This window comes from Methyloterricola oryzae, assembly GCF_000934725.1.
Lineage (GTDB): Bacteria > Pseudomonadota > Gammaproteobacteria > Methylococcales > Methylococcaceae > Methyloterricola > Methyloterricola oryzae.
The window spans coordinates 1-57,273 of record NZ_JYNS01000019.1 but is presented as its reverse complement, the minus strand read 5'-3'; the positions used below and the strand labels follow the sequence as shown (position 1 = coordinate 57,273).

Here is a 57,273-nt window from a genome sequence, read left to right as displayed (position 1 = left end):
AGAGATCGTGGAGACCGCCCTGCGGCGTCTGCCCAAAATCCTGCGCTGCGATCTGCTCTCCATCGCGCAGGCCGATCCGCGTAGCGGCCGGGTGAGCGATCTGCGCAGTTGGCGGGCTGGCGTCGGGGTGCAGGTGCTCGAGCGGCCCTTGACCCTGGCCGAGGCGGAAATCCAGGCGCTGCTCGCCGCCCGGGACGGGATCGTGGAATTCCGGGGCGCGGGAGCGCTGCCATCCTATCTGCAGGTGCTGGACATTGCCGACGGCTGGAGCTTCATGGTGGTGCCGGTGGTGATGGCGGAGGCGCTGGCGGCGGTGACCCTGGGTTACCGCGCGCGGGACCGGGTTCCGGCCGAGGCGGAGACCACCGCGCGCAGCTTCGGCGACCGCATCGCCGTGGCGCTGTCCAACGCGGCCTGGGAGGAAAAGCTGTATCAGCACGCCCATTACGACTACCTGACCGGCCTGCCCAACCGCCTGGTGCTAAACGACCAGTTGCAGCAGCATCTGGCGCGGGCGCGCCGCGATGCCACGGAGTTGGCGGTGCTGATGATCGACCTGGACCGCTTCAAGAACATCAACGATTCCATGGGCCATGCCGCCGGCGACAAACTGCTGGTGCAGGTGGGGCAGATCCTGCGCGAGAGCGTCAGGGAAACCGACCTCGTGGTGCGGATGGGGGGTGACGAGTTCGTGGTCCTGGCGCCGGACCTTCCCACGGGCCAGAGCGTGGTGGCGCGCCTGGGCTTCATGGCGGAGACGATCCTGAGTTCGCTCAAGCGCACCCTGATGATCGGCGGGCAGGCCATCATTCCCACGGCGAGCCTGGGCATCGCGATCTTCCCGCGTGATGCCGACAACGCGGTGGACCTGCTGAAGAATGCCGACGCCGCCCTCTACCATGCCAAGGACCAGGGCCGCGCCAACTTCCAGTTCTACGCGAAGGACCTGAATGCCGAGGCGCTGGAGGATGTGGCGCTGGAACACGAGTTGCGCGGCGCCATTGCCCGCGGCGAACTGATGGTGTTCTACCAGCCCAAGGTGTCGCTGGACGGGCGCGTGGTCGGCGCCGAGGCGCTGGTGCGCTGGAACCACGGCCAGCGCGGGATGATTTCCCCGGCTCGATTCATTCCGCTGGCGGAACAGACCGGCCTGATCGTCGACCTGGGCAACTGGGTGCTGGAGGAAACCTGCCGCAACGTGGTGGCCTGCGGGCGCGACGGTCTGAATCCGGTGCGCATCTCGGTGAACCTGTCGTCCATCGAGTTCAGGCGGCCCGGGCTGGTGGCTGGCGTGGGCGATATCCTGCGGCGCACCCAGGTGGACCCGCACTTCATCGAGCTGGAGCTGACCGAATCCGTGGCCATCGTCGACCCCAAGACCTGCGTGGGGCGGATGAACGATCTCAAGCACATGGGGTTGACCCTGGCCATGGACGATTTCGGCACGGGATTCTCGTCCCTATCCTATCTCAAGGACCTGCCCCTGGATGTGCTGAAGATCGACCAGTCCTTCGTGCGCCACATGGAATCCAGCATGAGCAGCCAGGCCATCACCAGCGCCATACTGTCCCTGGCTCACGGCCTGGGCCTGGAGGTGGTGGCGGAAGGCGTGGAGAACCAGGTTCAGTTGGAATTCCTCAAGCAGCACGGCTGCGGCATCTTCCAGGGCTTTTATTTCAGCCGCCCCGTGCCCGCCGCGGACTTCTTCCAGTTGCTGGACGGCCAGCCCTTCCGCGTCTAGGCAGTCGCTCCATCCTTCCTATCCGGCGCTCCGCCGGCCTTCCCCGGTGAAGCACAGTGTTGCCTGACACCGGGGGTTAAACCACAATGTTTATAGTAGAATCCGCCCCGGCGCGATTACACTACCTGCGCGAATGCGTCAACCTGCGAGCAAGACAACACAATAACGAGGGGAAACCAGATGGTACGTGAGTTTGAATACAAGGGTGAGATCTTCCGTGTCACAGCGCATGGCATACACGGTCACGAAGAGATTTTCATCGTCCATATCGAAAAGGACGGCACCGAGGGCGGCGAGGCGTCCATCGACCGCATGACCGAAGAGAATGATACGAGCGCCCCGATCGAAGATATCATCGTCATGCTCTGCGAGCGGTTGATCCCCGAGATCGAGGGCCATGACCCGAGCAAGCCCTTTGCCTGGCGCGAAGGCAACGTGGTCTACCAGGTGCACGACGGCGTGCAGGCCCACGCCTGAGGGAAGCCAGCCTCGAGTTCGGCTCAAGTCACCGGAAAACGCTGGTTTTCCGGTGGCGAGCGCCGGGCGGCCCTTTCAGGGCGGAGCAGGAAGAAGCGGGACTAAGCGGAATGGCCGCGTAAGATCCCTGATTTGGATTCGCTGCGCGAAGTTTATGTGAATCCGGTTCTCGCACCGGAAGGCGAGATACTTTCTTTTGCGTGGCCAAAAGAAAGTATCCAAAGAAAAGGCCACCCGGCAGCCGCGAATGCTCTTGCGCTTCTCGCGCGCCGGACGGGGTCGGCAGAAGGGCAATCCATCGCCCTCCGCCGCCGCGCTTCATCCTTGAAGCGCCCCTCCGGGCTAGTCCGCCCGTCAGGCTGCGATGCTCAGCGCGGCTGAACGGGGTGGCAACCAAGAACGAATTAGAGAGCCTGAAAACGGGAAGCTATTGCTCAGCACAGCCTAACTGACGGCGGATTGCCGGCGACCCGCGGCGCGCAGCAGTTGCAGGCATTCCAGGTTGGCGGCCATGTCCAGCGCGCTGAAATCATCCGGGTTCTTCAGGTGCACGTCCGCCCCGGCCTCCAGAAGCTGGGCGACCACGGCGGTCTTGCCGCAGGATGCGGCGTACATCAGGGCGCTGGAGCCGCCTTCATTCTGGTGATCGATGTCGATGCCGGCCTGTATCAGACGTTCGATGATGCCCGTATCGCCCCCGTAGCAGGCCAGCCAGAGGGCGTTATTGCCGTCGCCGTTGAGTTCGGCAAGAGATGCGCCGGCGGCCAGGAGGGCGTCCACCGCCGCCCCGTCAGCCAGCCGGCAGGCGTGCATCAGCGGCGTGGTGCGGTTCTCGATCAAGGCATCCGGGCTGCCCTCGGCAAAACCCTGTGCGATGAGCCAGGCCTCCAGATCAAACTCACTCCTCATCGGGCGTCGCCATCCAACTGTAGCCGCCCTGGTCCCACAACTGGGCGAGCACCTGATCGGTGTCATAGCCCGGGTACTGGGTCCTGACCTTCTCGTACTCCGCCAGAAAGGCCGCCACCTCCTCGCCTTCGATGCGCGCCGTGCTGCTCTCTTCCTTGCAGCGCAGCGTGCAGACGGCCCCGCCATCCAGGCTGTATAGGGCGAATTGGTCGCCTTCGGCGATCAGCTCTTGGGTATCTTTGACGTCGGGCATGACGGTCGGTCCTCCGCTGGGAGACTTTGGTTGGATGAGTGGGGCAGGTTTTAGGCTAACTTTGCGGTAAGCCTTGAAAAAGCTACGTTCCCCCCCCTCTCCAGGGGGGAGGGCAGGGCGGGGATGATACCTAGACGGGCGCAGGGAGCTCCGACCTTGCTCTTCGTCCCGGTTTTCTAACCCCATCCCCGCCTTCCCCCTGCAGGGGGAAGTGGCAAAAGTCATTCCGGTTCAGTCCGAAGCCGTGTCTATCCGGGCTTCGTTCAGCCGCCAGCTCTCATACCCGCCCACCAGGTCGTAAACTTCCTGGAAGCCGAAATCCACGAACAGCTTGGCGCCGGATTGGCTGGCGTTGCCGTGGTAGCAGTAGATCAGCACCGGCACGTGGCGGGGGGTTTTCAGCAGCACCGTTTCCAGATTGCCGTTGGAAAGGTATTCGGCGCCGGCGATGTGTCCCTGGGCAAAGGACGCTTCGTCACGCATGTCCAGCACTCTCAAGTGAGGGCGCTGCAGCAACTCGCGCAGGTCCTTGGCGCTCACCCGGCGCCAGGCGCTGCTTGGGTTCATGTCTTTTCTCCGCCGTGCGGGCGGGATGCCGGCTTGCCGGACCGCGGCTGGAATTGCACTCATGGTTGTCGCCCCGGATAAGGTGGAAGGGTCAGGATGCGTGTATCGGTGAGGGGAAAGCCCACCGTGAAATGGTAGAGGGACTGGTAGCGGTTCCCCGTCAGGCCCAGCAATTGGTGAAAGCTGTCGTCGAAATAGCAGCCGATGCCGGTTCCGCGCAGGCCGGCCGCCTCGGCTTCCAGGTACAGAACCTGCCCCAGCAGGCCGGCTTCCCAGTGCAATTGCCGGTAACGCCAGGGTGCGGCGCTGAGGGTTTCCTCGAATTCCGCGAGCATGCCCAAGGCGAAGCCGCTGTCCGCGGCGATGGCTTGATGGCAATGGATGGCCTTTGCCAACTGCCCGCAGCCGGCTTCCGCCAGCAGGTACAAGGGCAGATGCGCGGGCGCGCCGGCCGGACGAGTCCAGGCAAAACTGCCCAGCATGGCCGCGCGCAGCCCGGCGCCCGCCACTTCATCGCGCAGCAGCGCGTAGAGCCCGGGGGCCAGACCTTCCACGCGGTGCACGAACAGCACCGGGTGCAGGCGCGGCGCGAAATCCCACACGTCCCAGGGTACGGCGCGGCGCGGCAGCAAGGCGTCCAGGATGGTGTAGAACTGGTGTGCCCCCATGTGCGGGCGGTTGTCGAAGCGCTGGGCGCTGCGGCGCCGGCGAATCAGGGTGCTGGCGGGCTCCGCCGTCAGGCAAGCGGCGCGCGGCGGAAAACCGAAGGGCATCACTTCCCGCTCGGCCTCGCCAGCGGTACGGCTGGCTTCCGCCACTTCATCGATCACCGGCCAATGGTACATGGGGTGCGGATCGAGCACGTTGGCGCGTCCCTTCCAGGCCGCGGCGCTCGGAGGCTCTGGCGGCGGCAGCGCTTCGGCGTTGCCCACCATCACCTCCAAAAGCACTTCCGCTTCCTCAGTCTCGGTGCCGAAAAAGTCCTCGGCCCGGTCCAGGCCGAGCAGGCCGCCGAGGGCCTGCGAGCCGACGCCGGGGACCAGGCGCAGCCTCCAGCCCAGGGCAGCGGCCGCATAACGCAGCGCGCCGAGGGCGTGGCCGGTGTCCAACTGGCAGTAGCGGAACGCCCTTTCGCCGTACTTCCAGGCTTCTCGCCAATGGATGGAGCTCAGCCCGATCCACGCCCGGGCTTCACTGCCCGGGCTGCCGCAGGCCGCGCGCTGTTCCAGTGCATGATCGCGGCTCAGGTAGTGGTACACGCCGTCGGGCAGGTCCGGCACCCCCTGACTTACCAGATAAGCCTCGGTAGGGTGGAGGTTGCCGCTGGACGGATTGCAGCGCAGCGCCCAGCGGTCAGGTCCATACTCTTTCCAGGCGGACAAGCCCATGGACAGTTCCAGGAGCAACGCGATGGCATTGAGGGAGAGCGGCTGCGGCGCTATCCGGCCGGGCTCTTGCAACTGGCCAAAGGGGGTCGCCAGGCTGTCGCCCCCCAAGGGCAGGGGAATGGCCGGTGCGCCCTTGAAGCTGCGGAAGGGGTCTGGCTGGCTGCTCCAGTCCAGGGCTTCGGGCCCGGCGGCGTAGCGTTCCAGATGGTGCTTGGTACGTTGGTGATAGGCCAGCACCCGGTCCAGGTCTCGGGCTGTCGTGGCTTCGGATGCGGGCAGTCGCCCACCCTGAATGGGCGCGTGGCGCCGGATGGCGGGTTCCATCAGCGGTCCTCGCCCGGTGCCGGGCAGTGATGGCTGCGCGAGCAGCGTTCCAGTTCGCCGAGTTCAGCGTGGGTCTCCGGCACCAGCCAGGTGCCGAGCCGCTGCGGTTCGAAACCCGCCTCGCGCCACTCGCCGCATTGCATCAGCGGGCGGCGGATCAGCAGGGGTTCGGCCAGCATCAGCTCGAGCGCCTCATCGGCGTCCAGTGCTTCCGGGACAATTTCGCCGGACTTCACGCGCGGGGCGGCGCGGTTGAACCACTCCGCCACGGGGCGATCACCGAAGAAGGACCGGAGCTCCGGGCCTTCCCAGCGGGTGTCCAGCAGGTTGTACACGATCAGCGAATGGCCTGCCTCCATGAGCAGGCGCTTCTGTTTCGCGTTGTTGGCACAGCCGGGCTTTTCGTAAAAGGTGATGGTGGCCATCGCTCCGGTTCGTCTTCAAGCCGTCGACTGAATGTCAGACCGCGAGTCTATCCCACTGTTCAATTGACGGTGGAGGACTCGGGATGCAGCCAGGCCTGCTGGGTGCTGTAGTCGCCCGCATCGAGGGCTTCCATCTGGCCGGCGGCGCCGCATTTCAGGCACTTGCCGAGCACGTCGAAGCCCTGCTCGGAGCACAGGTCCGGCCGGCTCTGGCGGCAGCCCACAGCGCCGCAGGCCTTGCACTGGTGCAAGGTGCCGCTGCATTGCTGCTCGCCGCCTTTGCGGGTGCCGGTGCAGAGTTTCAGGGGGGTTTTGAGTTCTTCGTAACGCATGATCGATCTCCGGGACTACAAGATGGTAATGGTGATGTGGCGGCCCTTCGGGGCTCTACGAATAATTCACGTAATTGGGCTCGACGCCGTCGGTCTCGACGAACACCTCGCCGTTTTCGATCTTCAGGGGATATTCCGCCAAGAGGCAGGGCTTACCCTTGATGCAGGCGCCCGTATTGCCCTTGAACTCCCAATCGTGGTGCCGGCAGGTCAGGATGCTGCCGTTGAAATGGGCGTCGGCCAGGGGTTCACGGTCGTGGGGACACAGGCCCTGATAGGCGTGGGGCGTGTCGCCTTCCGGCCAGACGATCAGCATCAGGGTGCGATTCACCGCCACCACTTCATACTTGCCCTGCCGAAGCTCGCTCTCGTCACAGGCTTTGGTATACATAATCGCTCCTCATGCTCGCGATGGGTGCGCTCGGCCCCGCGCGGAGAGCGGTCGGCTCCCGCGAGGGCTTCACGCCGTATGTGGGTCAGACCGGCCGGTTTTCCGGAATCCGGATCGGGCCCATGATCTTCAACCCTTCCTCAAAGCTGATCTCCGGGAACTTCTCGTCATAGCCCGCGGCCGCCTCGGCCACCGCCATGAGCTTTCCGGCGGTGTCCAGCTTCTTCAGGTCGTTCTTCTCGATGTTGAACAGGTCGAGAAGCTCGTTGTAGACCGTGGCCTCGTCCAGGGGCAGAACCCAGAACTTGGTGCCGCCGTACGCGATCTGGTAGCGCTTGGAAATGTCCAGGTTGCCGGCGAAGAAGAAGTACTTGCCGTCGGGGGAAAGCTTGTCGCCCAGGACTTCGCACAAGAGTTGAATGTATTCCAGGGACAGGGCGACGCCGGCCAAAAACGGGATGGTGGTCTCCCCGGCCTTGCCCACGGTCATCACCTGGTCGAACTTGATCTCCGGCGGGCGGGCTTCGTCGCTCATCTTTTGCGCGAACTTGAGCGCGATCATGCCGCGGAACCCAAAGTAGCCGTCCTTGGTGGCTCCCTTGAACACGGGACTGAGCAGGCGGCCCTCTTCTTCGAGGGATCCTAGCGGCGTTTCGTTGATAGTGGACATCAAGACTCCTATTACTGGTTACGTAGAAAATCGGCGGTTTTATAGAACGAGGCCGTCACCTGCTTGCGAAGTTCAGGATCGCCAACCTGTTCTTCCAGCGCCTGGACCATGCAGGCCATCCAGGCATCGCGTGCCTGCTCGTCGATGGCGAAGGGCAGGTGCTTTTGCCTCAGCCGCGGATGCCCGAAACGCTCCGCATACAACTGAGGCCCCCCCAGCCAGCCGCTGAGAAACATGAACAACCGTTCCTTCGCGGGGCCCAGTTCCGCCTCGTGCATGGCGCGGATGGTCTGGGCTTGCGGCAACTCGCTCATGAGCTGATAGAAGCGTTCCACCAGCCGGCGGATGGCTTCCTCGCCGCCCAGCAGCCGGTAGTGCGGGTTTTCCCCGGCCTGGCCGACGATGGGGAGCGCGTTGGTTTTGCCCGGTGCCTGCATGACGGTGTGATCCCGGCCTTACATCACCACCACGGGCACCGCCAGGCGCGAGCCGCGGCCCAATTGGGCATCCACCTTGGCCCTGGCCTTCTCGATGGTGAGGGGCTTGGGCAGGATGGTGTTGACGCCGTTCTTGAGACATTCCTGGGCGAAGGGATCGGTTGCCTTTTCCGCTATCAGGATGATCTTCAGGTCGGCCATCTTCCCGTGGATTTCGCTGAGCACCTCGATCCCTTTCTCCCTGACGATGTCGATGCCCAGCAGCAGCACCGAGGGCGGCCAGTCCCTCGCCTTGGCATAGGCGGCCTCCAGACTGCTCAGCTCATGGGTCTCGATCTCGTCGTGCAGCATGAACTGCAGTGCCGCACTGGTGATCTCGTCGCTGTCGACGACGAACACGCGCCTGTCGTCTACGGCTTTCTCACTGTCGACGCCGATCTGCATGGGGTACTCCTCGCTTGCATTGAACGTGAACGGATGGGCATCCGGGGACGAGCCCCTTCTAGAGACGCCAATTCCAGTTTTGCAATTAGCGCGCCACGGCTCTCGTGGCCGCGGCGAAAGCCTCAGGGCCTTTCGCTATATAAGGTGTGGGCTTGTCGCGGCCGCTTGCAGCTGGGGCTGTGGGGTTTGTTTTGTTCCCTACAAACCGTATGGGTTTGTCTTGTAGCAAACATCACGGGAGGGGCGTTTGTCACGCTTCATACAATGATTTACGACCAATAAATCAGTAACTTAGAAATTTCAAGGGGGCTGGCACAGCGGTTGCTAAATGTGAACTGTGCACTATTCGACTACTCACCAGTCGGTCGCGAAAAGAAGAAAAAAAAGAAAGCGCCGCCGCACAGTGATTAGGCCGGATGAGTTCATCCGGCAGAGTACTGCGGGAAACGAAATGTATCGACCATCCCTTTAAATTTCGGAGTATCACCATGTCAAGCTTGAGACAAATCGCTTTCTACGGCAAAGGCGGCATCGGCAAGTCCACCACCTCCCAGAACACCCTGGCTGCTCTGGCCGAAATGGGTCAGCGCATCCTGATCGTAGGCTGCGACCCCAAGGCCGACTCCACCCGTCTGATCCTGCACGCAAAGGCTCAGGACACCATCCTGTCCCTGGCCGCCGATGCCGGCAGCGTTGAGGACCTGGAGCTGGAAGACGTCATGAAGGTCGGCTACCGCGACATCCGCTGCGTCGAGTCCGGTGGTCCGGAGCCGGGCGTGGGCTGCGCAGGCCGCGGCGTTATCACCTCCATCAACTTCCTGGAGGAAGAAGGCGCCTACGAAGACATCGACTATGTCTCCTATGACGTGCTCGGCGACGTGGTGTGCGGCGGCTTCGCCATGCCAATCCGCGAGAACAAGGCGCAGGAAATCTACATCGTCATGTCCGGTGAAATGATGGCCATGTACGCCGCCAACAATATCTCCAAGGGCATTCTGAAGTACGCCAACAGCGGTGGCGTGCGTCTGGGCGGATTGGTCTGCAACGAGCGCCAGACCGACAAGGAACTGGAACTGGCCGAGGCTCTGGCTGCCAAGCTGGGCACCAAGCTGATCCACTTCGTGCCGCGCGACAACATCGTGCAGCACGCCGAGCTGCGCCGCATGACCGTCATGGAATACGCCCCGGACTCCAAGCAGGCCAACGAGTACCGTCAGCTGGCTCAGAAGGTCCACAACAATTCCGGCAATGGCATCATCCCGACCCCCATCACCATGGATGAGCTGGAAGACCTGCTGATGTCCCACGGCATCATGAAGCAGATCGACGAATCGCAGGTCGGCAAGACTGCATCCGAACTGGCGGCGTAAAGAGCTGCACGTCCGGAGTGCGGGGCGCCGTTCAGCGCGCCCCGCGTTTCAAGCCGCAGTTTTGTATGCCTTGTTTTTTGTAATTGGAGCAGGAGAGAGCAATGAGCCTCACCATTGAGCAAGTGAAAGAGCGTAACAAGGAACTCATCAAGGAGGTCCTTGAAATTTACCCCGACAAGACGGCCAAGCGCCGTGCGAAGCACCTTAATCAGTACGAGGCCGGCAAGGCAGACTGCGGTACCAAGTCCAACGTCAAGTCCATCCCGGGCGTCATGACCATCCGTGGTTGCGCCTACGCCGGTTCCAAGGGCGTGGTCTGGGGCCCCATCAAGGACATGATCCACATCAGCCACGGCCCCGTGGGCTGCGGCCAGTATTCCTGGGCGTCGCGCCGGAACTACTACATCGGCACCACCGGCATCGACACCTTCGTCACCATGCAGTTCACCTCCGATTTCCAGGAGAAGGACATCGTCTTCGGCGGCGACAAGAAGCTGGAGAAGATCATCGACGAGATTCAGGAGCTGTTCCCCCTGAATCACGGCATCACCGTTCAGTCCGAGTGCCCGATCGGCCTCATCGGCGACGACATCGAGGCGGTTTCCAAGAAGAAGTCCAAGGAGTACGAAGGCAAGACCATCGTGCCGGTGCGCTGCGAAGGTTTCCGCGGCGTGTCCCAGTCCCTGGGCCACCACATCGCCAACGACGCCGTGCGTGACTGGGTCTTCGACAAGGGCGGCGACAAGCACCCCGAGTTCAAGACCACCCCGTACGACGTGGCCATCATCGGCGACTACAACATCGGCGGCGACGCCTGGTCTTCCCGCATCCTGCTGGAGGAAATGGGCCTGCGCGTGATCGCCCAGTGGTCCGGCGACGGCTCCCTGGCCGAGTTGGAGAACACCCCGAAGGCCAAGCTGAACGTGCTGCACTGTTACCGCTCCATGAACTACATCTCCCGTCACCTGGAAGAGAAGTACGGGGTGCCGTGGGTGGAGTACAACTTCTTCGGCCCGACCAAGATCGCAGAGTCCCTGCGCAAGATCGCCGGCTACTTCGACGACAAGATCAAGGAAGGCGCCGAGCGCGTCATTGCCAAGTACGAGCCCCTGATGCAGGCGGTGATCGACAAGTACCGTCCGCGCCTGGAAGGCAAGAAGGTCATGCTGTACGTGGGCGGCCTGCGTCCCCGTCACGTGATCGGCGCCTACGAGGACCTGGGCATGGAAATCGTCGGCACCGGCTACGAGTTCGGCCACAACGACGATTACCAGCGCACCACCCACTACGTCAAGGACGGCACCCTGATCTACGACGACGTGACCGGCTTCGAGTTCGAGAAGTTCGTCGAGAAGATCCAGCCCGACCTGGTCGGGTCCGGCATCAAGGAGAAGTACGTTTTCCAGAAAATGGGCGTGCCTTTCCGCCAGATGCACTCCTGGGATTATTCGGGTCCTTATCACGGCTATGACGGCTTCGCCATCTTCGCCCGTGACATGGACATGGCCATCAACAACCCGGTGTGGGGCCTGGCCAAGACTCCCTGGAAGTCGGCCGCCTAAGCGGGCCGAACGGAAGTAGGGTGCGCCGCGTCGCACCATTGATCTCGAGTACCGGTGCGCCCGCGTGCGCACCCTACCCCCGAAATTTTGGAGCTAAGCCATGAGTCAGAATGCAGAGAAAGTCCTTGACCACTTCAACCTGTTCCGTGAACCGGAATACGTAGAGCTGTTCGAGAACAAGCGTAAGGAATTCGAGTTCATGCCCCCGGACGAGCAGGTTGCCGAAGTCCGCGAATGGGCCAAGACCGAAGAGTACAAAGAGAAGAACTTCGCCCGCGAGGCCCTGGTGGTCAACCCGGCGAAGGCTTGTCAGCCGCTGGGCGCCGTGTTCGCGGCGGTCGGCTTCGAGGGCACCCTGCCCTTCGTGCACGGTTCGCAGGGCTGCGTAGCGTATTACCGCTCGCACTTCAGCCGTCATTTCAAGGAGCCCACCTCCTGCGTGTCCTCCTCCATGACCGAGGATGCGGCGGTGTTCGGCGGCCTGAACAACATGATTGACGGCCTGGCCAATGCGTACAACATGTACAAGCCGAAGATGATTTCCGTCTCCACCACCTGTATGGCGGAAGTGATCGGCGACGACCTCAATGCCTTCATCAAGACCTCGAAGGAAAAAGGTTCCATCCCGGCCGAGTACGACGTGCCCTTCGCCCATACCCCGGCCTTCGTCGGCAGCCATATCACCGGCTACGACAATGTCATGAAGGGTATCTTCCAGCACTTCTGGGACGGCAAGGCCGGCACGGTTCCGCCCATGGTGCGTGAGCCCAACGAGTCGATCAACTTCATCGGCGGCTTCGACGGCTACACCGTCGGCAACCTGCGCGAGATCAAGCGCATCTTTGGTCTGTTCGGCGTCGATTACACGATCCTGTGCGACAACAGCGACGTGTTCGACACCCCGACCGATGGCGTCTTCCGCATGTACGACGGCGGCACCACCCTGGAAGAGGCTGCCAACGCGCTGCACGCCAAGGCCACCATCTCCATGCAGGAATACTGCACGGAGAAGACCCTGCCCTTCATCGCCGAGCACGGCCAGGAAGTGGTTGCCCTCAACCACCCCATCGGCGTGGCCGGTACCGACCAGCTGCTGATGGAGATCTCGCGCATCACTGGCAAGCCGATCCCGGCGGAACTGGAGAAGGAGCGCGGTCGCCTGGTGGACGCCATTGCGGACTCCACCGCCCACATCCACGGCCAGAAGTTCGCCATCTACGGCGATCCGGATCTGTGCTACGGCCTGGCGGCCTTCCTGATGGAACTGGGCGCCGAGCCCATCCACGTGCTGGCCACCAACGGCGGCAAGGCCTGGGAAAAGAAGATGCAGGCGCTGTTCGATTCCTCGCCCTTCGGCAAGAACTGCAAGGCGTACCCGGGCAAGGACCTGTGGCACATGCGCTCCCTGCTGTTCACCGATCCGGTCGACTTCCTGATCGGCAACACCTATGGCAAGTACCTGGAGCGTGATACGGGAACCCCGCTGATCCGCATCGGCTTCCCGATCTTCGATCGTCACCACAAGCACCGTTATCCGGTGTGGGGTTACCAGGGCGGCCTGAACGTGCTGGTGTGGATCCTCGACCGTATCTTCGAGGCGATCGACGCCAACACCATCATCCCGGCGAAGACCGACTACAGCTACGACATCATCCGCTAAGTTCTCGGAATGTCTCCGCCGCGCGAGAGCTTTTCCGGCTCTTGCGGGGCGGGCGTTCGGGAAACCACTGTTGTACCGGGGCCGGCTTCAAACCGGCCCTTCCATTTAGAGGACAAAACATCATGGGCAACGTCACTTTTTCCAGCCCGCTGCTTCCCAAGGACGTCACCGTCTATGCCACGGCGGGTGACACCCATACCCTGCTGAAGGTTGCGAAGCAAAACAAGATTCCGGTTCCCTTCGAATGCGAGGACGGCGATTGCGGTTCCTGCGTCATCGAAGTGAGCGAGCTGAACAAGCCGTTCATGGCGCAATCCCTGACCGAGAAGGAAAGGGCGACCCTGCTGGCGGCGGGCAAACTCACCAAGGCGGAGATCGAGGCCGCTGTCGTTAGCGACAAGCCGCCCAAGTACCGGCTGGCCTGCCAGTACATCGTGCGCGATGAAGACGTGCTGGTGAAATTCAGCGGCGAGCCCGGCGTGGTCTGAGACCTGGCAACGACGCTTCTACATTTTCAGGCGCCGGTGAGCACTGCTCGGGTGCTTGCCGGCGCTTTTTTATTGGCTGGGCCGCCCCCTCCTCCTTTTGAGGGGGAGGGCAGGGTGGGGGGGCGGGCCTTGAAGGCGGGAGTGAACTTCGACGGTGCTTCTTCCTGGCGGCCTACCCCCATCCCAGCCTTCCCCCTGTCAGGGGGAAGGAGCGAAGAAGCCTTCTTTGGTCCGGTCAGTTGAAGGGCACGCTTGGGCCTGTTCCCGATCACGCCATGTCTTGGTGCATCGGGCTTGTCCGCTTCCCTACAAGCGCCCCGCTCATTGTTCTTAACCCTACAGCCCATGGGGCTTGGCTTCGCTAAAAGCCATCAATTGATTCAATGGGATAGGGCTTGGGCACAGGGCTTGCTAAACAATCACCAGACCCTGCACGACCGGCGGTTCCCATCACCCGACCGTCGTCGTCAGTACAAAGTCATCGCGGAGATTGGGCATGAGCAGCGTATCCAGCAAGATCCAGGAAGTCTTCAACGAGCCCGGTTGCGGCAAGAACCAGGGCAAGTCGGAGAAGGAGCGCAAGAAAGGCTGCACCAAGCAATTGCAGCCGGGTGGCGCCGCCGGCGGCTGCGCCTTTGATGGAGCGAAGATCGCGCTACAGCCCATCACTGACGTAGCGCATCTGGTGCACGGGCCCATCGCCTGCGAAGGCAACTCCTGGGACAACCGCGGTTCCAAGTCCTCCGGTTCCAACCTCTGGCGCACCGGCTTCACCACCGACATCAATGAAACTGACGTGGTGTTCGGCGGTGAGAAGCGCTTGTACAAGTCGGTCAAGGAAATCATCGAGAAATACGACCCGCCCGCGGTGTTCGTCTACCAGACTTGCGTCCCCGCCATGATCGGCGACGATATCGACGCGGTGTGCAAGGCGGCCAGCAAGAAGTTCGGCAAGCCGGTGATCCCGGTGAACTCCCCCGGCTTCGTCGGCCCCAAGAACCTCGGCAACAAGCTGGCGGGCGAGGCCATCCTGGATCATGTGATCGGCACCGAAGAGCCTGAGTACACCACGCCTTACGACATCAACATCATCGGCGAGTACAACCTCTCCGGCGAGTTGTGGCAGGTCAAGCCCCTGCTGGACGAACTGGGCATCCGCATCCTTTGCTGCATCTCCGGCGATGCCAAGTACAAGGACGTGGCGTCTTCCCACCGCGCCAAGGCCGCCATGATGGTGTGCTCGAAATCCATGATCAACATTGCCCGCAAGATGGAGGAGCGCTACGACATCCCCTTCTTCGAGGGCTCTTTCTACGGCATCCAGGATACCAGTGAAGCATTGAGGGAAATCTCGCGCCTGCTGATCGAAAAGGGCGCCGATCCCGAATTGATGGACCGCACCGAGGCCTTGATCGCCCGCGAGGAAGCCAAGGCCTGGGCCGGCATCGAAGTGTACAAGAAGCGCCTGACCGGCAAGAAAGTGCTGCTCATCACCGGCGGCGTGAAGTCCTGGTCCGTGGTGGCCGCCCTGCAGGAAGGCGGCATGGAACTGGTAGGCACCAGCGTGAAGAAATCCACCAAGGAAGACAAGGAGCGCATCAAGGAGATCATGGGGGAAGACGCCCACATGATCGATGACATGAGCCCTCGCGAAATGTACAAGATGCTGAAGGACGCCAAGGCGGACATCATGCTCTCCGGCGGCCGATCGCAGTTCGTCGCGCTGAAGGCCAAGATGCCTTGGCTGGACATCAATCAGGAACGGCACCACGCCTACATGGGCTATGTGGGCATGGTCGCCCTGGTGAAGGAAATCGACAAGGCGCTGTCCAATCCGGTGTGGGAGCAGGTGCGCCTGCGCGCCCCTTGGGAAGAGCAGACCTGGGAGGAAAGGGCGGACGCTGCCATTGCCGCCGAGGTCGCGGCCATCGCTGCCGACCCAGCCCTGGCGCGGGAAAAGCGCCGGTCCGCCCCTGTCTGCAAGTGCAAGACGGTGAACCGCGGCGCCATCGAGGACGCCATCGTGGCGCAGGGTCTCGCCACCGTCGATGCCATCTCGGCTGCCACCGGCGCCGGCACCGGCTGCGGGTCCTGCGCCGGCAAGCTGGAGAAGATCCTGGAAACCCAGGATCACTGGAATCCCGCCGCGGAGCCTGCGCCCGCGCAACAGGCGGCCTGAGACAACACCATGGCCAAAGTCACCAGTTCCAGCAAGGCCTGCGCGGTCAATCCGCTCAAGATGAGCCAGCCCATCGGCAGCGCGCTGGCCTACATGGGTATCAAGAACTGCATGCCCCTGTTCCACGGTTCCCAGGGGTGCACCTCCTTCGGCCTGGTGCTGTTCGTGCGCCACTTCAAGGAGGCCATTCCCCTGCAGACCACCGCCATGAGCGAAGTCGCCACGGTGCTCGGTGGTCTGGAGAACGTGGAGCAGGCCATCGTCACCATTGCCAACCGGCAGAAGCCCTCGATCATCGGCATTTCGTCCACCGGCGTCACCGAGACCAAGGGCGATGACGTGGACGGCTATTTGAAGCTCATCCGCGAGAAGCACCCGGAACTGGACCACATCAAGCTGGTGTATGTGTCCACGCCGGATTTCAAGGACGCCTTCCAGGACGGCTGGGCCAAGACCGTCACCAAGATGATCGAGCAATTGGTGGATGCCCAACCCGCCGACGCGGCGCGAGAACCGGGCAAGGTCAACATCCTGCCGGGGGCGCACCTGACGCCGGGCGACCTGGATGAACTGCGCGACATCCTCGACGGCTTCGGACTGGAAGCGGTGATACTGCCGGATCTGTCCGGTTCCCTGGACGGCCACGTGCCGGACGATTTCACCCCCACCACCATCGGTGGCATTTCCCTGGACGAGATCGCGGCCATGGGCCTGTCGCAGCACACCATCGCGATCGGCGAGCAGATGCGCGATGCCGCCCTCGCCATGGAAAAGAAGACCGGCGTGCCCTTCACCCTGTTCGACCGGCTCACCGGGCTGGAAGTCAACGACCGCTTCATCAGCCTCTGCGCGCAGCTCAGCGACAGGCCGGTGCCCAACAAGATCAAGCGTCAGCGCAGCCAGTTGGTGGACGCCATGCTGGACGGGCACTTCCATTTCGGCGGCAAGAAAATCGCCATCGGCGCCGAGCCCGATCTGCTCTGGACCTTGAGCCAATGGATCACCGAGATGGGCTCGCATGTCACCGCCGCCGTGACCACCACGGGCTCGCCCTTGCTGGAGCAGGTTCCCACTGAGGAAGTTCTGATCGGCGATCTGGAGGACCTGGAAGCGCGGGCCAAGGACTGCAATCTCCTGGTCACCCATTCCCACGGGCGGCAGGCGGCCGAGCGACTGAAGATTCCTTTCTACCGCATCGGCATCCCCATGTTCGACCGCCTGGGCGCGGCGCACCAGACCATCGTCGGCTACCGCGGCACACGCGATCTGATCTTCGAGATCGCCAATATGTTCATCGCCGACGGCCATGAACCCACGCCCGACACCTGGGCATTATCGGAGAGCAATGGCCATGCTGGCGAGACGGCGGTTACGGCTCATTAAGCCGCAGGATGCGACCAACGATTCACTCTTTCTCGGAGGCAGTATGAAAGTGGCATTTGCTACACAGGATCTGCAGCGGGTCGACGCCCATTTCGGCTGGGCCAAGAACATCGCGATCTACGAGCTGTCCGCCGACAGCTACCGTTTCATCGAGGCCGTCCAGTTCGAGGGCGACCTGCAGGAGGACGGCAATGAGGACAAGCTGGCGCCCAAGCTGGAGGCCATCGGCGATTGCGCCATCCTCTACGTGGCGGCGATTGGCGGCTCCGGCGCGGCCCGCGTGGTGGCCCTCGGCATCCATCCCATGAAAGTGCCCCAGCCCGAGCCCATCGTCGACCTGCTGGAAAAGCTGCAGGGAGTCCTCAAGGGCACGCCCCCGCCCTGGTTGCGCAAAGTGCTGGCCAAGGACAACAAGGGCGAAGAACGCGAATTCGATTTTGAAGATGAAGAAGAGGTGAAACATGCCTGAAGCAGCTGTCGCGGTGGAAGCCGCACCCACCGCATCGCCCATGGAGTCGGTGTTCGTCAAGGAACTGGTCAAGCAGTGGCGCGCCCAGGATTCCTATGGCGCCTGGGAAGGCAAGAGCGACGAGGATTTGCTCGAGCCGTACATCCTGACCAAGGAGAAGCGCAAGGAAATCCCCATCATCGGGGACCCGGACCCGGAAACCCTGTGGCGCATGGAGTTGTATTACAACGCCATCGGCCTGTCCATCGAGCGCGCCAGCGGCATCATGGTTTCGCCCATGATGAAGATGTCCCATGAGGGATTCGGCCGCCAGATCCTCATCGCCGGACGCTTGATCGTGCTGAACAAGCAGTTGCGCGACGTCCACCGCTTCGGTTTTCCCAGCATGGAGAAACTGGCGGAGGAAGGCGAGAAGGCCGTGGCCGCGGCCCTGCAGATGATCGAGACCTATCCGGCGGTGGCGAATTACGGCTAAAGCCGGTAACGCGCCCGGCACCGAGAGACTGTAACCCCCCAATCACCCAACACGTTCACGAGAGGTAACACCATGTCTGGGGAAGAAGACGTCAAGGCCAAGCTGAAAAAGCTCAACGCGCAGGCCACCGCCCTGAAGATGGACCTGCACGATCTGGCCGAAGATCTGCCCACCGGCTGGGAGAAGATCCCCGAGGTTGCGCAGAAAGCATTCGAGGCATACCGCGATCTGGATGCCTTTCGTAAAGCCAGCGCCTAGGAGCAGCCGTCATGAGCGAATTCAGCGTAGTCCTCCCCGGAGGCAAGGTCTGGGTACCCCAGTTCGTCAGCGAGATCAATCAGGACAAGTGCATCGGCTGCGGCCGCTGCTACAAGGTCTGTGGCCGCGAGGTCCTCAACATGGTGGGGATGAACGAGGACGGCGAGATGGTGCAGCTCAGCATGGACGACGAGGATGACGAGGACGAGTACGACAAGAAGGTGATGTCCATCGCCAACGTGGACAACTGCGTCGGTTGCGAAGCCTGCGCCAAGATCTGCCCGAAGCAGTGCTACACCCACGGGGCGGTCGCGGCCTGATTCCCGGCACCCGACACCTTCGGCACGGCGGCCTTCCGCTCGCTCCCAGAGCCAGCTCCGCCGCCTAGCCGTCATGCTGCGGCGCCGTCTTTAGGACGGCGCCGCGGCGGTTCCCGACCAGATTCCACAACACCGCGAGCACAATCATGTTGGCCAGAAATGATTATGTCAGCTATGACCCGCTGTTGATCCATGCCCGGGATCCCGCCGATCCGGTCACCCTGGCCTTTGCATCCGCCATAGGACTGGCCCGCAGTTCCTCGCGCATGCCGGGCAAGGGCGGCTTCGGCCTGGATCTCGCCGAGTTCAGCGCGCTGTTGGACGCTTATTTTCCTGGCGCTCGCAGCACCTACATCACGCCGGCGTTCCGCGCTTCCCTGGCTTCCGGCGGCGCGCGCGGATTCGACGAGTTCGAGGACCTGCTGAGCCTGCTCCTGCAGTACCGGGGCGACGGGAGCGAGCAGACCCGCTGGCTGGCCTACGCCATCACCGCCTGCTGCATGGGCGATGACCATTTGTGGCAGGACATGGGGCTGCCCACCCGGCAAGCCCTGTCGGAACTGTTGCAGGCGCATTTCCCGGAGCTGCATGCCCGCAATACCGGAGGCATGCGCTGGAAGAAGTTCTTTTACAAGCAGCTGTGCGAGCGGAACGGGTCCTTCGTCTGCCGCTCGCCGAGTTGTGCCGTTTGCAGTGAATACGCCAATTGTTTTGGCCCGGAGGAGGATGGCGCATGGCAGCCGGAGAAGCGATAGCGATGATTGAAACCCTGCCGGCCCTGGAGGCGCCCGAGGCCTGGTGCGCCAGTCTGGAGCAGGCGGGCGCCGTCTTCGAGGCGGGGGCGGTGGTCAGTTATGTAGACGCGGTGGCGGAACTCGCGGAGGCGCGTGCTGCTGGCGTGCTGGCTGACCTGTCCCATTTCGGGCTGATCTGCGTCGAAGGTCCCGAGGCCCAGAAGTTCCTGGGCAGCCTCTTCACCGGCGAGGTGAAGCAGGTGACGCCGGGCCAGGGCCAGTTCACCAGTTGGTGCGACGGCAAGGGCAGGATGCTCGCCACCTTCTGGCTCTTCATCCGCGGGGACGCTTATTACCTGCTGCTGCCCAAGACCCAGATGGCTACCACCGTGGCGCGCCTCAAGCAGTTCCTGCTGCGTACCAAGGCCGGCATCAGCGACGCCAGCGCCAACTTGGTGCGCCTGGGCCTTTCCGGCGCGGAGCTGGGCGAACGCCTTGCCTCAATCTTGGGCGCGGCGTTGCCTGTGGTGCGCGGTGAGACGGTCGAATTGGGCGGTTGCACCTTTCTGTCCTTACCCGCGGCGGGGCAGCCGCGCTGGCTGGCGCTGGGCCCGGCCGACCTCATGCAGGCCTTGTGGGGCGACACGGTCAAATCCGCACGGCCTGTAGGGAAAGCGGCATGGGACTTGCTGGATATCCTTGCGGGGGTTCCCATGCTGTTGCCGGAGACCAGTGGCGAATTCATCCCGCAGATGCTGGATCTGGAGGCCCTCGGTGGCCTGAGTTTCAAGAAGGGCTGCTACCCCGGCCAGGAGGTGGTGGCGCGACTGCAATACCGCGGGCAGCTCAAGCGTCGCATGTATTCCGCCAGCGTGGCTGCCGATTCACCCCCGGAACCTGGCACCAAGTTGTATGGAACCGGCACCAGCGAGAGCGTCGGCATGGTGCTCTCGGCGGCAACGCAGGAACCCGGCCGCAGCGCTGTGCTCGCGGTGGTCGTGATCGAGCAGAGGACGGCTGGTGGCGCGATCCGCGTGGGCAGCCCCGAAGGTCCCGCCCTGGAATTTGCGGATGTCGAGCCGTTGGCTGGCGCCTGAGGATATAACCAGAGAACGAGGCAAACGATGAGAAGCAAAGCGCGGTCATTGCAGGTCGAGGTCAGAACCGTTTATCTGGGCGAGGAATCCCACCCCGATGCGGAGCGCTACACCTTCGCCTATACCGTGACCATGAAGAACAACGGCACTATTCCCGCGAAACTGCTGGGGCGGCGTTGGGTGATTACCGACGCCAATGGCAAGGTCGTGGAAGTGGTGGGCGAGGGCGTGGTGGGCGAGCACCCTTACCTGCGCCCCGGCGAGGCTTTTGAATACACCAGCGCCGCCACCATCGCCACGCCTGTGGGAAGCATGCACGGCAGCTACCAGATGCTGGCCGATGACGGTGTCCCGTTCGAGGCGCCGATCGCCGCATTCAGTCTGTCGATTCCGCGCAGGCTCCATTGAGGCAAAGGCCGGATCGTAGGGCCGCCCCGCCTGCGGGGAGTCTTACCTCCCCTGGGCTATGAAAGCCGCGGCGTCCGACGGAACAATCCAAGAAGAGCTGATGAACATAACGAACCTTAGCGACAACACGCCTTATCAGACCCGCGCCGCCGGAGGCCTGGTGCCGGTGGTCATCGAACAGTCCGCTCGCGGCGAGCGCGCCTTCGACATCTATTCGCGCCTGCTCAAGGAGCGGGTCATCTTCCTGGTGGGCCAGGTGGAAGACTACATGGCCAACCTGGTCATCGCCCAGTTGCTGTTCCTGGAGTCGGAAAACCCCGACAAGGACATCCATCTCTACATCAATTCCCCGGGGGGCTTGGTGACGGCGGGGCTGGCCATCTACGACACCATGCAGTTCATCAAGCCTGACGTCAGCACCCTGTGCATCGGCCAGGCGGCCAGCATGGGCGCACTGCTGCTGGCCGGTGGCGCGGCGGGCAAGCGCTATTCGCTGCCCCATTCGCGCGTGATGATCCACCAGCCCCTGGGCGGCTTCCAGGGCCAGGCTAGCGACATTGACATCCATGCCCGCGAAATTCTCGCCACCCGGGACCGGCTCAATCATATCCTGGCCCACCACACCGGCCAGCCCCTGGAGCGCATTCAGGTGGATACAGATCGCGACAACTTCATGAGCGGACAGGACGCCGCTGCCTACGGCCTTATCGACAAGGTGTTGACCAGCCGCGAGGCGGCAGCCGCCGAAGCCTAGGGCAACACCTGTTCCCCAATTCCGATTGACGCACTGAGGAGCCAAGACCATGAGTGAAGACAAAGGCGGCAAAGATTCCGGCAAGACGCTTTACTGCTCCTTCTGCGGCAAGAGCCAGCACGAGGTGAAGAAACTCATCGCAGGGCCCGCGGTGTTCGTGTGCGACGAATGCGTCGAGCTTTGCAACGACATCATCCGTGAGGAACTCGACGGCAAGGCGGCGGAAGTGGCAGGCAGTCTGCCCAAGCCCAAGGAAATCAAGGGCGTGCTGGATGAGTACGTGATCGGTCAGGACCGCGCCAAGCGCATCCTGGCGGTGGCGGTCTACAACCACTACAAGCGACTGCGTGCCCAGGGCCGCAAGAGCGACGTGGAACTGGCCAAGAGCAACATCCTGCTGGTAGGGCCCACCGGTTCGGGCAAGACCCTGCTGGCGGAAACTTTGGCCCGGGTGCTGGACGTGCCCTTCACCATCGCCGACGCCACCACCCTGACCGAGGCAGGCTACGTGGGGGAGGACGTGGAGAGCATCATCCAGAAGATCCTGCAGAAGTGCGACTGGGACGTGGAGAAGGCCGAGTCCAGCATCGTCTACATCGACGAGATCGACAAGATCGCGCGCAAGTCCGACAACCCCTCGATCACCCGCGATGTGTCGGGCGAAGGTGTGCAGCAGGCTTTGCTCAAGCTGATCGAGGGCACCATTGCCTCGGTTCCGCCCCAGGGCGGACGCAAGCATCCGCAGCAGGAATTGGTGCAGGTGAATACCGCCAACATCCTGTTCATCTGCGGCGGCGCCTTCGCCGGGCTGGAGAAGACCATCCGCTCCCGCGCCGAGAAGGGCGGCATCGGTTTCTCCGCCGAGGTGAAGTCCAAGGACGAACGCGCCAACGTGGGCGAGATCCTGGCGGGCGTCGAGGCCGAGGACCTGATCCGCTATGGCCTGATTCCGGAATTCGTCGGCCGCCTCCCGGTGCTCGCGACCCTGGAGGAACTGGACGAGGACGCTTTGGTGCAGATCCTTACCGAGCCCAAGAATGCCCTGGTCAAGCAGTATGGCCGGCTGTTCGAGATGGAGGACTGCGAACTGGAGTTCCGCCCCGAGGCGCTGAAGCTCATTGCGCAGCGCGCCCTGGAACGCAAGACCGGCGCGCGCGGCCTGCGCACCATCATCGAGCACGCCTTGCTGGACACCATGTACGACCTGCCCTCGGAAGACCTCGTGAACAAAGTCGTGGTGGACGAGCGGGTTATCAAGGGCGAGGCGCAGCCCCTGATGATCTACCGCAACGACGAGAAGCAATGCGCGTCGGCTTGAATGCGTTGGGAATCTGTACCGCCCCGCAGCGGGAGCGGCCTCTCAGGACGAACCACCTTTGGCCCATGACATAAGGCTTCCAATATGACCACAGAAACCCTCGAAAAACCGACTCTGGATGACCGCAAGGTGCCGGTGCTGCCCCTGCGCGACGTGGTGGTTTATCCCCACATGGTTATTCCCCTGTTCATCGGGCGCGACAAGTCCATCGAGGCCCTGGATCAGGCCATGATGAACAACAAGCAGATTTTGCTGGTGGCGCAGCGCAACGGCGAAGTGGACGATCCTGCCATCGAAGATCTCTTCGACGTGGGCACCGTCTCCAGCATCCTGCAGTTGCTCAAGCTGCCGGACGGCACCGTCAAGCTGCTGGTGGAAGGCAATCGGCGCTGCCGGCTGACAAATGTCGAACTGGATGGCAACCACTACGTGGCGGACATTGTTCCTTTGACAGAAGGGATGACGCGCAGCGAGCAGGAGGTCGAGGCGCTCATGCGCGCCGCCGTCAACGCCTTCGACCACTATGTGAAGCTGGATCAGCGGGCATCGCCGGAAGTACTCAATTCGATCGCGGGCATCGACGACCCGGTGCGCCTGGTGGATACCATCGCCGGCCACTTGAGCAGCAAGCTGGAGGACAAGCAGTCGATCCTGGCGATGACCGATGTGGTGGCCCGCTTCGAGAAGCTGATCGGGTTGATGGAGGGTCAGTCCGACCTGATGGAGATGGAGAAGCGCATTCGGGGCCGGGTCAAGGAACAGATGGGCAAGAATCAGCGCGAGTACTACCTCAACGAGCAGATGAAAGCCATCCAGAAGGAGTTGGGGGACCTGGACGAGGCGCCCAACGAACTCGAGGAACTGCGGCGCAAGGTGGACAAGGCCGGCATGCCCAAGGCGGCGCGGACCAAGGCCGAGACCGAGTTGAACAAGCTCAAGCTGATGTCGCCCATGTCGGCGGAAGCCACGGTGGTGCGCAACTACCTGGACTGGATGGTCAGCGTGCCCTGGAAGAAGCGCAGCAAGGTGAGCTTCGATCTGAAGAAGGCCGAGGAGATCCTGGAAGCCGAGCACTATGGCCTGGACAAGGTCAAGGAACGCATCCTCGAGTATCTCGCGGTGCAGCAGCGCGTGAAGAACATGAAGGGCCCCATTCTCTGCCTGGTGGGACCGCCCGGCGTGGGAAAGACCTCCCTGGGGCAATCCATCGCCCGCGCCACCAACCGCAAGTATGTGCGCATGGCCCTGGGCGGCGTGCGTGACGAGGCCGAGATCCGCGGCCACCGCCGCACCTACATCGGCGCGCTACCGGGCAAGATCGTGCAGAACCTGTCCAAGGTGAAGACGCGCAATCCGCTGTTCCTGTTGGACGAGATCGACAAGATGGCGATGGATTTCCGCGGCGATCCCGCCTCGGCCCTGCTCGAGGTGCTGGACCCGGCGCAGAACCATACCTTCAACGATCATTATCTGGAGGTGGACTTCGACCTGTCCGAGGTGATGTTCCTGTGCACCGCCAACACCATGAACATCCCGGGGCCCTTGCTGGACCGCATGGAGGTGATCCGCATCGCCGGCTACACCGAGGATGAGAAGATCAACATCGCCCTGCGCTATCTGGCCCCCAAGCAGATCCGCGACAACGGCCTTCGGGACGGGGAGATCCAGATCACCGAAACGGCCGTGCGCGACATCATCCGTTACTACACCCGCGAGGCGGGCGTGCGCAGCCTTGAGCGCGAGATCGCCAAGATCTGCCGCAAGGTGGTGAAGAACCTGCTGCTCAAGCCCAGCACCAAGCGAGTGCTGGTCACTCACCGCAATCTGGAGCAGTACCTGGGGGTGCAGCGCTTCCGGTATGGCCGCGCCGAGGAGAACGACCAGGTGGGACAGGTCACGGGGCTGGCCTGGACCGAGGTGGGCGGCGAGTTGCTCACCATCGAGACGGCCATCATGCCGGGTTCTGGCAAACAGACCTATACCGGCAAGTTGGGCGATGTGATGCAGGAATCCATCCGGACCGCCATGACCGTCGCCCGGACGCGTTCGGAGGAATTGGGCATCGCGCCCAACTTCTATGAGAAACAGGACGTGCACATTCACGTGCCGGAGGGCGCGACCCCCAAGGATGGTCCCAGCGCCGGCATCGGCATGTGCACCGCCCTGGTCTCGGCGCTGACCAGGATCCCGGTGCGCTCCGACGTGGCAATGACCGGCGAGATCACCTTGCGCGGCGAGGTGCTGCCCATTGGTGGCCTCAAGGAGAAGCTGCTGGCGGCGCACCGGGGCGGCATCGACACGGTGCTGATCCCTAAGGAGAACGCGCGGGACCTGGTGGATATCCCGCGCAACGTCAAGCAGGGCCTCAATATCGTGCCGGTGCGCTGGATCGACGAGGTGTTGAACATCGCGCTGCAGCGCATGCCGGAAGCCCTGGATGCGCCCCTGGCGGTCGAGAGCGACGCCACCGCTTCGCCCATGGCGCACTGATCCCCTGTCAACTTCAATAAAACAACATCATCGAGGACACAACCTTATGAGCAAAATTGGTATCTTTTTCGGCTCCGACACCGGCAACACGCGCCGCGTGGCCAAGTCCATCGCCAAGAAACTGGGCGAGGACGCCGATGCGCCGGTGGACGTGAAGAAAGCCAGCGTGGACGATCTGCTCAAGTACAACGCCCTGATCCTGGGCACGCCCACCCTGGGCGATGGCGAACTGCCGGGCCTGGATGCGGGCGCCAGTGACGAGAGTTGGGCGGAGTTCCTGCCCAAGTTGAAGGGCAAGGACCTCAGCGGCAAGGTGATCGCCCTGTTCGGCCTGGGCGACCAGGAGGGTTATGGTCACGAGTTCGTGGACGCGCTCATCTTCCTGTATGACGTGGCCATCGAGGGTGGCGCCAAGGTAGTGGGATTCTGGCCGACCGACGGCTACACCTTCGAGAAGTCCAACGCCATCGTCGATGACCAGTTCGTCGGCTTGGTCATCGACCACGAAAACCAGAGCGATCAGACCGACGAGCGCCTCGACGCCTGGCTGGAAGAGGTCAAGGCGGAATTGCTGGCCGTTGCCTGATTGCATCAACCGCGAGGGGGCGGTGCCGCATTCCTTCATGCCACCGCGCCCCGACGGATTTTTCCCTGAGAACCCGTCATTGTGTTCGCGCCGCTGTTCAAGAAGCGCATAAACGTCTAAGTTTTGTCGGAGATTTCTCGACGACAGGGCGTCCATGGTAGAACAGCGCGCGCATCCACGTATTCCCGTTTCGACGGAAGTCACCGTCAGCCATGCCCGATTTGGCACCGCGTCCGCCCGCACCGTGGACGTTTCGGAGGGCGGTGTCCTCATTGAGTTTCTGGGATGTCCCTTTGCGGTCGGCGATCAGGTGAGCGTTCAGGTGAGTTCGCTGGAGGATGCACCACTGCTGCAGGGCACTGTCGTCAGAGTGCGATCGAACGAGTTCGCCCTGCGCTTCGATCCGTCCGATGACGAGGAGAGCGCATCATGATCTGCATGGCTTGACCTGTTTGCCGGCCGCGCGCAAGATGCTCGCCCCTGAAAGCGCAACATTGCCGGGAGCACAGCATGCCCATCCACACGCACGACCATAACAGGGTGGCGGCCCGGATCCTGCCCGTGCTCGCCCTCTTGCTTCTGACCTCCGCCTGCAATTTCTCGCGGCCCGATTACCTCAAGACCATCTCGCCGGCGGACTTGAACCAGCTCATGCGGACCCAGGACATCTTTCTGGTGGACGTGCACACGCCGGAGCAGCGGCACATCCCGGGCACGGACGAATACATCCCCTACGATCAGGTTGCCAAGTACCAGGACCGGTTGCCCAAGGACAAGAACACGCCCATCTACTTGTATTGCGAGGGCGGCCCCATGGGAAACGCCGCCGCGCGCACCCTGCACGAGATGGGTTACCGCGATCTGACCAACCTGGAGGGCGGCGAGCACGCCTGGCGCAGCGCGGGCCTGCCCGTGCAGTGATGCGGGTCACATTCCGTTTCTCCTGAGGCGGCCCGCGGTCTTCGACGGGCCCTGCCTCCACTTTTGCCGCAGAGGTTGTGAAAAATCGTAGCAATCGGGACGCACAGTAGATTCTTTCGCAACCTATCAGTTCACGCTAAGCACCACGAGCGTCACATCGTCGGCAAAGGTGTCGTCTCCGCAGAAGCTGCGCATCTCCTCCAACAGCCGCTGGATCACGATCTGCGGCGGTTCGTTCCTGAGCTCCGCGAAGGCCGAGCACAACCTGCCCACGCCGAAGAATTCCCCGGCGGGATTCTGCGCCTCGGTGAGTCCATCGGTATACAGCAGCAACCGGTCGCCGGCTTGCAGTTGCTCGATCCGTTCCTCGAATACCGTGTTCTTGAGCACGCCGAAAATCATCCCTTCCGCGTCCAGTTCGCGGCAGCTCGGATTGCCCTGGCGTTGCAGCAACGGCCGGTTGTGGCCGGCGTTGGCATAGCGCAGCAGGCGGCGGCCGGGATCGAAGCTGACATAGAACATGCTGATGAACAGGTCCGCGCCATTCAGGTCCTCGTGCAGCAGGTCGTTCAGGGCGCACAGCATGGTGCCCGCACCCAGGCTGCTGCGGTTCTCGGTGGCCTGTCGGATGGCCGCCTTGAGGGCGCTGCGCGCCTCCGCCATGATCAGCGCCGCGCCGACGCTGTGGCCGGATACATCGGCGATGACCACATCGAGGTTGCTGCCGGCGAAGAAATAGTCAAAGTAGTCGCCGCCCACGTGGCTGGCGGGAATGCAGGCTCCCGCCACTGCGAGGCCACCCGCCTGCAGGGGGTGTTTGGGCAACAGCGACAACTGGATCTGTTTTGCGATCTCCAGTTCGTGGCGCTCCTCGGAGGCCCGCCGCAGTTCCGTCACGTCTGTTTGCACGCCGATGTAATGGGTCAACTGGCCGGCATCATCGTGCACCGGGGCGATGAGCAGCGAATTCCAGAACGGCGTCCCGTCCTTGCGGTAGTTTTTCAGCACAACCTCGCAATGGCCCCCGGCGCGCACCGATTCGGCGATCTCCCGCACCGCCGCCGGGTCGGTGTCAGGCCCCTGCAGCATGCGCAGGCTGCGGCCCAGCAACTCCTCCCGAGCGTAGCCGGTGATGCGCGAGAGGGCTGGGTTCACATAGATATTGGGATAACCCGGCTCGCGCGCGTCCGCGATCTCGATGCCCACGCTGGCCGCTTCGATGGCGCGGTCGCGCAGGCGCAGGGCATCCTCGTAGTGCTTGCGGCCGGTGACGTCGTGGTCGACCCCGCGCCACTTGATCAGCTTGCCGTTGCTCCCAAACACCGGTTCGCCTGAGGATTCGGTGAAGATCTCGCGCCCGTCCTTGTGGCGATAGCGGTTGACCAGGTGTGAGAAGCGGCGGTGCACGTTTGGCAGCGGTTCCAGCTCGGCATTCCAGTGCGCCTTGTCCTTCGGCGTCAGCAGATCCAGGTAGACCTTGCCCAGTATCTCTTCCGGCGTGTAGCCCAGGATCGCCTCCACCGCCGAACTGCTGTAGATGTAGCGTCCTTCCGGGTCCTGTTCCCACAGCCATTCGCCGGCCATCTCGGCGATCTGGCGGAAGCGCTCCTCGCTTTCCTGCAAGGCTTCCTTGTCCTTCTTGATCTCCGTTATGTCCTGCTGGATGGCGAGGAACTGGGTGATCTCGCCTTCCTCGTTGCGGATGGGCGAGACGGTCTGCAGCGCCCAGTAGCTCTCGCCATTCTTCTTGTGGCCTTCGATTTCGCCCAGCCACAGGCGTCCCTGTTCCAGGCACTCCCACAGTTCCAGGTACACCGGCTCCGGCGTGCAATCAGCACAGAGAATATCCGGGGTCCTGCCGCGCATTTCCTCCTGGCTGTAGCCGGTGATGCGGCAATAGCCGGGATTGACGTACTCGATCCTGCCCTTGGCGTCGATGATCAGTACGGCGTTGGGGCTTTGCTCCACCGCGCTGGACAAGGTCGTCAATTGCGCCTCCTGGCGCTTGCGCTGGGTCAGGTCGTGGAGCACGGCGACGAACATGCGGTTGCCGCCGATGGCCGTCTCGCCGATCGAGAGATACAAGGGGAACAGAATGCCGTCGTGCCGCTTGCCGGTCACTTCCCGTCCGGTGCCGATGATCTTGCGGACCCCGGTGCGCAGATAGTTGGCGATGTACTCGTCGTGCCGTTCATGGTCCGGCGAGGGCATCAGCATCCTCACATTGCAGCCGATCACCTCGTCGCGGCGGTAGCCGAACAGCTTTTCCGCGGCCGGATTGAAGAGCTGGATGCTGCCTTTCTGGTCGGTTGCCACCACCGCGTCGGCGATGGTGTCGAGGATGACGCGCAGGCGTGCTTCGCTGGTCTTTAGGGCGCTGTCGCAGGAGTCGGCGGGCAGCACGGCGGTATGGAAACGCAGCAGCGCGTGCACCTCGTCGCCGTTGGCGGGAAGGAATTCCAGGACGTAGTCGACGGAAAGCGGAGGGCGGTTCTTGCGCAGGAACAAGGCGCCTTCCGCGGCGTGACGGATCTCGGTCGCCAGGTCCGAACGCAGGGATTCCGCCAGGCCGCCGGAGGCGAAGGTGTCAAAGGCGCATTGTCCGAGCAATTCCTCCGGCTCCACGCCGAGCAGGCCCAGTGCGGCGGTGTTGGCGAAACGCACCGTGCCTGCCCGGTCCAGCAGCAGGATGCCCTCTTCGAGGGTGTTCAGTACCCCGTGCAGCAAGGTGTTAGCCGTCATTGCCCGATCCCGCAATTCTCCGTCGCTGGACCGGATCATTGAAGCAGATGCGGGCCGTACTGGGCAAGATGGCGGCCGGACAGGCGCGCGGCGCGCCGTCGCGGCTCCTGTGGGGCTCTGGCACCTCAGGCTGCGGGAAACAGCCGCTTGCCGGCATCCGGCCCTGGCAGGCACTCATAGATTTCGGCGATGTGGAGCACCACCAGCGCCCTGGCGGGCAGGTCGGGTCTTTGGTTGCGGACCTCCGCTTTCATGCGCTCGTAATCCGCCCCTTCCGTTAAGATTTCTACAGTTCCCTTGATCTGGAAAGCGAGCTTGGGGTCCGCCGACCAGACGAACACCGACGCCTGCGGATTGCCTCGCAGATTGTCCAGGGTCTTGAGCAGGTAGTTGTCGGTGATCCAGAGCCGGTCGTCACCGGCGACACTCAGGTAGCGGATGGGCACCACATTGGGTACGCCCGCCGGTGTGGCGGTGGCCAGGGGGAAATACTCGGCCCGGCTGATGGCTTGTTTCATGGCGGGTGTCAGCATGGCTTTGCTCCGGAGGCATCGTGCAGTTCCGCTTCACGATACTCCGTCGGCTGGCGAAGTCCAGCTTCCCCGCCGCGCGGGGCGCGGGCTTCAGACGTACAGCGGCGCCATCTTGCGCCAGGCCGAACCCCGATGGGCGCGCCCGTGCCAGATATGCAGCCGGTGGCTTATGCCTTTGAGCCAGAGGGTGTGGCTGAGTCCCTGGTTGTTGTCGAGAAAAGGGTCGTGCTCGCCGATGGTCAGCACGATGTCCAGGTTGCGCAACTGGCCCAGGCGCTGAGGACATTCCAGATTCGGCAGGAAATGGCTGGGGGTGTGGAAGTAGATGTTCTCGTCGTAATAGCCATCGAACTGGTTGCCGAAGCATTCCACCGCCATGGTGAGGTCGTAGCGTCCGGAAAAGGCGCACACCTTGCGGAAAAGATGCGGGTGGCGGAAGGCGAGGTTGACGGCGTGGAAGGCTCCCAGACTGACGCCATGGGCGATGGTGCACGGGTGGGAGTTGAGGGCGGCCATGAGCGGCAGCACCTCGTTGAGGATATAGTCCTCGAATTGCATATGGCGGCGGATGCGGTCTGCCGGGTGGCGCCAGAAACAGTAAAAGCTCTCGTGATCGAGGCTGTCCACGCAGAACAACTGCAGCTGGCCGGCTTCCAGCTTGTGGGCCAGGCTTCCGACCAGGCCGATGTCCTCGTATTCGTGAAAGCGGCCGTCCCGCGTGGGAAACACCAGCACTTTGGCGCCGGCGTGTCCGAACACCAGGAGTTCCATGTCCCGTCCCAGGCGGTGGCTGTACCAGCGATGGTATTCTCTTTTCATAAAGGCTGAAAAAAACGGCGCAGGCGGCGGTTCAATTCGATTTCGTCGGCCGGGCGTCCGGGGTGGTCGAAATGGCCCGCTTCCAGGACATACAGTTCCTTGGCTGAACTTATCGCCTTGTAGATGGCGAATTGGCCCGGCGGCGCCACGCAGGGGTCGAAGCGGGCTGCGGCCACGTGCATGGGGCAGGCTATGTGCCGTGCCGCCGAAGCCGCATCATAGTAGCGCAATGTGTCCATTAAATGACCGTGTTCAGCCTCGAAGCGGCGCACCGCTTCGCCGCTGCCGAGGGTGGGCAGGCTGAGGCGCAGCGCCTGGTGGCCGAAGGTGGGAACGTTGAGATGGCCGCGCGCGACCCGCTGCTCAAAGGCCAGAGCGAGGGCGCCGATGCCGCCGCCGAAACTGATGCCTGCGTACCCGATGTGGCCGCGGATTTCCGGAAACAGTGCAAGCAGGGCGGAGACGCCGGTCCACAGGTCCTCGACGCAGCCGCCCAGGATGTAGCGTTCCCGGTCCTGGATGTCGTGCAGTACGTGATAGGCCGGATTGTCCGAGATCCCGCTCCTGCGGCTGCGGGCCAAGCCGCGGAAGCAGGGAAAGAGATAGGCCGCATCGGACAGGGGCAGTTCGGCATCCGGCCCGTCGCGTCCGCCATAGCCATGACCGACCACCAGGCCGCGGCGCACGGGCTGATTGCCCGGAACCAAAAGCCAGCCACCGATGCTGAAGCCATCGGTGGACCGGTAGCTGATGTCCCGGAGCTCGAAATGGCCAAATCTGCCGTCGCCGGTGACAACGGGGCTGGGGTCGACCGCAATGGCCTGGCGGTAGCGGTTCAGCCAGAAGGGCGCGAAGTGCGACGGCTCGCCGGGCGGAACCACAGCCAGAAGGTCGGATAGGCTGTAGCCGTAGGTGGGGTCGAAGGGGAACGGGTGACGGATGGGCATGGGACGCTGCGGTCTGATGTCCTGCTGTTTAGCCTCGGGATGAGAGGTCCGGGCGGGCGTAATCTCCGCCCAGTTGAACTTGGGCCACACGGATGATCCTATAAGTATCATAATTGCCCTGTCTCACAACAGGGTTATGGATTTTGGACATGGAACAGCGCGCCCATTCTTCCTGTGCTTCGCAGCACGTCGCTAGCCTGCTGACGCAGCACCTGGCCCGGGCGATCTGTCTGCAGGCCTCCACTGCCTGCACTCACGCGGCGGAAGCGATGAGGGAACTGCGTCGCACCGCGCTGGTGGTGACCGATGAGTCGAACACGCCCGTGGGGATCGTCACCGAGCGGGCCATCTTGCAAGCCGCACCTTCCGGGCACGCGCCGCAAACAACCATCGGCGAACTCATGTCCGCCCTGCCGCTCAGGGTCCCTGCCAGCATCGGCGTGCTGGATGCCTTTCAGCTTGGGCTGCGCTGCGATCTCCCCTATCTGCTCCTGGTCGATCAGGTAGGCGATGCGCTTTGGCTGGCCAGCGAATATGACCTGATTCGCGCCCTGGTGTCCGGACTGATGGAAAGGACGCTGGGAATCGGCTCGGATGCCCTGCGGGGCATGCTCGATGCCCTGCCGCATCTGGTCTGGCTCAAGGATATGGACGGTGCTTATCTGGCTCGCAACGCGCGCTACCTGCGGTTCATGGCGGCAGACGGCTGCTTGCAGGCTGGCGGCTTGAGTCAAGAGGAGCGTCTCGCTCTGGAAACCGGCGCCATCCGTTGTGAGGAAACTTGGAGCCGTTGCGCCGCCGAGGGTGGCAGCGCAACCCTGGATGTCGAGAGAGCGCCGATGCGCGATGGCGCCGGGAGACTGATCGGCGTGCTGGGCATCGCGCGCGAGATCAGCGGGCCGCGTTCGCGGGATATCGGTTTCATGGCCAGCCATGAGCAACTGAGGGGCCTGTTCGAGCACTCCCCCATGGGCTTCGCCCTGACCGACAAGCAAGGGCGTTACCTGGAATTCAATGAAGCCTTCCGCCGCATTTGCGGCTACACCCGGGAAGAACTGAACGCGTTGGATTACTGGGCCCTGACACCCAAGGAATACGCAGAGCAGGAGGCCGAGCAGCTGCGGCGGCTGGAGCGCGAGGGCTACTACGGCCCTTACGAAAAGGAATATGTTCGCAAGGATGGCGCCCGGGTTCCCCTGCGCTTCAGCGGCGTGTTGTTTCGGGATGATCAGGGCAAGGACTACATCTGGTCGATTGTGGAGGATATCTCCGAGCGCAAACGCGCCGAGCAGGAGCTGAGAGAAAATCAGGAACGTCTGGCGCTGGCCACCCGGCACAACGGGGTGGGCATCTGGGACTGGAATCCCCAAACCCATAAGCTGATCTGGGACGACTCGATGTATGCCCTTTATCGCATTCGGCGTGAGGATTTCGACGGGACGGAGGAAGCCTGGCGGGCCGCCCTGCATCCCGACGACTTGGCTCGGGGCGTATGCGAGCTCAAGGCCGCGGCCAAGGGCGAGAAGCCTTTTGACACCGAGTTCCGGGTGGTCTGGCCGGACGGAGAGGTTCGGCATATCAAAGCCGTGGCCAGGCTGTTCCGCGATCGGGACGGTGTTCCTGTGCGGATGCTGGGAACTAATGTAGACATCACCGACCTCAAGCGAGCCGAAGCCGCCCTGCGCGAACGCGAGGAAATCTTCAGCAGCATCGTGAACCAGGCGGCGGACTCCATCTTGCTGGTCGACAGCGAAACCATGCAGTTCGTCGAGTTCAACCGGATGGCCCACGAGACCCTGGGCTATACGCGGGACGAATTCGCGCGCCTGACTCTCTGCGATGTGCAGGCGCAGTTCGACGCAGCGCAACTGCGCCGGATACTGGATGAGGCCCAGGCCACCGGCGAGCCGCTCCTGATCGAGACCTTCCACCGGCGCAAGGACGGTTCACTTCGGCCTGCCCAGGTCAGCAGCCGGCCCATCGTCATTCGCGGCAGGCGCTATTTTTCGTCCATCTGGAGCGACATCACCCGGCGCAAGGAAGCCGAGATGAAGCTGCAGCAGAGCGAGGCGCACTTCCGCTTCGTGTCGGAGTCGGCGCAGGCGCTGATCTGGGTGGCCGGGCCGGACAAACGCTGCACCTGGTTCAACAAGGTGTGGCTGGATTTCACCGGCCGTACGCTGCAGCAGGAATGGGGCGATGGCTGGAAGGAGGGTGTGCACCCGGACGATGTGCAGCGCTGTTACGGAACCTATGTCTCCCATTTCGATCGCCGCGAGCCCTTCACCATGGAATACCGGCTCAGGCGGTATGACGGCGCCTACCGCTGGATCGTCGACAAAGGGGCCCCGCGCTTAAGCGCGGACGGGGTTTTCGAGGGCTATATCGGTTCCTGCTTCGACATCACCGAGCGCAAGCGCAACGAGGAAAACCTGCGCCTGACCGCCAGCGTGTTCGAAACCACCCAGGAGGCCATCCTCATCGCCGATGCGGCCAACCGCATCATCGATGTCAACCCGGCATTTGAACATGTCACGGGCTACAGCCGCGAAGAAGCTCTGGGCCGCGATCCGGGCTTCCTCAGTTCCGGACGGCACAGCCGGGAGTTCCACGCGGCGATGTGGGAATCCATCACGAAGAACGATGCTTGGCGCGGCGAGATCTGGAACCGGCGCAAGAATGGCGAGGTACATGCGGAACTGCTATCGATCTCCGCCATCCGCGGCGAGGATGGCTCAGTGCAACGCTATGTGGGTGTCTTCTCCGACATCACCCATTTCAAGGCTAATGAAGCTGCCCTCAGCCGGGTCGCCTATTATGACGCCCTGACGGGGATTCCCAACCGCGTCCTGCTGGCCGATCGCATGAAGCTGGCCCTGACCCGGTCGGAACGTGAACAGAGCGTGGTGGCGGTATGCTACCTCGACCTCGACGGTTTCAAACCCATCAATGACACCCATGGGCATGATGCGGGCGACCAGGTGTTGATCGAAGTGGCGCAACGCGTTTCCGCCATCATTCGCGCCGACGATACCGTGGCCCGGCTGGGCGGTGACGAATTTGTGGTGCTGCTGCTCGACCTTGATCAAGCCGATGCCTGCACATCCACGCTGGAGCGCATGATCGCCGCGATCTGCCAGCCTTTCACCGTCAAGGGCCAGCCTATCTCCCTGGGCATGAGCATCGGCGTGAGCTTCTTTCCCCTGGACGAGCGCGATGCGGACCGGTTGCTGCGGCTGGCCGACGCGGCCATGTACCGTGCCAAGCAGAGCGGCAAGAACCGTTTCGAGCTGTGGGAACCGGAGCATCACGCAGGCTCGTCTTAGGCGATATTGGCGTGGTTCCGGGCAGTGTGCGGACGCGCAAGATAAGGATTTAAAGGGGGCGACTATACTGTGGCGGAGCGTGGCTGATGAGCATGTGTTCGCTCCTGCTCCGGGCATTCAAGCTGGCGGCCCATGCGCTGCCTTTCAGATGGGGCAAGGCCCCGAAGTCAATGAAGTGGTTGGCCGGTTTCGGCATGCGGCGCCTCACGGCAGGCCGCGAGGCAGGCGGTTCGGCCTTCGGGAGGGTGCGTGCAACAGGGCGCTGCGCAGCAGACTAAGACGGTCCTCGTGGTGGACGACACGCCGGCCAACCTGGTGGTGTTGGGCGAATTGCTGATGCCTCACTACCAGGTCCGGGTTGCCAACTCCGGTCCCAGGGCACTGGTCTCAGCCGCGTCCGAGCCCCTCCCCGATCTCATTCTGCTGGACATCATGATGCCCGGGATGGATGGCTACGAGGTTCTGAGGCGCCTGAAAGACGATCCACGGACGCAGCATATTCCGGTCGTTTTCATCAGTGCGCTGGACCAGATCGAGGACGAAACCAAGGGGCTGGAACTCGGCGCGGTGGATTACATTTCCAAGCCCATCAGGCCGCCCATCGTGCTGGCCCGTGTCAGGGGACAACTCGAGCTGAAAGAGGCCCGAGACCTCCTGCGCGATCGCAATGAATGGCTCGAAGGGGAAGTCAGGCGGCGCATACGCCAATATCAGCGGATTCAGGAAATCAGTGTGCGCGCCCTGGCGAGCCTGGCGGAAGCGCGCGACAACGAGACTGGCAATCACATCCTGCGTACCCAGGGCTACGTCAAGCTGCTCGCGGAGGAGCTGTCCAAGTCGCCGAAATACGCGGCGCTTCTGACACCCAAGACCATCGAGAGCTATACCAAGGCCGCGCCGCTGCACGACATAGGCAAGGTGGGCATCCCCGATCATGTGCTGCACAAACCCGGCAAGCACACTCCCGAAGAGTGGGAAATCATGAAAAGCCACGCGGAAATCGGCTTGGCGGCGATCAGGCGCGCGATCCAGGACGAGGACGACCGGGAGGCAGTGGATTTTCTCTATGTGGCGATGGAAATCGCCGGCAATCACCACGAAAAATGGGATGGCAGCGGCTACCCGCAAGGACTGGCGGGCACCGCGATTCCTCTCTCGGCCCGCCTGATGGCGGTGGCCGATGTATTCGATGCCCTGATCAGCCGGCGGGTTTACAAGCCCCCGTACTCCCTGGAAACGGCAGGCAGGATCATCATCGAAGGCCGTGGTGCGCATTTCGATCCCGACGTCGTGGATGCCTTCACTCATTGCATCGCGGAATTTCGCGCCATAGCCGAGCGTTACGCGGACAAGGAGTCCTTCGTCGAAGCCCCGTGAGCGGTGTCGCGCCGTTCAAGGATTCGTCCCGCTCTGGAAATAACGGGAATCCCGCATGAACAGAAAGCTCGCCCTTTCCATCCTCTCGCTTTTCCTGCTGGTTCCCGCACTGGCGACCCTGTATTTCAGGACGCAGGCAGTCAAGGCGGAGCAGGACAGCCTGGGCAATCTTCTCAGCATCGTCCAGATCAAGAAAGACGACCTGCGAAGCTGGTTGCGCGAGAGGCAAGGTGACAGCGAAATCTTCAGCCAGTCACAGAACATCAGGGCGCGTGTCACCGATTTCATGCAGGAACCCGCCAACCCCGAGCATGGGAAGATTTTGCTTTCACGCCTGGAATTGATGCGCCAGGCCTACGAATACGCGGGCGCTGTCCTGGTCGACCGCGGATTCAGGCCCCTGCTGGTGGCTGGCGACTTCGAGGGGATATCCGCGGAGCTGGCGGCAAGCCTCGGGGAAGCGTTGGCGCGCCGCGCCGTCCTGCGCACGGCGCTTTACCGGGAGTCCAGCGGCAAGACTTTCATCGACTGGGTCGCGCCCATATACCCGGATGGACAGGACAATGCGGAGCCCATCGCTGCCGTGATCCTGCGCGTTCGCGCCGAGCACCACCTGTTTCCCAGGGTGCAGTCCTGGCCCATGCCCAGCCGGACTGCAGAGGCCATGCTGTTGCGGCGCGAGGGGAACCAGGCACTGTATCTGACCGCGCCCCGATTCTCCGCGGCTGTTCCCCTGCTGCTGAACCGCGCCATCGTCGCCGACGCGGTGGAGAGCCTGCTGCAAAAGGAGCAGGCGAGTGGTGTGGGCACGGATCTCAAGCAGGATTACCGCGGCGCCGAGGTACTGTGTGCGTTTGTCCGGGTGGAGGGTACACCGTGGCTTCTGGTCGCCAAGATCGACCGATCCGAGGTGCTGGCCCCCGTTTGGCACACGCTGTACTGGATCAGTGGCGTTACCCTGCTCGCCGTGCTGCCCGTAGCCCTCGCCCTGGTCCGCGTATTCCGGCAACAGAGCCGGATACAGCAGCTCGAGATCGAGGCGCAGGCCGCCGCCGCTGCTCGGCGGGTGGAATCCCTGGGCAACAACATTCCCGGCGGTTTCGTTTACCGCTTTCGGATGTCCGCCTCGGGCCAGCGCAGCTTTGATTACGTGAGCGGCGGTATCGAGCCGCTTCTGGGATTCAAGCCGGACGCGGTATATGACGACGCCAGCCTGGTGCTGTCTCTGCTGGACGCGGAATCCTGGCGCCAGTACGAGGCGTCCGAGGCGCGCAGCGCAAAAGAGCTTTCCACCTATTCTCAGGAATTCCGGTTGGTCTTGAGCCAAGGCGAGGTTCTGTGGCTGCAGCTGAATTCCCAGCCAACCCGGGAGGCGGACGGCTCGGTGGTCTGGGACGGCATAGGCCTGGATGTCACCGCACGGAAACTGGGCGAACTGCGTGTCGAGCGGCTCAAGAATCTCTACCGTGACTTGGCGCGGATCGGCGAATCCGCGTTGCAGGCATCCAGCGCGCAGCAGCTATTGGATCAGTTGTGCCAGATCCCCGTGAGCAGCGGCCTGATGGCAATGGCCTGGGTCGGCGTGGAAGCAGCGGAGTCCGGACGTCTGGTTGTGGCTCACCGCGCCGGGTCGCCCGATTACTTTAAGGACGCCGCATCCCGCTCTGAAGAGGTCGTTCCGCAGGAAGGCCGAGAACTCGCGGAACGCGTGTGGCGTGAGCAGAGGCCGCGGGTGATCACGGAATGCGCGATCGGTCTGGAGGCGGCGAATACCGAGTCCTGGCGCTGCTGCGCCAGCTTTCCGCTGTGCAGGGCGGGGCAAATCCACGCCGTGTTCACCCTTTGCAGCAGTTGGGCCGACTTTTTCGATGAGCAGGTGCTCGCCATTCTGCAATCGGTGGTAAACGATGTCGGCTTTGCCCTGGACGCCTTGGACGCGCGCCATGCCCTGCAGCAGAACGAGGAATTGACGCGCCTGATCCTGAATTCCGCAAACAGCGGAATCTGCGGGTTGGACCTGCAGGGCGACGTCATTTTCGCCAATCCGGCTGCACTGCAGATGCTCGGTTACACGGAGGTTCAGTTCATCGGCCGGTCATTGCACCGCCAGGTTCATCATTCGCATGCCGACGGCAGTGAATTTCCGGACGAAGAGTGTCCCATCCGTGCGGCCTTCTCGGACGGGCAGGACCGCCATGTCGCCGGCGAAGTCTTCTGGCGCCGGGATGGAACGGCCTTCCCCGTGGAGTATTACACGCACCCCATCAACCGGGAGGGCCAAGTGCTGGGTTCGGTCGTCGTGTTTCAGGACGTCTCGGAGCGGGTGCAGGCGGAGCGGCAGATCCGGGAAGCGGCCGAGCGTATCAAGCTGCTGCTTGACTCAGCCAACTACGGCATCCTGGGCATGGATACCGATGGCCTAACCACCTTCGTCAACCGCGCCGCTTTGCGCATGCTGGGCTTCGAGGAGCATGAACTGATCGGGCAATGGTCGCACCCGCTGATACATCACCATTACCCCGACGGGGCGGAATATCCCCGTGAGAGCTGCTTCTTGTACCAGACCTACACCTCCGGACAAGTTCACCACATCGATGATGAGGTGCTCTGGCGCAAGGACGGATCGTCGTTCGAGGCCGAGTACGACTCCCATCCGATTTACCAGAACGGGCGCCTGGTTGGCTCGGTCATGGTGTTTCAGGATATCAGCGAACGGCGCAGGCTCGAGCGGGAGAGCCGCAGGCGCGAGGAGATCTTCCGCGCGATCGTTTCCCAGGCGCCGGATGCCATCACCCTGATGGACGCGGAAACGCTGGAATTTGTTGAATTCAACGATGCGGCCTGCACCGACCTGGAATACACCCGCGAGGAGTTCGGGAAACTGCGTCTGCCCGATATCCAGGGGGAATTCGACGAGGCGACCATACGGGCGCTGGTCGGCGGCTTCATCGAGGCCGGTTCGGGACATTTGGAAACCCTGCGGTACACCAAGAGCGGCCGCATGCTCAACGTGCTGGTCAGCCTGAAGGCCATCCGGCTGCAGGGCCGCGATTACTTGTCGCTGATCTGGACCGATATCACCGAGCGGGTGCAGATTGCGGAACAGCTGAGGGTCGAGCGCGAGCGCCTGCAGAACATCATCGATGGAACCCATGCGGGCACCTGGGAGTGGAACCTGGAAACCGGGGAGGCCATCTTCAACGAGCGCTGGGCTGAAATCTTCGGCTATCTGCTCAGCGATCTGGAACCATTCACAGTGGAGAGCTGGGAGCGCTTCGTGCATCCGGGCGATCTCGCGCGCGCCAACGCCCTGCTCGAGAGCCACCTGTCCGGTGCTTCGGAATACTACGAGTGCGATGTGCGCATGCGGCACAAGGACGGCCACTGGGTCTGGATCGCGGACCGCGGCCGGGTGACGCGGCGTGACGCGCAGGGCAGGCCGCTGATCATCAGCGGTACCCATCTCGACATCACCCAGCGCAAGGAGGCGGAACAGCAGGTCAGGGAGAGCGAGGAGCGCTTCCGCAGGCTGTTCGATGATTCCCGGCAGCCCTTGCTGCTCATGGAGGATGGTCGCTTCATCGACGCCAACCGGGCGACCCTGGATATGCTTGGCATGGATTCCTTGCAGGAGTTGGCAGGCATCACCCCGGCGGCTATTTCGCCGGAATTCCAGCCGGATGGCCTGCCCTCTTCGGAAAAGGCCCGGGAGGCGATCACCACCGCATTTCGCGAGGGCAGCCATCGCTTCGAATGGGAGCACCTGCGCAGGGATGGCACGCGCTTCCTCGCCGAGGTCATGCTCACGCCGATCGCGTTTGGCGAGAAAGTGCTGCTGCATGTGGTGTGGACCGATATCACCCAGCGCAAGCATCTGGAAGCGCAGATGAAGCAGTTCGAGGCCATCGTCACCTCATCGGATGATGCCATCATCAGCAAGAGCCTGGACGGAATCGTCGTCAGTTGGAACCCCGGTGCGGAACTCATGTACGGCTATAGCGCGGAGGACATGATCGGCAGCTCGATCACGCGCCTGTTGCCGCCCGACCGCCCCGACGAGGAGTACCAGATATTCGAGATGGTCAAGCGGGGCGAGAAGATCGAGCATTTCGAAACCCGCTGGGTGCACAAGGAGGGGAGAACGATCGATGTGTCCGTCACCATCTCGCCGATTCGCAACGATCAGGGCGAGGTGGTCGGGTCCTCGCAAATCGCGCGCGACATCACGGAACGCAAGAAATATGAAGCCGAGTTGGACAAGCTTTCGCTGACGGTTGAGCAGAGCGCCAATGTGGTCGTCATAACGAACCTGGATGCGGAAATCGAATATGTCAACGCTCGTTTCACCGCGTCCACCGGCTATGCGGCGGAAGAAGTGCTGGGCAGGAACTGCCGTTTCCTACAATCGGGCGCCACGCCGAGAGCCACCTACGATTCGCTCTGGGATGCGCTTCGCCGCGGCGAATCCTGGCATGGTGAGTTCGTCAACCGGCGCAAGGACGGATCCGAGTTTCACGAGTCCGCCCACATCACGCCCTTGCGCGACCGTCGTGGCAGGATTACCCATTACGTCGCCATCAAGGAGGACATTAGCGAGAAAAAGCGCACCGAGCAGGAACTGGAGCGCTACCGGGCGCATCTGGAGGAACTGGTGACAACCCGGACCGCCGAACTGGATAAGGCAAAACGGCAGGCGGAGGCAGCCAATCTGTCGAAGAGCACCTTCCTGGCCAATATGAGCCATGAGATCCGTACCCCCATGAATGCCATCATCGGCTTCGCGCATTTGCTCCGCGGGCAGGTGGATCTGCCAGAACAGAAGAGCAAGCTGGACAAGATCGTCGGGGCCGGTAATCACCTGCTGGGCATCATCAACGATATTCTCGACCTTTCCAAGATCGAGGCCGACAAGCTGACCCTCGAGGAAAGCACCTTCCTGGTTCCCGCCACCGTCGATCATGTCTGCAGCATGATGGCGGACAGGATCGCCGACAAGGGCTTGAGCTTCGAACTGGAAGTCGAGCCGCGGCTGAAGGACTTGCCGGTGGTGGGTGACCCCCTGCGCCTTGGCCAGATTCTGGTCAACTACGTGAGCAACGCCGTCAAGTTCACCGATCGCGGTGCGATCCGGCTGCGCGCCGGGGTGCTGAGCGAGAGCGAGCGTGAAGTTGTTCTGCGCTTCGAGGTGGAGGACACCGGCATCGGCATCGACGAAGGGCACCTGGAGAAACTGTTCGGCGCATTTGAACAGGCCGAGGCTTCGACCACCCGCAAATACGGGGGAACTGGCCTGGGTCTGGCAATCTCAAGAAAGCTGGCGAACATGATGGGGGGCGACACCGGCGTCTCAAGCACGTTGGGCGCGGGCAGTCTGTTCTGGTTCACGGCGGCCTTCAAGCGGGGGGCCTTCGCCGACATGCGGGCCGACGCCATGGCGGCCCGCCAGCCCGCGGCCAGGCTGCGCCAGAACGCGCGCATTCTTTTGGTCGAGGACAACCAGATCAACCAGGAAGTGGCGAAAGAGATCCTGGAAGGCTTCGGCCTGGTGGTGGAAATCGCCGGCCATGGAGGGGAAGCCTGCGAACGGGTTACCGAGCGCGAATACGATCTGATCCTGATGGATCTGCAGATGCCTTACATGGACGGGGTGGAAGCGACCCGGCGAATCCGGCAATTGCCCTCCGGCCGGCATATCCCCATTGTCGCCATGACAGCCAATGTCTTCGAAGAAGACCGAAGGCGCACCCTGGATGCGGGCATGAACGGGTTTGTGTCGAAGCCGGTGGAACCGGACCGCCTGGCCGTCACGCTGGCGCGTTGGATTCCGGACCTGACGGTCGAGGCACCCATGAACGGGACAGGCCAGCCGGCGAGTGCGGTGGATTTGGCCGGAAGCCCGGTGCTGGATATGGGCAAGGGCTTGGCGTACGTCCAGAACCACGCGACATACCAGCATCTGCTGACTCGCTTTGCCGAGGCTAACGCCCGGGACGCCCGGAGCATCGGCGACCTCCTGGCACGGGGCGAACGCCAGGAGGCGGAACGTGCCGCGCATACCCTCAAATCCCTGGCGTCGACCCTGGGCATGGAATCGATCGAGTGCTTGGCCGCCGACATCGAGCGACGCATCCACGACGGCGCCGACGCGATGGATATGGCCGATGCGCTGGACGCCTTGCAACAGGCGCTAGCGGAGGTGATTGATGCGATCGGGGCGATGCCCGCCGCGCCGGCCGAAACTCACGCAGCTTTGGACAGCCAGGTGCTCAGGGGATCGCTGCAGGAATTGCTCGAACTCCTGGAGTCAGGGGACATGAAGGCCTACACCCTGTGGCGTGAAGTGGCGCCTGCGTGTGTGCAAGGCTTGGGTGGCGATTGCGCCCTGCCTCTGGGGCACCAGATCGAGAGCTTCGATTTCCCGGGTGCCCAGGCCACGCTGCAGGCGATCCTTGCAATGCACCCTGAACTTTCCGGGTTGTCCCCGGAGGACGCACGGAGTGCAGTGGAGGCGATCGGCGGGGTTCCGATTTCACGTTGAGTCGGATTAGGTAAAAGCTGTTGAGGGAAAGCTTGCAGTAAGTCGCTGAATATGCTGGAATAAATTGGTGGGGTGAGAGGATTCGAACCTCCGGCCACTGCCTCTCGAATACAGTTCCTTTTCTGCAGAGTCTTTTTTTCAGTTGGTTACACAGCCTGAGCACGCTTGTGGGTGACTGAAAATGCCCAAACCATCCTCCAATTCCCTCCCGCATTTCACGTGAAATGAACGTGAAATCGAGTGTTATGGCTGAGAGAACGCTGGCATGTCAGCCGGTGTGTCCGAGGTATTGGAATCAGGATCTTATCTGCAACCAGACTCAGAAAACACCCTGATCATCGCAAGCAACTGGAGGTAGCCGTGTTTGCTTACAGAAACCGGAATCTTGAGAGAGCTGAGACATATCCACTCAGAGTCGGTGATGAGCAAAGCCGCTGAGAGCGAAACATCTCCGGCGAGTTCTTTCAGTCCCTCGGGGGCCCGGGTATCCCAGAGGATCTGCTCCGCCACATTGAGAGGGGCATATCAGCTACCAGAGAATGGATCCGTTGGTCTGTCACCGAACAAGTCGGAGACCGTCACCCCAAGCAGTTGCGCGATGGTCTTTCGCTGGCTGGGACTGCCCTCGACGAGTCCATGTTCAATCCGAGACAGTTGCGCTTGGTCGAGGCTTGCCATTTCTGCCAGTTGGGCCTGAGTAAGATTGCTGGCTTGACGGAAAGCGCAAATCCGCGCCCCAAATGTTTGAATGGGGCTAGGCATTATTTGTAGGGAGCGCGTGGCCGTTATCGGAAAAATGGAAACGTATGGTTTTCATTCTGTTTCTTTGAGATGTCCGCCAGCCTTGGGAGAAGCCCAATAAGAGCAATTAGAGAGACGCGCCGCACAAAGCAGCTTACTCAAAGGAAACTCAGTTTGGCTATTGGCCTGCAGCAGGCATCGATCAGCCGAATTGAGAATGGAAAAAAGGAAGTTAGGCTGTGGGATTTGCGTAGGATCGCCAAGGCGCTAGGTGTATCTCTTGGGGATGTAGTCGACGACTGACTTCCGTACTCGATTTTGGTCCGTTATCGCGCTCGGTCATGCTGAAGGAGTATTCCCGCCATGATGCAAGCTCTGCATAAGACAACGATCCTGCCGGTCACTTGGATGCGTTCCGAGGACGCCTGTTCTCAGATTTCCGCATGTCCCCCAGTCTTACGGCCAACATACGTAATCCGGCAGCTTCTCGGCCGGTTGCCCCCATTGATGACCATAGAGCATGGGGTGGCATCACCGCTTCCGGCCCGAGCCACCGCGCTGAATCAACGTTCAATCACCATTCCCCAGTGACGTCCCTGATCTGAAGTCCTGACTCTCGACTTCAACACCCGAGTGGGCGCTTGGTTGTTGAGGTAGAGGAGGGATTGGCATCCAGATTTTCGTTCATCTCGATCCTGCCTCGATGTATGGGAGGGAGTTCTATGTCCGAAAAATATTCGAAGGCTATGCCGAATGCGGATCGCTGTGTGCCTTTCCGTGCAATCGGTGGCGACTAGGGAGCGCATGCTCCATCGCCACGAAACACCCATCGCAATGAAGTACCTGCGTACCGGCAATCGCTGCGGGCATCAACCCGACAGCCCTCGCTGGTTCGATCCGCCAGCCCGCCATCGTCAGCATCCTCGAATTTTGCTCAAACTTGCGGAAAAAGTTCGAGGATATTACCAGCAGCCGGCAGCGACGATCCCCAGCTTGAACCTGGCCAATGGTTCGGAGCGCCAGCAGCGGAGCGAGCGCCGAGAAGCCTGCATTCAGCTTCTGGAGGCGATGATCCACTGCCTGGACTTGGTGACCCTTCATGTGGGCTTTGCGCGAACGGATGGATCTTTTCAAAACCTGACGTTGGATTTTCTTTCAAACTCTGCCCGACTTGGCGAGCGCCGTGCCGAGCGTGCCGTTGCGAATCTCGTGAAAGCCGGAATTATCTCGATCAAGCAGCGATATGAAAAGCAGGAAGACGGCAATTACCGGGGGCTCGCCGCCGTTCGAAGCGTCAGCCAGGATCTATTCGTCTGCCTTGGCCTGGGGGCCTGGCTTCGGCACGAGCGGAACAAGGCCAAAGCGCGCCAGAAAAAACGTGAGGATCAATGCGCAGGGTTGGGCAAATCCAAACTGACTCTATTTTTGGCAAGCGCGCTGCATGTTAGGCCAAGACGCTGCGAGGTCAAAGGCCAGCGAAACCGCACCGCACAATTGCGCGAACTCATGCTGGCCTACCCTGACCGACCCATTGAAGAACTGTTTTCGCTGCTTCGTGCCCCGCCCGAAAGCCTTCGGACCGAAACCGATATAAATCGCGTAACTCCGTATAAATGCAAGTAGGTCATCCGGTATGTCCTGCACACCCCTGCTTCAGAAAGTCGCCCCCCGTAAACTTTTCCCTGTTTCAGATTTCTAGCGGTTGGTTTCCCTAACAGCCGCAAAAGCAGGCAGGAACCGGCTGCGAGATCCTGGCACGCTGGATTAAGTGTCGGGCTCAAATGCGCCGGAGTGGCTGATCTGATTCATGCCTACCCGTATGTGTCGAAGGTAGCCGAGGTTAAGTGGCGGACCTTAATTTCAGAATCAATCTATCAGTTCGAGCGGCAGCAGCTGACATGCAGCCCCGCCACTATTGTGACCTCTGTCACATTTTTCTCCACAGACTCGATGAGACTTGATCGATAAGGAGCTCGGGTACTCTTACCCGGGGCGCCTAAAAAGTCCATCGAACGGTGGGATTCAAAATGAAAAGGTTGATGCTGTGCCTATCGATCTGGCTGGCGATCCATGTTCCCTTTGCACAATGCGGGACAGGAGCGCCGCCTGTAAATTACTTGAAGGCCGTCCGTGGCGCCTCGGTCGCACAAGCCTCCGATATCGTCAATACCCTAGAGGCCATTGCCCTAGACAATAACAATCTCGTCTGGAACGGTGACAAGACCTTGTTGAAGGTCGTTACCTGGAAGTCGCAAAGTTCCTACGAGCGTAATCTCCTGCCGTATTCTCAGACTTCAAGTAGCGAGAACTCCGTCGTTTGGGTCACTCTCGCGCCGACGCTTCAAAGATTCTGTCGTGACTTTCGCCGAGGACATCCACGTGCAACACGGGCGGGCCTCGATCTTCGTCTGAAGAAGCGGCTCGGAATGAATCCGAACTGGACCTATGACGTGTTTGTTGAAATGTGGGTCAGCCCTACCGACATCTTTCGACCCTGCGTCGATCCGGAGACCAGCGATTCACGCTGCAATGTGGATTTCGGCACCGATATCCCCGCCGTAAAGAACATCAAAGACTATCGCGCCTTCTACCAGAATCTTTACTTCAAGAGTTATCGCAACGCGCCAGGTGTTCCTTGGACAGGTCTCGGTTACACCTATGATTGGTCGTCGCCCCGCCGAAAGCAAGGGTTCAGTGAGTTCATCCTCTCGCCGAGCACACCCTACGTGATTGATCGGGCGGTGCCCACTTGGGACTACTGCGAGCCGTGAGCCGTGCTGCCCCTGACCGTCCCGACGACAGGGCATCACTCTTCTCGGCGCCTCATACTTTCATCGCAACGAAATTGGCCTGTGCGGTAGGCTTGACGCAAGAAGGGTAGAACATTCCGACTCCTGCGGCTGGCAGCAACCACCGGGTGGCTGCCGCCATCTTGGACTTGCCTCAGCCAGTTGGATCCTCGGCGATAGAGGTTCCTAAGGGGCGTGCATGAGCTTCGATTCCACCTCCCTCAAGTAACTGGCCGCCTCGCTGGCTGTCTGGATCTGATCAGCGCGCGCGAGGATCTCATCCTTTCGGCCTGGCTCCAGGGCTATTTCGCGCATGGCCGCAATTCGCACTGACATCGCAAACATGCTGTCAGCCGGATCCGCGGTTGCGACCTCGTCCTCAAAAGCATGCTTTGGTAGTTCAAAGGTTCCATGCCCTACAACACGACGGCGAGTCACCGTGCGCAGTGGCTTTGCGGGAGCATTTAAGTCACTGACAACGACGCCGGGCAGTTTCGCAGGCGTATCGGTGCGCGGCTCGGACAAGTGCGCCAGGTGTCCTACACCGCATATATTGGTCAGATTTCGACAATGCTGCAGCGTGGGTACATTAAACTGATCGCACACCGTTTTGATGACCGAGGAATGCTCAAGCAGACGGTGTTCGATCGTCCCCTTGGGGATGCGAGGTGACACTATGACGGCTGGGACGCGTGCGCCCAGTTGGTCGAATTTGAATCCATGCTTCCGGCCAGTTGAACCGGTGGGGTCGGCCGCAGGCGGCGCCACATGGTCGTAGAAGCCACCGTGTTCGTCATAGGTGATGATGAGCAGGCTCGATTCCCAAACCGGGGAATTGCGAATCGCCTCGTAGGTTGCCTTAATCAGCCACTCGCCCGCAGCCACGCTGCCGGAAGGATGCTGTGAGTTGCCATTGCCAAAATTGGCGTCGGCGGTGTCGAGAATGCCATCGAAATACTTTGGCTCGATGTGAATAAAGCTGGCGTCGAAATCCTCGTCTTGCAAGTCGTCAGCAAGATCATGGAACTCGCGGACATCGAAGGTGTTGCTGACGCCCTTGAGTTCGCCGGCTACCGGGAAGTGGTCACCTGCGTAGATTCGATATTTCACATCGGCAAGCTCCAATGCGTCGAAGATCGTGCCCCCGTCGAACTCCATGCCGCCCCAGTGGTTGGTGCTTGCTTCTATCAATTCTCTTGGCGTGGGCGATTCATCGAACTTGCCGGAAGTCGCCGCATGCAAGAAATAGCGGTTAGGCTCGGTCGGTCCGGGCATCGAGGAGAACCAGCGATCGCAGACGGCAAATTCCCGGGCAAGGGTCGTCAGAATCGGGAGATGATCCGGATCGAAGCAGCGCATGATTTCGCCGCTGCCGTCTCCATAGCCACTTCGGGCGAGGGAATAGATGAAGCCCGTATTGCTGATGTCCGGATAATTCGCGAACGGGCCGCAGAGCTGCTCGCGCGCTTCGGTGAAGCCGTGCCCTGGCGCCAGTGTCACATCGGGCGAGCCGCGGACCACAGGATATTTTTGCCCATGGTAGGTATTGAACTCGGAGCCTGTCAGGCCATCGGCGACGGTTGGGGTGCCCGTCGCGGCATCGGTGCCGGTCAGATTCGCAAAGCCCAGCATGTGATCGTAGGAGCGATTCTCCAGCATCAGCACGAATAGATGCTTGATGGTCGATTGTGGGCGGTGATCACGGATGACTTCCCGGCGCACGACAGTATCGACATTGGATGCCCGGCCAAAGTCAGCCAGCACGAATTTTGGCGACTGAAAGGTACCGTCTCCATTGCCGAGTGCGGCCCAGACGCCGGCGTTACCAAAGCCGACAATGTCGGGCTTACCGTCGCCATCGAAGTCGACCAGGCAGCGTGGATGGCCATCGCCAATCCAACCCTGTTCGACCCCGAAGTCAGCAAGTACGAATCTGGCGGCCTGGAACGTGCCATCGCCATTCCCCAATGCCGTCCAGACACCGGCGTCGCCGAACCCGACAATGTCGGCGCGGCCGTTGCCGGTCAGGTCAACGAGAAATCGTGGATGGCTTTCGACCCTCCAGCCCTGATTTGCGCCCATGTCCGCGAGAACAAACCGCTCGGCTTGGAATCCTCCATCCCCGGTTGCGCAGGCGGTCCAAACGCCGTCATTGCCAAAGCCAACCACGTCTGCCCGTCCGTCGCCGGTCAGATCAGCGAGAATTCGTGGGTGGTTTTCGACCCTCCAGCCTTGGTTGTAACCGAAATTGTTGAGCACATAGCGCGCAGACTGGAAGGTCCCGTCGCCGTTTCCTAATGCGGTCCAGATTCCGTCATCTCCAAAGCCGACAATATCTGCTCGCCTATCGCCTGTGACATCGGCTAGGAAGCGGGGATGCTTCGCCACACGCCAACCGGTGTTGAACGCCAGGTCGCCAGATACCAGCTGCGCTGGCTGGAAACTGCCATTCCCGATGCTGAGGGCGGTCCAGATTCCATCGTGGCCAAACCCTACGATCGAAGGTGTGCCCAAGCCTGTCAGATCGACCACATAGCGCGGAAACTCGGCACTCCAACCCTTGCTGTAGCACAGTTCATCGAGGAACAACTGGGCAGGGCTAAAGCTCCCGTCGCCGTTGCCAAGCGCCGTCCACACACCGTGATCACCGAAGCCGATCAGATCGGCGCGGCCATCCCCGGTCAGATCGAGCGCAAAGCGCGGATGATCGGCCACACGCCAGCCGGCATTGACTTCGAATGCCACGATCTGGAAAGCCGGAGTGCGGTATCCCGCTTCCCCCATATTGACGGAGGACCAAACGCCATCCGCACCGATGCCGATGAGGTCGGCACGGCCGTCACCATTCAGGTCAACACAGAATCGTGGAAACGACGGGGTCCAATGGTAGTTTGTTGCGCTCATATCAATCTCCTTCGAAATAGCTTTGACTGAAGGGAAGCGCCGGATGATTTGATCAGCGAGTCATGTTTTTCGCCTGATGAGCACCGTTTCAGGTGACCCTGGCAGAAGCCGGCTTTTCCCGAAGGCACAATGTGCGCTGGCAATGCCGACTAAACCAGGAAATAACCACCGGGACTATTTGCAAAAATACCCAAGCGTGGTTGGGCCGGAACTTGGATCGCCTATCGGCAGCTGGCCTCCCTTAGTTCATAAACAACTTCGTGCCGCGGTAATTTTACGAGCCTGACCACCACTCTATTAACCGATCCGTGTGATAACACATCACGGGATCCGTGTTCTTTGTTAACGGTTTCTTCGTTTCGACTGCCCTAGAGTGTCGCCAACGCAAAAGGCACACCCCTTTGCGCTCGGCAAGGGAATTCGATCAAACACGAAATGAGGAAATCTCACATGAACAACGGCAGATGGAATTTACGCACTGCGGTAATGGCTAGCTTGGCAACACTGGCAGTTGCATCGCCCGTTACCCAAGCGGCAGACGTCAAACTGTTTCTGCAAGCGCCTTTTGATTACGAGACCGGGGCGTTTAACCTGGATGATATTGAAACCTACAACAGCGGCCCGGTTTTCTCGAAGTCTTTCACGATTCCCTATGCTCAGCTGCAGGATGTTGTCACTCAGAAACTGCAGCAAAAGGTGAACAAGTCGGTCTCCGGGACCGTCGTCTGCACCGACCCCTGCCCCGACGTGAGCTACTCGGTGAATGTCACCAGTGACTTTGCCTTTACCCAGACGGGGCAGCCAACGCTGCAGCCTTTTGGCGATGCCACGGAAAACGGCGTAACGGTCAGCCTGGAGGGCGTACAAGCCAAGATCAATCTGAATATCGCGGTGCACGCGGAAACCTGGTTTGACTCCGGCGACGTGGACATTCCCATCGAGGTCCTGGTTGGCGCCCATGGCGTCTCCTCGGTCAAGATCTGGCCAAACCTGGCGGTCCCACAGGCCGCTGTGACGCTCACTCTCGACGGTTCCAACGTGAACATCACCGGGCTGAACGGGGAAGCCATCCAACTGGGCGTTGAACTGGGCTCCTTCATCGGACTGAGTCCGCTCGGCGTGGCGGTGGGTGGTCCCATCGGCGGCGCCATACTGGGCGCCATACTGGGAGACGCCGCGGCGGACGAGGCCGAGCGTCAGGTCAAGGCGATCGTGACCCACCGGCTTGAAACCTCGATCGCGACAGCCAACGACATGCTGGAATCGGAACTGACGAAGTACATCACACCCACCGTCGCCCAAGCCAATGCCTGGAAGGACCAATTGCTGAACAAGCCGCTGCCAGGCATTGGACAGTCCCTCAACAGCTTGAAACAGAACTGGGGCGTCGATTTGGATGTCCGGTCCTGGGTGGTCAACAACAGCCTGCGGACCGTCGCCAGCACGCGCTTCTCATCGACGCCCAACGGTGGAGCGACCTATGGTCGGGTGCGTCTGCCAAAAACCCAATGCGTCTATTCTGAAATCAACAACCGAATCATCGGTCACATCAAGCTGCCGATCGCAACCTCGGCGCACAACGAGGACCTCGCCGGCCAGGTGGGTGTCGATTGCAATCAAGTGCTCGGCAACCAAGCCTTGTCCGCCAATCTGTATCTCGGCGAGAGCCCCGAAGCGAAGCTGGCTTCGGGCAACCCCGCCAACGATCTGCCGCGCTGGACGCAGGCTGGCTTGCTGGCCTTTACTGGGACGCTGCAAGACAAGGGCAGCTATTACGAGTGCGCCTTCAACGTCAATGCGCTGCCGGCGGCGGGCATCACCGAGATGGCCGCCAACAACGACCTGGCGGCACGGCTTACGGAACTGTTCCCGGCGCAGAAGCGATCCATGCACGTACCGGTGGCCGGAACCACGCAAATCTTGAACAGCAAGTTACTGCCCTACGGACCCAGCGGTATCCTCATTGGCGGCAAAGGACCTGAGTCCACCGAGGACTGTCCCTCGGAGCACGAAGGCGGTACCGGGTGGCAGAAGAACTTTGATTTTGGCTCCAAGTTCGACCCGGAGACCTGTCCGCAATGCGGGTTCGATATCGGTATGGGTAAATTCAATGAAGTGATCTATGTGGCCAGAAATCCAGATGCATTTGCCGGGGTCTGGGCGTTCCCTGAGGTGCAGGGGAACAGCGGTGTGCTGGATTCGGTGGCTTTGAACCCTCAGCCGCTGCCTCCAAAGACCGATATCGGCTTGGGGCAAACGGTGACCGCGCCTATTTCAGGATTGCAGCTTTCGGGGCAGAAACTTAAGACGTTACAGCGGTTCTGAAAACGCGAGATGGCTCTGGTGCTAGAAACGTCCGCATCTTAATGGCGTGACGTTCCGCAACGGCACTGGACTGACAGCGATTCCGGGCCATGGATGGCCCAACCTTGCCTTGATTCTTAAGTATTCGAGGCAGACCGCTGTGTTCTAGATCTCCTTCGATCGGATAACATAGATAAAGCTCTTCGGGTCAAGACAATCTTTGCGGCCCTTCGCCGTTTCTGCCTGCGGGTACATGAAGTAACCCATCTCCGGGCCATGCGCTTCGGGTAGACGTACGTCATGCGCATAGTTGTAGGGCACCCAATTCATCTCCCAGCTACCAAATAGCTTGTCGCGCGCACGCTTAACCTTGGCATCGTCGAGCGCTAAGGGCGTATTCGGCGCGTTCTCCTCCAGCACTACCTTTCGCACATCCGCGGGATCCACGGGTACCCAACCGTAGCCGGTCAGAAACACTTCAGCGCGGCAATGCTGAGCGCCGGTGATATCATCCGCGCGGCCAAGACTTGTGAACTCGCTTGAATTCGCGATGCGGATGCCGTAAACATCCCGTGCGGGCAGTCCGGCGGCCCGGGCGAGCCCCACGTAAAGGGCATTCAAGTCAGCGCACTTACCTCCCAGATACCCGGTATGAAGCATCGTTTCAATATCGCCGGTACCACAGCCTTTGACCTTGGGATCTCGAAACGTGTTTTCGATGATCCAGTCGTAGATGGCCCGGGCCTTGTCGATGTCCTGCTTGTACGGAGCGGTGATGCGTCTTGAGGTGCTGGCCACGATGCCGTGGGTCTTGATCAGCTTGCTAGGCCTGCGGAAGTAATCGAGCGTTGCCTTGGTTTCGGTGACCGCGACGGATGGCCTTTTGTCCAGTCTAAGCTGACGGTCTTGGGTGGCAAAGCGGCTTTTGATTTCAAGCACAGGGGCTCCTTCACTCCCTGTCCATTGCGCGAACAACATGCCGGTTCCGAATGAGTCGTATCTCATCACCTTAGCCGACCGGTAATTGCCGGAGCAGGTATCGGGTTCGCGTTTGAAGTATCCAGTTTCTCGCATCAAGGGCAGCGGGACCCACGCACGGACAGCACCGGAAGGATCGAGAATATCGATCCTGACCGTGACCTCGTAAGTGCGCCATGGTTCTTGTTTCGTGCTGGCCAGGCAGTTCAAGCGCGGGAGTCCCGTCAAGACAATTCCCGATGTGGCTGCCAACCCGTGCTTGAGAAATGACCTGCGGTCCATGATGGGATCTCCGATGATAGGGGCTTATGGCCGGGAACATCATCATATCCGGCTGCGATAGACGGTTGAAGGGTAGCCTTGCCCGTATCCGGACCTCGATTCCCCAAGCGCTCATCGCGGCGGATTGCGCGGTCAGCCAATTTTACCGATGGGTCCTGGTTGTGCCCTTTGTAAACGCCGATTTGCCCACTCAGAGCGGTTTGCCCGAATTGACCTCAACGATGATCTTGCCCCGTGCCCGGCCGCTGCGACTTTTCTCGAACGCCGCGCTCAGCTCGCTCAAGGCAAATACGCTGTCGATGCATGTCCGTAGTCGGCGTTCCTTGGCAAAAGCTGCGAGTGCCTCCATGTCCTGTCCGGAGGGGTTGGCAAGGGTGAAGCGTATCCGCTGTTGAAGTCTGAATCGCGCTGCCAGTTTGCCAATCAGCAAATCGACGCTGGGTAACAGTGACACATAAGTGCCCTCTGGCGCCAGCAAGGGCCGCCAGTCGCGGGATGGGCGGTTAACCACCGCGTCGAAGATCACATCGAACGGGGACGTTACTTGGGGAAAGCCACCCGCGGTGTAGTCGAAAACCTCATCCGCTCCAAGCGCTCTTACCCAGTCCCCATTTCGTCCGCTGCAGATACCGGTTACGTGAGCGCCCAGAATTTTTCCAATCTGTACGGCGAAATGGCCAACGCCTCCCGAAGCGCCGATCACCAGCACGCGCTGCCCGGCGCACAATTGTCCGCCGTCGCGCAAACCTTGCAAGGCGGTCAGGCCAGCCAGGGGCATGCCCGCAGCGGAACGGAGATCGACGTTAGCCGGAATTCGTGCAACGAGGCTTTCGTCGACGGTAACAAACTCCGTCGCGGCTCCGACCGGTTGGAAGGGGAGCATGCCGAAGACCGGTTCACCCGGTTTGAAACTTTGAACCGCATCTCCGGTGGACGAGATGGTTCCGGCGAAATCAAAGCATGGTACTCGTGGAATGCGCGTGGACGGAATCCAGCGGAAAGGGTCGCTATGTAGTTTCCAGTCTACGGGATTCACCGAGGTTGCGGTGATCTCGACCAAGAGTTGCCTGGGTCTCGGCACTGGACGTTGAATTTCGGCCCAAGCGAGCTTTTGCCACGCGCCGTACCCTTTGAATTGCATGGCTTTCATCAAGACTCCTCAATGCGGCTGCGGCTTTTGCCTTTGCGCCCGGTTTAACGGTCTTCCCGATGCACTGGACGCAGCCGAGCCGAGATATTACCCTCCGGCGCATGGAAGACCAATTCGTCATTACCTGCCCTTACTGCGGAGAGACCGTCGAAATCTACCTGGAGCCGGATGTTGAAGGGAATTTTGTGCAGGATTGCGAGGTTTGCTGCAACCCGTGGGCGATCAGCGTGCGGAATGACGGAGAGGAGCGTGAAATCAAGATCGCAAGAACGGATGGTGGAGAATAGCCAGTGCTTCGCTCGCCGCCACTAAGGCCAGGATGCATTTTGAAGCACGACCCGGTAGCCGTCGGGATCTTTGAAAGTTACACCGCGTCGATCCCAATAGGGATTGTATGAAGCCACCGGCTCATGGCCTTGAGACCTCATTCGATCGATGGCTGCCTTCCATGCCTCAGAATCAGGCAAGTAAAAGACGATCAGGTCATCCAGGTTTGGAGCGCGGCCGAGTGTATGGCCGCGCTGATGGGTAAATTCGAAATGAATCTGCTCATCGGGATGGCCGAGCATCACTCCGTCGAAGCCTTCGTGATCTTCAAAGCCGCCCAGCACCTCCAAGTCCAGGCCGTCTCTATAAAAGCGGACCATGGCTTCAAGGTTGTCGGTGGCTCTGGCAATGCGGATTGGAGTCCCTTTCATCCTGGGAGTTCTCTGTCGGGTGGGCCTTTCAATTCAACAATATTCCCTTCCGGATCGGAAACGTAGATGGACGGCCCGTCGCCTTCAGCGCCATATCGCCGTTCCACCGGGCCGGGTTCGTAGCCGAGAGAAACGAGGTGCTGGCGTATGCCGGTTTCTTCGAAAGGCTCGATCCGCAGGCAGAAGTGATCGAGATTGCGGCCTTCCTTGCCCGGTGGCGCGCCACCGGATTTCCCCAATGCCCCGGCAATGGGTACCAGATCGATCAGGGCGTTTCCGGCTCGGAGTTGAATCAGGCCGATGTCGTCCCGACGGCGCTCCACAGTGCAGCCCAGGCCGTCGCAGTAGAAGCGCAGCATCGTCTCCACGTCGACGATGCGCAGGACGAGGTGATCAATTCCAAGGGGGCGTATCATGGCGAGGCCCTCGCCAGTAGATGGTGATCCGATCCAGATAGGTGCTTCAGTGGTATCCCGCGTAGACGCTGCTCTCCGTCTGGCTCGTCGGCCCACGGGGTAATCTCCTCGTTGCCCTTGAATCGGAAATCGGTCAAATGACCACTGACGACCTGATCGCAGCCTTTCTTCAGACCGGCGACTCCGACCCGAATTTCATCCCTTCGCTTGGGCAGTCTTTCGTTGAGTCTGAGCAGGCACTGCGCGTTGCGTTGTTGGATGCGCTGATGGCGGAAGTCCGGAACCGTGAGGCCAACACGACGCTGCCGTTTCTGGCTGATGCTCCGGACTTTGGCACCCTGATTCGGGGAAAGTTTGAACCGATGGCGCGTGGTTTGTCTACCCGTGTTGAGCAAGGCCCTGTCCTTGACTTACTGTACAGTTCCGTCGTCTTTCTTACCCCCAGCAATATCGAAACGGTGTTGCGAAATTCAAGGTGGCTGAGCACCACCTGGGAGTTGGCGTGCCTCTACCTATCGAGCATCGGGGCCGAACCGTTGTCCGATGAGGCGCCGGACATTGTCGGACTCAGCGAGGAGACCACCTGCTATGTGTCACTCGCGTATTTTCGTGCGGGAAATAAGTTCGACGACTTCGTAGTCCATGAGGCGGCTCATGTCTTTCACAACTGTAAGCGTGAGACCGCAGGGCTGCCTTGCACTCGGTGGTGCGACTGGTTGTTGGAGATCGAATTTTCGAAAAGAGAAACCTTCGCCTACGCCGTTGAGGCATACAGCCGGATCATTGCGCTAAGTCGGAGCCGGGAAGAACGTCGGGCGCTATTGGCCGAACTGAAGGCGATGCCCAAGCCGAACGATGATCGGGTAAACCACGCTGAATACCTCGTGATACTGTCGAAATATTCGGCGACCTGGGACTCTGCAAACTTTGTCCATGCAGATCATGATAAATTTTGAAATGGTGCCATCTCGTCTGGGGCGACATACCGAAATGCCTCTGCCACTATCCAATGGCGGGTAGATCGACTCATCAAGGATGCAGATAGGCATCGCCACCTAAACCGCTGCGCTCTGATTTTGATGCAAACCCAGTGATAGCAAGTGGACCTCCACGACGCCCCGCTATCGATCGCACGTCGGTATTAACATTGCTTTGAAGCCTTATCTCCTACACCAGCCAAAAGGAGCGAGACATGCTGGCAACAAAACGTTATGAATACTTGCCCATCGACCAGATAGAATTCCACCATACGCTCACCAATCACCGTGATTTGGATCGCGCGAAGGTTGCTCACCTCGAAAGAGACATACTCGCTAATGGTTTGTTCGAACCGTTGGTGGTGTGGGAGCGCACCGCCAAAGAATACTATTTGGTCGGTGGCTTTCATCGTATGGAAGCCATTCAGGGCATCCGCCGCGATAATCCAGGCTACTTCGACCGCGTCGACGTGCGTTTGGTTAGTGGCGATCCGGACGAGATCAAGGCGCTCAATCTCAAGCTGAATTCAGACCGGGTCGATACGCGCATCACGGATTATTTCCAGACGGTCATTTATCTCAACAACGCCAATTGGTCCAAAGTCCGCATTGCAGATTTTTTTGATAAAAGCGTTAGGGAAGCGCCGATTAATGGGAGTTTTTGACGTGCTTGGGCCGACTGCGCTCGGTTTGGTTCGTGGTCAGGCGTAAATTGGTCCGAAAGAGCGTTTTTGGGGGCAAATCCGCCCGTGGCTTGTGCCCCAACGGCGAACTGCGGGCGCACCTTACCTGTGACCTTAGGCCGCGCGCATGGCAAGCAGGTGGCGTCGAACCCGATAGACGTTGGTCAGCGCGAACAGCACTTGCCATTGATGGGTGTTCTTCTTCAGCCCACGATATCGGGTTTTCCGATGGCCAAACA

51 protein-coding genes (1 of these 51 only partly in view) are annotated in these 57,273 nt (G+C 61.3%); 31 read left to right on the top strand and 20 right to left on the bottom strand.

The features are described 5' to 3' along the window. Both EK23_RS22090 and EK23_RS18460 read left to right on the top strand, forming a co-directional pair. Positions 1 to 1,741: the 3' portion of a putative bifunctional diguanylate cyclase/phosphodiesterase gene (locus tag EK23_RS22090; RefSeq protein ID WP_052808338.1), read on the top strand. The gene continues 1,082 nt to the left of window position 1, outside the view; the window shows 1,741 of its 2,823 coding nt (coding positions 1,083–2,823); the start codon falls outside the window, past its left edge; the stop codon is at positions 1,739 to 1,741. A gap of 180 nt (positions 1,742 to 1,921) precedes the next feature. Next, entirely contained in the window at positions 1,922 to 2,218 is a 297-nt protein-coding gene (locus EK23_RS18460) for a hypothetical protein (RefSeq protein ID WP_045226870.1), read from the top strand. A gap of 444 nt (positions 2,219 to 2,662) precedes the next feature. On the opposite strand, the gene EK23_RS18455 is transcribed toward EK23_RS18460, so the two are convergent. From EK23_RS18455 to EK23_RS18415, 10 genes are all read right to left on the bottom strand, one after another. Next, entirely contained in the window at positions 2,663 to 3,127 is a 465-nt protein-coding gene (locus EK23_RS18455) for an ankyrin repeat domain-containing protein (protein ID WP_052808337.1), read from the bottom strand. After that, positions 3,117 to 3,380 (bottom strand): hypothetical protein, encoded by a 264-nt coding sequence (locus EK23_RS23055; RefSeq protein WP_052808336.1) that lies wholly within the window; start codon positions 3,378 to 3,380, stop codon positions 3,117 to 3,119. Before EK23_RS23055 ends, EK23_RS18455 begins: the two co-directional genes overlap by 11 nt. 231 nt (positions 3,381 to 3,611) lie before the next feature. Continuing rightward, complete coding sequence (locus EK23_RS18450) at positions 3,612 to 3,947, bottom strand: thiosulfate sulfurtransferase GlpE (RefSeq protein ID WP_045226869.1); 336 nt, start codon at positions 3,945 to 3,947, stop codon at positions 3,612 to 3,614. Between the two features lie 59 nt (positions 3,948 to 4,006). After that, the gene (locus EK23_RS18445; RefSeq protein ID WP_235282199.1) at positions 4,007 to 5,659 is read right to left on the bottom strand and encodes a SagB/ThcOx family dehydrogenase; all 1,653 of its coding nucleotides are present in this window, start codon (positions 5,657 to 5,659) and stop codon (positions 4,007 to 4,009) included. Continuing rightward, positions 5,659 to 6,084: an ArsC/Spx/MgsR family protein gene (locus EK23_RS18440; protein WP_045226868.1), complete on the bottom strand. Its 426-nt coding sequence runs from the start codon at positions 6,082 to 6,084 to the stop codon at positions 5,659 to 5,661. The genes EK23_RS18445 and EK23_RS18440 overlap by 1 nt, the downstream gene beginning before the upstream one ends. Positions 6,085 to 6,143: 59 nt before the next feature. After that, positions 6,144 to 6,416: a hypothetical protein gene (locus EK23_RS18435; protein WP_045226867.1), complete on the bottom strand. Its 273-nt coding sequence runs from the start codon at positions 6,414 to 6,416 to the stop codon at positions 6,144 to 6,146. A gap of 55 nt (positions 6,417 to 6,471) precedes the next feature. Then, a complete protein-coding gene (locus tag EK23_RS18430; protein WP_052808335.1) occupies positions 6,472 to 6,807 on the bottom strand; it encodes a monooxygenase system ferredoxin subunit in 336 nt (111 codons plus the stop codon). Positions 6,808 to 6,892: 85 nt separating this feature from the next. Further along, entirely contained in the window at positions 6,893 to 7,477 is a 585-nt protein-coding gene (locus tag EK23_RS18425) for a hypothetical protein (RefSeq protein WP_045226865.1), read from the bottom strand. 11 nt (positions 7,478 to 7,488) lie between these two features. Continuing rightward, positions 7,489 to 7,914 carry a group II truncated hemoglobin gene (locus EK23_RS18420; RefSeq protein WP_045226864.1) on the bottom strand — a complete coding sequence of 142 codons (426 nt, stop codon included), beginning with the start codon at positions 7,912 to 7,914 and terminating at the stop codon, positions 7,489 to 7,491. An 18-nt stretch (positions 7,915 to 7,932) separates the two neighbouring features. Beyond that, positions 7,933 to 8,358: a response regulator gene (locus EK23_RS18415; protein WP_045226863.1), complete on the bottom strand. Its 426-nt coding sequence runs from the start codon at positions 8,356 to 8,358 to the stop codon at positions 7,933 to 7,935. Between the two features lie 488 nt (positions 8,359 to 8,846). Here EK23_RS18415 and nifH point away from each other — a divergent pair, with 488 nt between their 5' ends. From nifH to EK23_RS18320, 19 genes are all read left to right on the top strand, one after another. Continuing rightward, positions 8,847 to 9,728 carry a nitrogenase iron protein gene (gene nifH, locus EK23_RS18410; protein ID WP_045226862.1) on the top strand — a complete coding sequence of 294 codons (882 nt, stop codon included), beginning with the start codon at positions 8,847 to 8,849 and terminating at the stop codon, positions 9,726 to 9,728. Between the two features lie 101 nt (positions 9,729 to 9,829). Then, on the top strand, positions 9,830 to 11,290 hold the full coding sequence (gene nifD / locus EK23_RS18405) for a nitrogenase molybdenum-iron protein alpha chain (protein WP_045226861.1): 1,461 nt from the start codon (positions 9,830 to 9,832) through the stop codon (positions 11,288 to 11,290). Positions 11,291 to 11,390: 100 nt separating this feature from the next. Continuing rightward, positions 11,391 to 12,950 (top strand): nitrogenase molybdenum-iron protein subunit beta, encoded by a 1,560-nt coding sequence (nifK, locus tag EK23_RS18400; RefSeq protein ID WP_045226860.1) that lies wholly within the window; start codon positions 11,391 to 11,393, stop codon positions 12,948 to 12,950. 122 nt (positions 12,951 to 13,072) lie between these two features. Further along, a complete protein-coding gene (locus tag EK23_RS18395; RefSeq protein ID WP_045226859.1) occupies positions 13,073 to 13,438 on the top strand; it encodes a 2Fe-2S iron-sulfur cluster-binding protein in 366 nt (121 codons plus the stop codon). A gap of 496 nt (positions 13,439 to 13,934) precedes the next feature. Beyond that, complete coding sequence (nifE, locus tag EK23_RS18390; RefSeq protein ID WP_045226858.1) at positions 13,935 to 15,617, top strand: nitrogenase iron-molybdenum cofactor biosynthesis protein NifE; 1,683 nt, start codon at positions 13,935 to 13,937, stop codon at positions 15,615 to 15,617. A 9-nt stretch (positions 15,618 to 15,626) separates the two neighbouring features. Further along, positions 15,627 to 17,000 (top strand): nitrogenase iron-molybdenum cofactor biosynthesis protein NifN, encoded by a 1,374-nt coding sequence (gene nifN, locus EK23_RS18385; RefSeq protein WP_045226857.1) that lies wholly within the window; start codon positions 15,627 to 15,629, stop codon positions 16,998 to 17,000. Positions 17,001 to 17,043: 43 nt separating this feature from the next. Continuing rightward, a complete protein-coding gene (gene nifX / locus EK23_RS18380) occupies positions 17,044 to 17,469 on the top strand; it encodes a nitrogen fixation protein NifX (RefSeq protein ID WP_045226856.1) in 426 nt (141 codons plus the stop codon). Then, positions 17,462 to 17,944 carry a NifX-associated nitrogen fixation protein gene (locus EK23_RS18375; protein ID WP_045226855.1) on the top strand — a complete coding sequence of 161 codons (483 nt, stop codon included), beginning with the start codon at positions 17,462 to 17,464 and terminating at the stop codon, positions 17,942 to 17,944. Before nifX ends, EK23_RS18375 begins: the two co-directional genes overlap by 8 nt. A gap of 72 nt (positions 17,945 to 18,016) precedes the next feature. Continuing rightward, positions 18,017 to 18,202 (top strand): CCE_0567 family metalloprotein, encoded by a 186-nt coding sequence (locus tag EK23_RS18370; RefSeq protein WP_045226854.1) that lies wholly within the window; start codon positions 18,017 to 18,019, stop codon positions 18,200 to 18,202. An 11-nt stretch (positions 18,203 to 18,213) separates the two neighbouring features. Next, positions 18,214 to 18,522 carry a ferredoxin III, nif-specific gene (fdxB, locus tag EK23_RS18365; protein WP_045226853.1) on the top strand — a complete coding sequence of 103 codons (309 nt, stop codon included), beginning with the start codon at positions 18,214 to 18,216 and terminating at the stop codon, positions 18,520 to 18,522. A 146-nt stretch (positions 18,523 to 18,668) separates the two neighbouring features. After that, positions 18,669 to 19,277 (top strand): nitrogen fixation protein NifQ, encoded by a 609-nt coding sequence (locus EK23_RS18360; protein WP_045226852.1) that lies wholly within the window; start codon positions 18,669 to 18,671, stop codon positions 19,275 to 19,277. Further along, positions 19,256 to 20,353, top strand: coding sequence for a CAF17-like 4Fe-4S cluster assembly/insertion protein YgfZ (gene ygfZ / locus EK23_RS18355; protein ID WP_052808334.1), 1,098 nt, complete (start codon positions 19,256 to 19,258; stop codon positions 20,351 to 20,353). The genes EK23_RS18360 and ygfZ overlap by 22 nt, the downstream gene beginning before the upstream one ends. Positions 20,354 to 20,380: 27 nt before the next feature. Beyond that, the gene (apaG, locus tag EK23_RS18350) at positions 20,381 to 20,761 is read left to right on the top strand and encodes a Co2+/Mg2+ efflux facilitator ApaG/CorD (protein WP_045226850.1); all 381 of its coding nucleotides are present in this window, start codon (positions 20,381 to 20,383) and stop codon (positions 20,759 to 20,761) included. A gap of 100 nt (positions 20,762 to 20,861) precedes the next feature. After that, the gene (gene clpP, locus EK23_RS18345; RefSeq protein WP_045226849.1) at positions 20,862 to 21,515 is read left to right on the top strand and encodes an ATP-dependent Clp endopeptidase proteolytic subunit ClpP; all 654 of its coding nucleotides are present in this window, start codon (positions 20,862 to 20,864) and stop codon (positions 21,513 to 21,515) included. Between the two features lie 49 nt (positions 21,516 to 21,564). Then, a complete protein-coding gene (gene clpX / locus EK23_RS18340) occupies positions 21,565 to 22,833 on the top strand; it encodes an ATP-dependent Clp protease ATP-binding subunit ClpX (RefSeq protein ID WP_045226848.1) in 1,269 nt (422 codons plus the stop codon). An 84-nt stretch (positions 22,834 to 22,917) separates the two neighbouring features. Further along, complete coding sequence (lon, locus tag EK23_RS18335; RefSeq protein ID WP_045226847.1) at positions 22,918 to 25,323, top strand: endopeptidase La; 2,406 nt, start codon at positions 22,918 to 22,920, stop codon at positions 25,321 to 25,323. A gap of 46 nt (positions 25,324 to 25,369) precedes the next feature. Next, a complete protein-coding gene (locus EK23_RS18330) occupies positions 25,370 to 25,909 on the top strand; it encodes a flavodoxin (protein ID WP_045226846.1) in 540 nt (179 codons plus the stop codon). 154 nt (positions 25,910 to 26,063) lie between these two features. Beyond that, positions 26,064 to 26,342 carry a PilZ domain-containing protein gene (locus EK23_RS18325; protein WP_045226845.1) on the top strand — a complete coding sequence of 93 codons (279 nt, stop codon included), beginning with the start codon at positions 26,064 to 26,066 and terminating at the stop codon, positions 26,340 to 26,342. A gap of 77 nt (positions 26,343 to 26,419) precedes the next feature. Then, positions 26,420 to 26,830, top strand: coding sequence for a rhodanese-like domain-containing protein (locus EK23_RS18320; protein ID WP_052808333.1), 411 nt, complete (start codon positions 26,420 to 26,422; stop codon positions 26,828 to 26,830). A 126-nt stretch (positions 26,831 to 26,956) separates the two neighbouring features. Here EK23_RS18320 and EK23_RS18315 read toward each other — a convergent pair whose 3' ends face one another. The 4 genes from EK23_RS18315 to EK23_RS18300 form a co-directional block, all read right to left on the bottom strand. Further along, positions 26,957 to 29,572, bottom strand: a complete 2,616-nt coding sequence (locus EK23_RS18315; RefSeq protein WP_045226844.1) for a PAS domain S-box protein — start codon at positions 29,570 to 29,572, stop codon at positions 26,957 to 26,959. Positions 29,573 to 29,697: 125 nt separating this feature from the next. Further along, a complete protein-coding gene (locus EK23_RS18310) occupies positions 29,698 to 30,105 on the bottom strand; it encodes a pyridoxamine 5'-phosphate oxidase family protein (protein ID WP_045226843.1) in 408 nt (135 codons plus the stop codon). A gap of 90 nt (positions 30,106 to 30,195) precedes the next feature. Then, entirely contained in the window at positions 30,196 to 30,924 is a 729-nt protein-coding gene (locus EK23_RS18305) for an esterase family protein (RefSeq protein ID WP_045226842.1), read from the bottom strand. Next, positions 30,921 to 31,961, bottom strand: coding sequence for an acetylxylan esterase (locus tag EK23_RS18300; RefSeq protein WP_235282198.1), 1,041 nt, complete (start codon positions 31,959 to 31,961; stop codon positions 30,921 to 30,923). The genes EK23_RS18305 and EK23_RS18300 overlap by 4 nt, the downstream gene beginning before the upstream one ends. A 59-nt stretch (positions 31,962 to 32,020) precedes the next feature. On the opposite strand from EK23_RS18300, the gene EK23_RS22080 reads away from it, so the two are divergent. From EK23_RS22080 to EK23_RS22075, 3 genes are all read left to right on the top strand, one after another. After that, positions 32,021 to 35,197 (top strand): PAS domain S-box protein, encoded by a 3,177-nt coding sequence (locus EK23_RS22080; protein ID WP_052808332.1) that lies wholly within the window; start codon positions 32,021 to 32,023, stop codon positions 35,195 to 35,197. Positions 35,198 to 35,446: 249 nt separating this feature from the next. Continuing rightward, entirely contained in the window at positions 35,447 to 36,574 is a 1,128-nt protein-coding gene (locus EK23_RS18290) for a response regulator (RefSeq protein WP_045226841.1), read from the top strand. 55 nt (positions 36,575 to 36,629) lie between these two features. After that, a complete protein-coding gene (locus tag EK23_RS22075; RefSeq protein ID WP_052808331.1) occupies positions 36,630 to 43,112 on the top strand; it encodes a PAS domain S-box protein in 6,483 nt (2,160 codons plus the stop codon). A gap of 525 nt (positions 43,113 to 43,637) precedes the next feature. Here EK23_RS22075 and EK23_RS24760 read toward each other — a convergent pair. Next, the gene (locus EK23_RS24760; protein WP_082054331.1) at positions 43,638 to 43,874 is read right to left on the bottom strand and encodes a helix-turn-helix domain-containing protein; all 237 of its coding nucleotides are present in this window, start codon (positions 43,872 to 43,874) and stop codon (positions 43,638 to 43,640) included. Positions 43,875 to 43,943: 69 nt separating this feature from the next. Between EK23_RS24760 and EK23_RS24755 the strand changes: the two genes are divergently transcribed. From EK23_RS24755 to EK23_RS23435, 3 genes are all read left to right on the top strand, one after another. Beyond that, positions 43,944 to 44,156 (top strand): helix-turn-helix domain-containing protein, encoded by a 213-nt coding sequence (locus tag EK23_RS24755; protein WP_082054330.1) that lies wholly within the window; start codon positions 43,944 to 43,946, stop codon positions 44,154 to 44,156. Between the two features lie 531 nt (positions 44,157 to 44,687). Further along, positions 44,688 to 45,476 carry a hypothetical protein gene (locus tag EK23_RS18265; protein ID WP_052808330.1) on the top strand — a complete coding sequence of 263 codons (789 nt, stop codon included), beginning with the start codon at positions 44,688 to 44,690 and terminating at the stop codon, positions 45,474 to 45,476. 404 nt (positions 45,477 to 45,880) lie between these two features. Then, positions 45,881 to 46,624, top strand: a complete 744-nt coding sequence (locus EK23_RS23435; RefSeq protein WP_145998730.1) for a hypothetical protein — start codon at positions 45,881 to 45,883, stop codon at positions 46,622 to 46,624. Positions 46,625 to 46,828: 204 nt separating this feature from the next. Here EK23_RS23435 and EK23_RS24000 read toward each other — a convergent pair whose 3' ends face one another. Beyond that, positions 46,829 to 49,546 carry an alkaline phosphatase family protein gene (locus EK23_RS24000; RefSeq protein WP_052808328.1) on the bottom strand — a complete coding sequence of 906 codons (2,718 nt, stop codon included), beginning with the start codon at positions 49,544 to 49,546 and terminating at the stop codon, positions 46,829 to 46,831. Between the two features lie 450 nt (positions 49,547 to 49,996). Here EK23_RS24000 and EK23_RS18245 point away from each other — a divergent pair, with 450 nt between their 5' ends. Beyond that, complete coding sequence (locus EK23_RS18245; RefSeq protein ID WP_145998729.1) at positions 49,997 to 51,871, top strand: hypothetical protein; 1,875 nt, start codon at positions 49,997 to 49,999, stop codon at positions 51,869 to 51,871. Positions 51,872 to 52,015: 144 nt separating this feature from the next. On the opposite strand, the gene EK23_RS18240 is transcribed toward EK23_RS18245, so the two are convergent. Next, entirely contained in the window at positions 52,016 to 53,110 is a 1,095-nt protein-coding gene (locus EK23_RS18240; protein WP_045226838.1) for a transglutaminase-like domain-containing protein, read from the bottom strand. A 190-nt stretch (positions 53,111 to 53,300) separates the two neighbouring features. Further along, on the bottom strand, positions 53,301 to 54,260 hold the full coding sequence (locus EK23_RS18235; protein ID WP_045226837.1) for an NAD(P)-dependent alcohol dehydrogenase: 960 nt from the start codon (positions 54,258 to 54,260) through the stop codon (positions 53,301 to 53,303). A 59-nt stretch (positions 54,261 to 54,319) separates the two neighbouring features. On the opposite strand from EK23_RS18235, the gene EK23_RS24750 reads away from it, so the two are divergent. After that, positions 54,320 to 54,547, top strand: coding sequence for a zinc ribbon domain-containing protein (locus EK23_RS24750; protein WP_369112147.1), 228 nt, complete (start codon positions 54,320 to 54,322; stop codon positions 54,545 to 54,547). A 21-nt stretch (positions 54,548 to 54,568) separates the two neighbouring features. Here EK23_RS24750 and EK23_RS18225 read toward each other — a convergent pair whose 3' ends face one another. Then, a complete protein-coding gene (locus EK23_RS18225; protein ID WP_045226835.1) occupies positions 54,569 to 54,958 on the bottom strand; it encodes a VOC family protein in 390 nt (129 codons plus the stop codon). Beyond that, complete coding sequence (locus tag EK23_RS18220; RefSeq protein WP_045226834.1) at positions 54,955 to 55,374, bottom strand: VOC family protein; 420 nt, start codon at positions 55,372 to 55,374, stop codon at positions 54,955 to 54,957. The genes EK23_RS18225 and EK23_RS18220 overlap by 4 nt, the downstream gene beginning before the upstream one ends. A gap of 137 nt (positions 55,375 to 55,511) precedes the next feature. Here EK23_RS18220 and EK23_RS18215 point away from each other — a divergent pair, with 137 nt between their 5' ends. Next, positions 55,512 to 56,330, top strand: coding sequence for a hypothetical protein (locus EK23_RS18215; protein ID WP_045226833.1), 819 nt, complete (start codon positions 55,512 to 55,514; stop codon positions 56,328 to 56,330). A 236-nt stretch (positions 56,331 to 56,566) separates the two neighbouring features. Beyond that, complete coding sequence (locus EK23_RS18210; protein WP_235282197.1) at positions 56,567 to 57,016, top strand: ParB/RepB/Spo0J family partition protein; 450 nt, start codon at positions 56,567 to 56,569, stop codon at positions 57,014 to 57,016. The last annotated feature ends 257 nt before the right edge of the window (positions 57,017 to 57,273 follow it).

Excerpts from the sequence above, each read along its gene's own strand:
- EK23_RS18460 (WP_045226870.1), top strand. The coding sequence starts at position 1,922 with ATGGTACGTGAGTTTGAATACAAGGGTGAGATCTTCCGTGTCACAGCG.
- EK23_RS18455 (WP_052808337.1), bottom strand. The coding sequence starts at position 3,127 with ATGAGGAGTGAGTTTGATCTGGAGGCCTGGCTCATCGCACAGGGTTTT.
- EK23_RS23055 (WP_052808336.1), bottom strand. The coding sequence starts at position 3,380 with ATGCCCGACGTCAAAGATACCCAAGAGCTGATCGCCGAAGGCGACCAA.
- EK23_RS18450 (WP_045226869.1), bottom strand. The coding sequence starts at position 3,947 with ATGAACCCAAGCAGCGCCTGGCGCCGGGTGAGCGCCAAGGACCTGCGC.
- EK23_RS18445 (WP_235282199.1), bottom strand. The coding sequence starts at position 5,659 with ATGGAACCCGCCATCCGGCGCCACGCGCCCATTCAGGGTGGGCGACTG.
- EK23_RS18440 (WP_045226868.1), bottom strand. The coding sequence starts at position 6,084 with ATGGCCACCATCACCTTTTACGAAAAGCCCGGCTGTGCCAACAACGCG.
- EK23_RS18435 (WP_045226867.1), bottom strand. The coding sequence starts at position 6,416 with ATGCGTTACGAAGAACTCAAAACCCCCCTGAAACTCTGCACCGGCACC.
- EK23_RS18430 (WP_052808335.1), bottom strand. The coding sequence starts at position 6,807 with ATGTATACCAAAGCCTGTGACGAGAGCGAGCTTCGGCAGGGCAAGTAT.
- EK23_RS18425 (WP_045226865.1), bottom strand. The coding sequence starts at position 7,477 with ATGTCCACTATCAACGAAACGCCGCTAGGATCCCTCGAAGAAGAGGGC.
- EK23_RS18420 (WP_045226864.1), bottom strand. The coding sequence starts at position 7,914 with ATGCAGGCACCGGGCAAAACCAACGCGCTCCCCATCGTCGGCCAGGCC.
- EK23_RS18415 (WP_045226863.1), bottom strand. The coding sequence starts at position 8,358 with ATGCAGATCGGCGTCGACAGTGAGAAAGCCGTAGACGACAGGCGCGTG.
- nifH (WP_045226862.1), top strand. The coding sequence starts at position 8,847 with ATGTCAAGCTTGAGACAAATCGCTTTCTACGGCAAAGGCGGCATCGGC.
- nifD (WP_045226861.1), top strand. The coding sequence starts at position 9,830 with ATGAGCCTCACCATTGAGCAAGTGAAAGAGCGTAACAAGGAACTCATC.
- nifK (WP_045226860.1), top strand. The coding sequence starts at position 11,391 with ATGAGTCAGAATGCAGAGAAAGTCCTTGACCACTTCAACCTGTTCCGT.
- EK23_RS18395 (WP_045226859.1), top strand. The coding sequence starts at position 13,073 with ATGGGCAACGTCACTTTTTCCAGCCCGCTGCTTCCCAAGGACGTCACC.
- nifE (WP_045226858.1), top strand. The coding sequence starts at position 13,935 with ATGAGCAGCGTATCCAGCAAGATCCAGGAAGTCTTCAACGAGCCCGGT.
- nifN (WP_045226857.1), top strand. The coding sequence starts at position 15,627 with ATGGCCAAAGTCACCAGTTCCAGCAAGGCCTGCGCGGTCAATCCGCTC.
- nifX (WP_045226856.1), top strand. The coding sequence starts at position 17,044 with ATGAAAGTGGCATTTGCTACACAGGATCTGCAGCGGGTCGACGCCCAT.
- EK23_RS18375 (WP_045226855.1), top strand. The coding sequence starts at position 17,462 with ATGCCTGAAGCAGCTGTCGCGGTGGAAGCCGCACCCACCGCATCGCCC.
- EK23_RS18370 (WP_045226854.1), top strand. The coding sequence starts at position 18,017 with ATGTCTGGGGAAGAAGACGTCAAGGCCAAGCTGAAAAAGCTCAACGCG.
- fdxB (WP_045226853.1), top strand. The coding sequence starts at position 18,214 with ATGAGCGAATTCAGCGTAGTCCTCCCCGGAGGCAAGGTCTGGGTACCC.
- EK23_RS18360 (WP_045226852.1), top strand. The coding sequence starts at position 18,669 with ATGTTGGCCAGAAATGATTATGTCAGCTATGACCCGCTGTTGATCCAT.
- ygfZ (WP_052808334.1), top strand. The coding sequence starts at position 19,256 with ATGGCAGCCGGAGAAGCGATAGCGATGATTGAAACCCTGCCGGCCCTG.
- apaG (WP_045226850.1), top strand. The coding sequence starts at position 20,381 with ATGAGAAGCAAAGCGCGGTCATTGCAGGTCGAGGTCAGAACCGTTTAT.
- clpP (WP_045226849.1), top strand. The coding sequence starts at position 20,862 with ATGAACATAACGAACCTTAGCGACAACACGCCTTATCAGACCCGCGCC.
- clpX (WP_045226848.1), top strand. The coding sequence starts at position 21,565 with ATGAGTGAAGACAAAGGCGGCAAAGATTCCGGCAAGACGCTTTACTGC.
- lon (WP_045226847.1), top strand. The coding sequence starts at position 22,918 with ATGACCACAGAAACCCTCGAAAAACCGACTCTGGATGACCGCAAGGTG.
- EK23_RS18330 (WP_045226846.1), top strand. The coding sequence starts at position 25,370 with ATGAGCAAAATTGGTATCTTTTTCGGCTCCGACACCGGCAACACGCGC.
- EK23_RS18325 (WP_045226845.1), top strand. The coding sequence starts at position 26,064 with ATGGTAGAACAGCGCGCGCATCCACGTATTCCCGTTTCGACGGAAGTC.
- EK23_RS18320 (WP_052808333.1), top strand. The coding sequence starts at position 26,420 with ATGCCCATCCACACGCACGACCATAACAGGGTGGCGGCCCGGATCCTG.
- EK23_RS18315 (WP_045226844.1), bottom strand. The coding sequence starts at position 29,572 with ATGACGGCTAACACCTTGCTGCACGGGGTACTGAACACCCTCGAAGAG.
- EK23_RS18310 (WP_045226843.1), bottom strand. The coding sequence starts at position 30,105 with ATGCTGACACCCGCCATGAAACAAGCCATCAGCCGGGCCGAGTATTTC.
- EK23_RS18305 (WP_045226842.1), bottom strand. The coding sequence starts at position 30,924 with ATGAAAAGAGAATACCATCGCTGGTACAGCCACCGCCTGGGACGGGAC.
- EK23_RS22080 (WP_052808332.1), top strand. The coding sequence starts at position 32,021 with ATGGAACAGCGCGCCCATTCTTCCTGTGCTTCGCAGCACGTCGCTAGC.
- EK23_RS22075 (WP_052808331.1), top strand. The coding sequence starts at position 36,630 with ATGAACAGAAAGCTCGCCCTTTCCATCCTCTCGCTTTTCCTGCTGGTT.
- EK23_RS24760 (WP_082054331.1), bottom strand. The coding sequence starts at position 43,874 with ATGCCTAGCCCCATTCAAACATTTGGGGCGCGGATTTGCGCTTTCCGT.
- EK23_RS24755 (WP_082054330.1), top strand. The coding sequence starts at position 43,944 with ATGTCCGCCAGCCTTGGGAGAAGCCCAATAAGAGCAATTAGAGAGACG.
- EK23_RS18265 (WP_052808330.1), top strand. The coding sequence starts at position 44,688 with ATGAAGTACCTGCGTACCGGCAATCGCTGCGGGCATCAACCCGACAGC.
- EK23_RS23435 (WP_145998730.1), top strand. The coding sequence starts at position 45,881 with ATGAAAAGGTTGATGCTGTGCCTATCGATCTGGCTGGCGATCCATGTT.
- EK23_RS24000 (WP_052808328.1), bottom strand. The coding sequence starts at position 49,546 with ATGAGCGCAACAAACTACCATTGGACCCCGTCGTTTCCACGATTCTGT.
- EK23_RS18245 (WP_145998729.1), top strand. The coding sequence starts at position 49,997 with ATGAACAACGGCAGATGGAATTTACGCACTGCGGTAATGGCTAGCTTG.
- EK23_RS18240 (WP_045226838.1), bottom strand. The coding sequence starts at position 53,110 with ATGGACCGCAGGTCATTTCTCAAGCACGGGTTGGCAGCCACATCGGGA.
- EK23_RS18235 (WP_045226837.1), bottom strand. The coding sequence starts at position 54,260 with ATGAAAGCCATGCAATTCAAAGGGTACGGCGCGTGGCAAAAGCTCGCT.
- EK23_RS24750 (WP_369112147.1), top strand. The coding sequence starts at position 54,320 with ATGCACTGGACGCAGCCGAGCCGAGATATTACCCTCCGGCGCATGGAA.
- EK23_RS18225 (WP_045226835.1), bottom strand. The coding sequence starts at position 54,958 with ATGAAAGGGACTCCAATCCGCATTGCCAGAGCCACCGACAACCTTGAA.
- EK23_RS18220 (WP_045226834.1), bottom strand. The coding sequence starts at position 55,374 with ATGATACGCCCCCTTGGAATTGATCACCTCGTCCTGCGCATCGTCGAC.
- EK23_RS18215 (WP_045226833.1), top strand. The coding sequence starts at position 55,512 with ATGACCACTGACGACCTGATCGCAGCCTTTCTTCAGACCGGCGACTCC.
- EK23_RS18210 (WP_235282197.1), top strand. The coding sequence starts at position 56,567 with ATGCTGGCAACAAAACGTTATGAATACTTGCCCATCGACCAGATAGAA.